General features: G+C 65.1%; 53 protein-coding genes and 1 tRNA gene (1 of these 54 cut by a window edge). 27 read left to right on the forward strand and 27 right to left on the reverse strand.

Features of this window, described 5'->3' with window-relative positions; all coding sequences use genetic code 11:
* The first annotated feature begins 168 nt into the window (after positions 1-168).
* Entirely contained in the window at positions 169-1,596 is a 1,428-nt protein-coding gene (locus tag MTR64_RS17915; protein ID WP_419144962.1) for an aromatic ring-hydroxylating oxygenase subunit alpha, read from the forward strand.
* A 111-nt stretch (positions 1,597-1,707) separates the two neighbouring features.
* Positions 1,708-2,409, forward strand: coding sequence for a Crp/Fnr family transcriptional regulator (locus MTR64_RS17920; RefSeq protein WP_243995875.1), 702 nt, complete (start codon positions 1,708-1,710; stop codon positions 2,407-2,409).
* 177 nt (positions 2,410-2,586) lie between these two features.
* Here the strand turns inward: MTR64_RS17920 and MTR64_RS17925 are convergent, their stop codons facing one another.
* Entirely contained in the window at positions 2,587-3,285 is a 699-nt protein-coding gene (locus tag MTR64_RS17925; RefSeq protein WP_243995942.1) for an OmpW family outer membrane protein, read from the reverse strand.
* 227 nt (positions 3,286-3,512) lie between these two features.
* Here MTR64_RS17925 and ccoN point away from each other — a divergent pair, with 227 nt between their 5' ends.
* From ccoN to hemN, 10 genes are all read left to right on the forward strand, one after another.
* A complete protein-coding gene (gene ccoN, locus MTR64_RS17930) occupies positions 3,513-5,162 on the forward strand; it encodes a cytochrome-c oxidase, cbb3-type subunit I (RefSeq protein WP_243995876.1) in 1,650 nt (549 codons plus the stop codon).
* A gap of 23 nt (positions 5,163-5,185) precedes the next feature.
* Positions 5,186-5,935: a cytochrome-c oxidase, cbb3-type subunit II gene (gene ccoO, locus MTR64_RS17935; RefSeq protein ID WP_243995877.1), complete on the forward strand. Its 750-nt coding sequence runs from the start codon at positions 5,186-5,188 to the stop codon at positions 5,933-5,935.
* A complete protein-coding gene (locus MTR64_RS17940; protein WP_243995878.1) occupies positions 5,932-6,108 on the forward strand; it encodes a cbb3-type cytochrome c oxidase subunit 3 in 177 nt (58 codons plus the stop codon). Before ccoO ends, MTR64_RS17940 begins: the two co-directional genes overlap by 4 nt.
* Complete coding sequence (gene ccoP, locus MTR64_RS17945) at positions 6,101-7,027, forward strand: cytochrome-c oxidase, cbb3-type subunit III (RefSeq protein ID WP_243995879.1); 927 nt, start codon at positions 6,101-6,103, stop codon at positions 7,025-7,027. Before MTR64_RS17940 ends, ccoP begins: the two co-directional genes overlap by 8 nt.
* 79 nt (positions 7,028-7,106) lie before the next feature.
* Positions 7,107-8,564 carry a cytochrome c oxidase accessory protein CcoG gene (ccoG, locus tag MTR64_RS17950; protein WP_243995880.1) on the forward strand — a complete coding sequence of 486 codons (1,458 nt, stop codon included), beginning with the start codon at positions 7,107-7,109 and terminating at the stop codon, positions 8,562-8,564.
* On the forward strand, positions 8,564-9,061 hold the full coding sequence (locus MTR64_RS17955; protein ID WP_243995881.1) for a FixH family protein: 498 nt from the start codon (positions 8,564-8,566) through the stop codon (positions 9,059-9,061). Before ccoG ends, MTR64_RS17955 begins: the two co-directional genes overlap by 1 nt.
* Positions 9,058-11,196 carry a heavy metal translocating P-type ATPase gene (locus MTR64_RS17960; protein WP_243995882.1) on the forward strand — a complete coding sequence of 713 codons (2,139 nt, stop codon included), beginning with the start codon at positions 9,058-9,060 and terminating at the stop codon, positions 11,194-11,196. The genes MTR64_RS17955 and MTR64_RS17960 overlap by 4 nt, the downstream gene beginning before the upstream one ends.
* On the forward strand, positions 11,193-11,345 hold the full coding sequence (ccoS, locus tag MTR64_RS17965; protein ID WP_243995883.1) for a cbb3-type cytochrome oxidase assembly protein CcoS: 153 nt from the start codon (positions 11,193-11,195) through the stop codon (positions 11,343-11,345). The genes MTR64_RS17960 and ccoS overlap by 4 nt, the downstream gene beginning before the upstream one ends.
* Positions 11,342-11,566, forward strand: coding sequence for a hypothetical protein (locus MTR64_RS17970; protein WP_243995884.1), 225 nt, complete (start codon positions 11,342-11,344; stop codon positions 11,564-11,566). Before ccoS ends, MTR64_RS17970 begins: the two co-directional genes overlap by 4 nt.
* 32 nt (positions 11,567-11,598) lie before the next feature.
* The gene (gene hemN, locus MTR64_RS17975; RefSeq protein ID WP_243995885.1) at positions 11,599-12,924 is read left to right on the forward strand and encodes an oxygen-independent coproporphyrinogen III oxidase; all 1,326 of its coding nucleotides are present in this window, start codon (positions 11,599-11,601) and stop codon (positions 12,922-12,924) included.
* Positions 12,925-12,927: 3 nt separating this feature from the next.
* Here the strand turns inward: hemN and MTR64_RS17980 are convergent, their stop codons facing one another.
* The 7 genes from MTR64_RS17980 to MTR64_RS18010 all read right to left on the reverse strand — a co-directional run bounded on the left by MTR64_RS17980 (position 12,928) and on the right by MTR64_RS18010 (position 21,758).
* Positions 12,928-13,200, reverse strand: a complete 273-nt coding sequence (locus tag MTR64_RS17980) for a PilZ domain-containing protein (protein ID WP_243995886.1) — start codon at positions 13,198-13,200, stop codon at positions 12,928-12,930.
* 199 nt (positions 13,201-13,399) lie between these two features.
* Positions 13,400-14,821: an aromatic ring-hydroxylating oxygenase subunit alpha gene (locus MTR64_RS17985; protein ID WP_243995887.1), complete on the reverse strand. Its 1,422-nt coding sequence runs from the start codon at positions 14,819-14,821 to the stop codon at positions 13,400-13,402.
* Between the two features lie 73 nt (positions 14,822-14,894).
* Positions 14,895-16,751, reverse strand: a complete 1,857-nt coding sequence (locus tag MTR64_RS17990) for a flavin-containing monooxygenase (protein ID WP_243995888.1) — start codon at positions 16,749-16,751, stop codon at positions 14,895-14,897.
* Between the two features lie 295 nt (positions 16,752-17,046).
* A complete protein-coding gene (locus MTR64_RS17995; protein WP_243995889.1) occupies positions 17,047-17,649 on the reverse strand; it encodes a cation diffusion facilitator family transporter in 603 nt (200 codons plus the stop codon).
* A 57-nt stretch (positions 17,650-17,706) separates the two neighbouring features.
* A complete protein-coding gene (locus MTR64_RS18000; RefSeq protein ID WP_243995890.1) occupies positions 17,707-18,378 on the reverse strand; it encodes a spermidine synthase in 672 nt (223 codons plus the stop codon).
* Positions 18,375-20,375, reverse strand: a complete 2,001-nt coding sequence (gene thrS / locus MTR64_RS18005) for a threonine--tRNA ligase (RefSeq protein ID WP_243995891.1) — start codon at positions 20,373-20,375, stop codon at positions 18,375-18,377. The genes MTR64_RS18000 and thrS overlap by 4 nt, the downstream gene beginning before the upstream one ends.
* Positions 20,376-20,651: 276 nt before the next feature.
* On the reverse strand, positions 20,652-21,758 hold the full coding sequence (locus MTR64_RS18010) for a glycosyltransferase family 39 protein (RefSeq protein WP_243995892.1): 1,107 nt from the start codon (positions 21,756-21,758) through the stop codon (positions 20,652-20,654).
* An 88-nt stretch (positions 21,759-21,846) separates the two neighbouring features.
* Here MTR64_RS18010 and MTR64_RS18015 point away from each other — a divergent pair, with 88 nt between their 5' ends.
* The 4 genes from MTR64_RS18015 (at position 21,847) to MTR64_RS18030 (ending at position 25,785) form a co-directional block, all read left to right on the forward strand.
* Positions 21,847-22,602, forward strand: a complete 756-nt coding sequence (locus MTR64_RS18015; protein ID WP_243995893.1) for an alpha/beta hydrolase — start codon at positions 21,847-21,849, stop codon at positions 22,600-22,602.
* A gap of 16 nt (positions 22,603-22,618) precedes the next feature.
* Positions 22,619-23,494: a tetratricopeptide repeat protein gene (locus MTR64_RS18020; RefSeq protein ID WP_243995894.1), complete on the forward strand. Its 876-nt coding sequence runs from the start codon at positions 22,619-22,621 to the stop codon at positions 23,492-23,494.
* Entirely contained in the window at positions 23,491-24,483 is a 993-nt protein-coding gene (locus MTR64_RS18025; protein ID WP_243995895.1) for an LLM class flavin-dependent oxidoreductase, read from the forward strand. The genes MTR64_RS18020 and MTR64_RS18025 overlap by 4 nt, the downstream gene beginning before the upstream one ends.
* A gap of 75 nt (positions 24,484-24,558) precedes the next feature.
* A complete protein-coding gene (locus MTR64_RS18030) occupies positions 24,559-25,785 on the forward strand; it encodes an NAD(P)/FAD-dependent oxidoreductase (protein WP_243995896.1) in 1,227 nt (408 codons plus the stop codon).
* Positions 25,786-25,919: 134 nt separating this feature from the next.
* Here the strand turns inward: MTR64_RS18030 and queG are convergent, their stop codons facing one another.
* A complete protein-coding gene (queG, locus tag MTR64_RS18035; protein ID WP_243995897.1) occupies positions 25,920-27,032 on the reverse strand; it encodes a tRNA epoxyqueuosine(34) reductase QueG in 1,113 nt (370 codons plus the stop codon).
* On the opposite strand from queG, the gene MTR64_RS18040 reads away from it, so the two are divergent.
* The 3 genes from MTR64_RS18040 to msrB all read left to right on the forward strand — a co-directional run bounded on the left by MTR64_RS18040 (position 27,031) and on the right by msrB (position 29,933).
* Positions 27,031-28,053: an ABC transporter ATP-binding protein gene (locus tag MTR64_RS18040; protein WP_419144963.1), complete on the forward strand. Its 1,023-nt coding sequence runs from the start codon at positions 27,031-27,033 to the stop codon at positions 28,051-28,053. The genes queG and MTR64_RS18040 overlap by 2 nt on opposite strands.
* Positions 28,050-29,333 carry an ABC transporter permease gene (locus MTR64_RS18045; RefSeq protein WP_243995898.1) on the forward strand — a complete coding sequence of 428 codons (1,284 nt, stop codon included), beginning with the start codon at positions 28,050-28,052 and terminating at the stop codon, positions 29,331-29,333. Before MTR64_RS18040 ends, MTR64_RS18045 begins: the two co-directional genes overlap by 4 nt.
* 93 nt (positions 29,334-29,426) lie before the next feature.
* Positions 29,427-29,933, forward strand: a complete 507-nt coding sequence (gene msrB / locus MTR64_RS18050; RefSeq protein WP_243995899.1) for a peptide-methionine (R)-S-oxide reductase MsrB — start codon at positions 29,427-29,429, stop codon at positions 29,931-29,933.
* 81 nt (positions 29,934-30,014) lie between these two features.
* Here msrB and MTR64_RS18055 read toward each other — a convergent pair.
* Both MTR64_RS18055 and MTR64_RS18060 read right to left on the reverse strand, forming a co-directional pair.
* Positions 30,015-30,099, reverse strand: a tRNA-Leu gene (locus MTR64_RS18055).
* 94 nt (positions 30,100-30,193) lie between these two features.
* Entirely contained in the window at positions 30,194-30,475 is a 282-nt protein-coding gene (locus tag MTR64_RS18060; protein WP_243995900.1) for an integration host factor subunit beta, read from the reverse strand.
* A 261-nt stretch (positions 30,476-30,736) separates the two neighbouring features.
* On the opposite strand from MTR64_RS18060, the gene MTR64_RS18065 reads away from it, so the two are divergent.
* From MTR64_RS18065 to MTR64_RS18075, 3 genes are all read left to right on the forward strand, one after another.
* Entirely contained in the window at positions 30,737-32,389 is a 1,653-nt protein-coding gene (locus MTR64_RS18065) for a peptide MFS transporter (RefSeq protein ID WP_243995901.1), read from the forward strand.
* 80 nt (positions 32,390-32,469) lie between these two features.
* Positions 32,470-33,804 carry an amidohydrolase gene (locus MTR64_RS18070; protein ID WP_243995944.1) on the forward strand — a complete coding sequence of 445 codons (1,335 nt, stop codon included), beginning with the start codon at positions 32,470-32,472 and terminating at the stop codon, positions 33,802-33,804.
* A complete protein-coding gene (locus tag MTR64_RS18075) occupies positions 33,801-35,102 on the forward strand; it encodes an amidohydrolase family protein (RefSeq protein ID WP_243995902.1) in 1,302 nt (433 codons plus the stop codon). The genes MTR64_RS18070 and MTR64_RS18075 overlap by 4 nt, the downstream gene beginning before the upstream one ends.
* Before the next feature lie 82 nt (positions 35,103-35,184).
* Here the strand turns inward: MTR64_RS18075 and MTR64_RS18080 are convergent, their stop codons facing one another.
* Both MTR64_RS18080 and dxs read right to left on the reverse strand, forming a co-directional pair.
* The gene (locus tag MTR64_RS18080) at positions 35,185-36,507 is read right to left on the reverse strand and encodes an MFS transporter (RefSeq protein ID WP_327194292.1); all 1,323 of its coding nucleotides are present in this window, start codon (positions 36,505-36,507) and stop codon (positions 35,185-35,187) included.
* Positions 36,504-38,426: a 1-deoxy-D-xylulose-5-phosphate synthase gene (gene dxs / locus MTR64_RS18085; RefSeq protein ID WP_243995904.1), complete on the reverse strand. Its 1,923-nt coding sequence runs from the start codon at positions 38,424-38,426 to the stop codon at positions 36,504-36,506. The genes MTR64_RS18080 and dxs overlap by 4 nt, the downstream gene beginning before the upstream one ends.
* A gap of 104 nt (positions 38,427-38,530) precedes the next feature.
* Here dxs and MTR64_RS18090 point away from each other — a divergent pair, with 104 nt between their 5' ends.
* A complete protein-coding gene (locus MTR64_RS18090) occupies positions 38,531-39,073 on the forward strand; it encodes a GNAT family N-acetyltransferase (RefSeq protein ID WP_243995945.1) in 543 nt (180 codons plus the stop codon).
* Positions 39,074-39,080: 7 nt separating this feature from the next.
* On the opposite strand, the gene MTR64_RS18095 is transcribed toward MTR64_RS18090, so the two are convergent.
* From MTR64_RS18095 to rpe, 6 genes are all read right to left on the reverse strand, one after another.
* On the reverse strand, positions 39,081-39,542 hold the full coding sequence (locus MTR64_RS18095) for a Fur family transcriptional regulator (RefSeq protein WP_243995905.1): 462 nt from the start codon (positions 39,540-39,542) through the stop codon (positions 39,081-39,083).
* A 47-nt stretch (positions 39,543-39,589) separates the two neighbouring features.
* Positions 39,590-39,739: a hypothetical protein gene (locus MTR64_RS18100; RefSeq protein WP_243995906.1), complete on the reverse strand. Its 150-nt coding sequence runs from the start codon at positions 39,737-39,739 to the stop codon at positions 39,590-39,592.
* Positions 39,740-39,889: 150 nt separating this feature from the next.
* The gene (gene purH, locus MTR64_RS18105) at positions 39,890-41,482 is read right to left on the reverse strand and encodes a bifunctional phosphoribosylaminoimidazolecarboxamide formyltransferase/IMP cyclohydrolase (RefSeq protein ID WP_243995907.1); all 1,593 of its coding nucleotides are present in this window, start codon (positions 41,480-41,482) and stop codon (positions 39,890-39,892) included.
* 104 nt (positions 41,483-41,586) lie between these two features.
* Positions 41,587-42,378 (reverse strand): alpha/beta fold hydrolase, encoded by a 792-nt coding sequence (locus tag MTR64_RS18110; protein WP_243995908.1) that lies wholly within the window; start codon positions 42,376-42,378, stop codon positions 41,587-41,589.
* 100 nt (positions 42,379-42,478) lie between these two features.
* Positions 42,479-44,266 carry a heparinase II/III family protein gene (locus tag MTR64_RS18115; RefSeq protein ID WP_419144964.1) on the reverse strand — a complete coding sequence of 596 codons (1,788 nt, stop codon included), beginning with the start codon at positions 44,264-44,266 and terminating at the stop codon, positions 42,479-42,481.
* A 93-nt stretch (positions 44,267-44,359) separates the two neighbouring features.
* Positions 44,360-45,022: a ribulose-phosphate 3-epimerase gene (gene rpe, locus MTR64_RS18120; protein ID WP_243995910.1), complete on the reverse strand. Its 663-nt coding sequence runs from the start codon at positions 45,020-45,022 to the stop codon at positions 44,360-44,362.
* Positions 45,023-45,422: 400 nt separating this feature from the next.
* On the opposite strand from rpe, the gene MTR64_RS18125 reads away from it, so the two are divergent.
* Entirely contained in the window at positions 45,423-45,872 is a 450-nt protein-coding gene (locus tag MTR64_RS18125) for a DUF2141 domain-containing protein (protein ID WP_243995946.1), read from the forward strand.
* Positions 45,873-45,978: 106 nt separating this feature from the next.
* On the opposite strand, the gene MTR64_RS18130 is transcribed toward MTR64_RS18125, so the two are convergent.
* The 4 genes from MTR64_RS18130 to MTR64_RS18145 form a co-directional block, all read right to left on the reverse strand.
* Positions 45,979-46,995, reverse strand: coding sequence for a D-cysteine desulfhydrase family protein (locus MTR64_RS18130; RefSeq protein ID WP_243995911.1), 1,017 nt, complete (start codon positions 46,993-46,995; stop codon positions 45,979-45,981).
* A gap of 141 nt (positions 46,996-47,136) precedes the next feature.
* Positions 47,137-47,913, reverse strand: a complete 777-nt coding sequence (locus tag MTR64_RS18135; protein WP_243995912.1) for a nucleotidyltransferase family protein — start codon at positions 47,911-47,913, stop codon at positions 47,137-47,139.
* Positions 47,910-48,833: a hypothetical protein gene (locus MTR64_RS18140; protein WP_243995913.1), complete on the reverse strand. Its 924-nt coding sequence runs from the start codon at positions 48,831-48,833 to the stop codon at positions 47,910-47,912. The genes MTR64_RS18135 and MTR64_RS18140 overlap by 4 nt, the downstream gene beginning before the upstream one ends.
* Positions 48,834-48,886: 53 nt before the next feature.
* Positions 48,887-49,936, reverse strand: coding sequence for a diacylglycerol/lipid kinase family protein (locus MTR64_RS18145; RefSeq protein ID WP_243995914.1), 1,050 nt, complete (start codon positions 49,934-49,936; stop codon positions 48,887-48,889).
* A 150-nt stretch (positions 49,937-50,086) separates the two neighbouring features.
* Here MTR64_RS18145 and MTR64_RS18150 point away from each other — a divergent pair, with 150 nt between their 5' ends.
* Positions 50,087-51,235, forward strand: a complete 1,149-nt coding sequence (locus tag MTR64_RS18150) for a CDP-alcohol phosphatidyltransferase family protein (RefSeq protein WP_243995915.1) — start codon at positions 50,087-50,089, stop codon at positions 51,233-51,235.
* Between the two features lie 16 nt (positions 51,236-51,251).
* On the forward strand, positions 51,252-51,680 hold the full coding sequence (locus tag MTR64_RS18155) for an HIT family protein (protein WP_243995916.1): 429 nt from the start codon (positions 51,252-51,254) through the stop codon (positions 51,678-51,680).
* Positions 51,681-51,684: 4 nt separating this feature from the next.
* Here MTR64_RS18155 and MTR64_RS18160 read toward each other — a convergent pair whose 3' ends face one another.
* The 4 genes from MTR64_RS18160 to MTR64_RS18175 are packed head-to-tail and all read right to left on the reverse strand — an operon-like array spanning position 51,685 to position 55,136.
* A complete protein-coding gene (locus MTR64_RS18160) occupies positions 51,685-52,338 on the reverse strand; it encodes a DsbA family protein (RefSeq protein WP_243995917.1) in 654 nt (217 codons plus the stop codon).
* Positions 52,335-53,138 (reverse strand): prolipoprotein diacylglyceryl transferase family protein, encoded by an 804-nt coding sequence (locus tag MTR64_RS18165; RefSeq protein WP_243995918.1) that lies wholly within the window; start codon positions 53,136-53,138, stop codon positions 52,335-52,337. Before MTR64_RS18165 ends, MTR64_RS18160 begins: the two co-directional genes overlap by 4 nt.
* Before the next feature lie 4 nt (positions 53,139-53,142).
* The gene (locus MTR64_RS18170; RefSeq protein ID WP_243995919.1) at positions 53,143-54,381 is read right to left on the reverse strand and encodes an MFS transporter; all 1,239 of its coding nucleotides are present in this window, start codon (positions 54,379-54,381) and stop codon (positions 53,143-53,145) included.
* The gene (locus MTR64_RS18175) at positions 54,378-55,136 is read right to left on the reverse strand and encodes a sugar phosphate nucleotidyltransferase (RefSeq protein WP_243995920.1); all 759 of its coding nucleotides are present in this window, start codon (positions 55,134-55,136) and stop codon (positions 54,378-54,380) included. The genes MTR64_RS18170 and MTR64_RS18175 overlap by 4 nt, the downstream gene beginning before the upstream one ends.
* A gap of 151 nt (positions 55,137-55,287) precedes the next feature.
* Here MTR64_RS18175 and MTR64_RS18180 point away from each other — a divergent pair, with 151 nt between their 5' ends.
* Positions 55,288-56,203: the 5' portion of a lipopolysaccharide biosynthesis protein gene (locus MTR64_RS18180; RefSeq protein WP_243995921.1), read on the forward strand. Its footprint extends 446 nt past the window's final position; only the first 916 of its 1,362 coding nucleotides appear in the window; it begins with the start codon at positions 55,288-55,290; the stop codon falls past the right edge of the window.

A 56,203-nucleotide genomic window follows, 5' to 3' on the forward strand; every position in this document is an offset into this window, starting at 1 on the left:
CTCTCAAGCACTTAGCAATTCAGTCCTTCACGGAACCCGGCGTTACTCGATCGCTCTCGCGCTGGCGTACGGCCATTGGGATGAAGATTTGCGCTTGATCAAAGCTTGCGTTGCCTAGCGTCCTGCAAACTCCTGCCAGTTAGAAACAAACAGGACAGGATGCCTCCCATGGCCGATATCAATTCCGCGGGTATGTCGCTGGCCGGGAATCCCTACCCGATCACGCGTTCCGAGCTGATTCCCGCACAGCGCTACTACGACGAGACGTTCTACCAGGCCGAGGTCGATCATCTCTGGCCGCACGTCTGGCAGATGGCTTGCCGTCTCGAAACGATCCCCCACGTCGGTGACTGGGTCGAATATTCGAACGTCGGCAAGTCGGTTCTCGTCGTGCGGACCAAGGAGGGGGTCAAAGCCTACCAGAACCATTGCCGCCACCGCGGCGTGCCGATCGCCGGCGGCTCGGGCAATGGTCACGGTAACTGCGCGAAGTCCGGTTTCATCTGCCCCTTCCATGGCTGGCGCTGGAACATGGATGGCGAGAGCACCTTTGTTTACGGAAAGCAGCTGTTCTCTGAAGATCTGCTTGACCAGAACGAACTGGCCCTGAAGCCGGTCCGTTGCGAGACATGGGGCGGCTGCGCCTTTATCAACCACGACATGAACGCGCCTTCGCTTAAGGATTGCCTCGGCCCGGTGCTGGACCGGCTCGATGCGCACGGCATGTCCAACGTGCGGTCCGAATGGTGGTTCGCCACCGACCTGCCGGCCAACTGGAAGATCGCGATGGAGGCTTTCATGGAAGGCTACCACGTGATGATGACCCATCCCCAGCTGCAGCGCTCAGTGCCCGGGCTATACAATGCCCGTTATGGCGACGACACGGGCGGCATCGGCCTGCCGATTGACCCGGAGCAGTCCGTCGAGCAGAACATCCGCGCGCAGATCGACAATCTCAAGCTACTGGGCTCGGGCATGGCCGGCATGGTCCACGCCAAGGAAATCGAGATCGCCGAGCAACTGGGGCCTGACAATCCCGATATCCAGTTGCCGCCGACGGTGGCCGAGGCCGTGCCGACGTGGTTCGGGCTGGTGCAGGACGCGGTCAGCCGCAAGCTAAGGGAACGCGGCGAAAACGTCCCCGATCTCAACGCGGTCTGCGTGTCGGATCCTGTGAACGCGGTGGAATATCTCTTCCCGCACTATTTCCTGCTCCCGTTCTTCACCAGCTACGCGTCGTACCGCATCCGGCCGCTGGGCCCGGAAAAATGCCGTTTCGAGATCTGGTCACTGACGCACTTCCCCGAAGGGCAGGAGCCGGAGCCGCCGATGGAGCCGACAGTCCTGCCCTACGACAGCCAGGATTTCCCGATGATCCCGCGTCAGGACTATTCCAATATCCCGCTCCAGCAGAAGGGCCTGCATTCGGAAGGATTCGAATTCATGCGTCTTGCGAAGGATGTGGAAGGCCTGATCAGCAATTATCAGCGTCTAATCGATGGCTATATTGCTGGCGAGCCGGCCGACAAGCTTGCGGCGGCCAACCAGAAGCTTGGCGGCAATTTCGATGGACCGATCCTTGACCTTGAACTTTAGGAAGTGGTTATATACAGGGGCCGACTATGGAAGGGGGTGCTTTTCACCCCCTTCGTTTTAAGCTAACGGGATCGTTTAAAGGCGATCCCGCGACGTTGGTGCCCGATCAGTATGTCCACATGTGATCTTTGTGTTGTCCGGAACCGGGCGATTTGTGCTTCGCTCGATACCAAGGAGCTGGATGCCCTCAACTCGATCGGGCGGACCCGCAAGATTGCGCCCGGGGAATCACTGATCTGGGAAGGCGAGGATTCGGTCCTTGTCGCCAACGTGATCGAAGGCGTGCTCAAGCTCTCGACAAATACCGAGGACGGTCGCGAGCAGATTGTCGGCGTGGTCTACCCTTCCGATTTCATCGGCCGGCCCTTCGGCGGAAAGTCCGGGCATGGCGTGACAGCACTGACTGACGCCAAGGTCTGCGTTTTCTCGCGCCGCGACTTCGACGCCTTTGCCCGCGATCATCCGAAGCTGGAACACAAGCTGCTCGAACGCACGCTGGGCGAGCTTGACCGGACGCGGCGCTGGATGCTGCTGCTCGGCCGCAAGTCTGCCTCTGAAAAGATGGCGAGCTTCCTGATCGAGATGTCCGAGCGCCTGACCGGCTCGGGCTGCAAGGTCGATTTCGACAAGCCCAACCAGCGCCACATTATCCTGCCGTTCTCGCGCCAGCAGATCGCGGACGTGCTGGGACTGACGATCGAGACGGTGAGCCGCCAGTTCACGCGCCTGAAGAACGAAGGTGTGATCGACCTGCCGTCGCGCCGCGACGTGACAATCCTGGACTTCGACGCACTGGTTGCGGAAGCGGGCTGACCCGCGAGCGCAATTCGCATCAAACGGAAAAGGCTGCACCCTGGACCGCCTCGCATGCGGTTTGAGGCTGTGATGTCTTGTGCCCGGCGCAGATAGTTTCCTGCAAGATCGCGCGCGCAACGAAAAAGGGGAGCCGGATGGCTCCCCTTTCCCGTGTTTGCCGTGAGGCGGGACGCTTCAGAAGCGGTACGCCACGCCCGCGCTCAGCACCCACGGATCGAGATCGTGCTTGGTTTCGAGAACCTTGGTGCCAGAAGCGTAGAACTTCGCGGTGGGCTTCATGAAGTACTTCTTGGCATCCAGCGAGAGACCGAAGCCACTGTCGCCCAGCGCGATGTCTACGCCGCCCTGCAGGGCAACACCGAGCGAGTTCGACATCTTGACCCGGTCGACACCCAGCGCCTTGGCGGTTGTGCCGGGCTTTTCGTCGAAGACGAAGAAGATCGACGGACCCGCGCCGATATAAGGCTTGATCGGACCACCCATGTCCAGGTGGTACTTGGCCGTCAGCGTGGCGGGCAGGATCAGCACATGATTGACGATGTTGGTGCCGGCGAGATCGCCGGTGCCGTTGACGTGGTGCTGGGTGAAGCAGCAGATCGTTTCGACCGACACGTTATTGGTGAAGAAGTATTCGATCGCGAGTGTCGGCACGACATTGTCGTTTGCCTTGGTGTCGAACTGGTTGAGCGATGCGAGCGTGCTGCCCAGCGTGCTGGTGGTGTCGATCGACTTGACCTTGTCGATACCGCCGTCCGGAAGAACGGCCGTGCCAAGTACCTTCACCTGAATCTTGCCTTCGGGGCTGCCAGCCATGGCCGGCGTGGTGATCGCGGTGGCCGCGGCAAGCGCGGCAAGCATCATGGTCTTGCGCATAGTCTTTTCTTTCATGTCCGCCGGGGCCGCACCGTGCGATCCCCCCTCTTTAGCGGCTGCCCCAACGCTTTCCTCCACTTGCGTCGATCATGATTTGATCGTGCGCAAATTGGCGGAATTTAGCGCTTTTTTTATAGTCGGCTCATTTTGATCGTTATCAATGCGAGGGTTCATGATACTCTCCAAGGCGGCAACAGGTTCAGCAACAATCTCGAAAGAGAATGCATATGGTAACGGTCCTCGCGCGGGCAGGCATTTGGCTTGCCGTGCTCTTCCTTGCCGTCATCGGGGTCGCGCTCGCGGCGGATGGGGGTTTCGCGATCCACATGGGCATCGTCGCGCTGGCGGCGCTGATCGCGGTGTGGTTCACAATCAGCGGTGCTGACTATTCGGCCATCGCGCGCGGCATCCTCAAGATGCCCGATCAGAGCAGGTATGATGATGATCCGGTCCGCTGGGGTGTCATCGCGACGGTGTTCTGGGGCATGGCCGGTTTTGCGGCAGGCCTGTTCATCGCGCTGCAGCTGACCTGGCCTGTGCTGGACTTTGCACCATATCTCAATTTCGGGCGCCTTCGCCCGCTGCACACGTCCGCGGTGATCTTCGCGTTCGGCGGTAATGCGCTGATCGCGTCGAGCTTCTATATCGTGCAGCGCACCTGCCGCGCTCGTCTGGCCTTCCCGGGCCTCGCGCGCTTCGTGTTCTGGGGTTACCAGCTCTTCATCGTTCTGGCCGCGACCGGTTACCTGCTGGGCATTACCCAGTCGAAGGAATATGCCGAGCCCGAATGGTATGTGGACTGGTGGCTCACCATCGTCTGGGTCTGCTACCTGCTGGTTTTCGTGGGCACGATCGTCAAGCGTTCGGAGCCGCATATCTACGTCGCCAACTGGTTCTACCTGGCGTTCATCCTGACCATCGCCATGCTGCACGTGGTCAACAACCTCGACGTCCCCGTCAGCTTTGTCGGCTCGAAGAGCTACCCGCTGTTCGGCGGCGTGCAGGGCGCGCTGGTCCAGTGGTGGTATGGCCACAACGCGGTGGGCTTCTTCCTCACCGCGGGCTTCCTGGCGATGATGTACTACTTCGTGCCGAAGCAGGCCGAACGCCCGATCTACAGCTACCGTCTGTCGATCATCCACTTCTGGGCGCTGATCTTCCTCTACATCTGGGCTGGCCCGCACCACCTGCATTACACCGCGCTGCCCGACTGGGCGCAGACGCTGGGCATGGTCTTCTCGATCATGCTGTGGATGCCGAGCTGGGGCGGCATGATCAACGGGTTGATGACGCTCAACGGCGCCTGGGACAAGGTCCGCACCGACCCGATCATCCGCATGATGATCATGTCGGTCGCCTTCTACGGCATGAGCACCTTCGAAGGCCCGATGATGTCGATCAAGAGCGTCAACTCGCTCTCGCACTACACCAACTGGACCATCGGCCACGTTCACTCGGGTGCGCTGGGCTGGAATGGCATGATCACCTTCGGCGCCATCTACTACCTGACGCCGCGCCTGTGGAACCGCGAACGGCTCTACTCGCTGCGCATGGTCAACTGGCACTTCTGGCTCGCGACAATCGGCATCGTCTTCTACGCCGCCAGCATGTGGGTCGCCGGTATCACCCAGGGTCTGATGTGGCGTGAATACGGGCCGGACGGCTATCTGGTGAACTCGTTTGCCGACACCGTCGCCGCGATCCACCCGATGTATGCGCTGCGTGCCTTCGGCGGGCTGCTCTACCTCTCCGGTGCGGTGATCATGGTGGTCAACGTCTGGCAGACGATCGCAGGCAAGCTGCGCTCCGAAGCCCCGATGCATGACGCCGCCTACGATCCCGAGGCCGACCGCCCGATCCTGGCTCCCGCCGAATAAGCCCGACGAAAAGGAATAGGAAAATGACTTCCATCGTTGAGCGCCACAAGACGCTTGAGAAGAACGTCACGCTGCTCGGCATCGGCGCCTTCATCACCGTTGCCATCGGCGGCATCGTCGAGATCGCACCGCTGTTCTGGATCGACAACACGATCGAGAAGGTACAGGGCATGCGTCCCTACACGCCGCTCGAACAGGCCGGGCGCGACATCTACGTCCGTGAAGGGTGCTACGTCTGCCACAGCCAGATGATCCGCCCCTTCCGCGACGAGACCGAGCGCTATGGCCACTACAGCCTCGCCGCGGAATCGATGTACGACCACCCGTTCCAGTGGGGGTCCGAGCGTACCGGGCCGGACCTGGCGCGCGTGGGCAACCGCTACTCGGACGAGTGGCACGTGCAGCACCTCAAGAACCCGCAATCGGTGGTACCTGAATCGGTCATGCCGAAGTACGGCTTCCTCGCGGAAACCGATCTCGAGGTTCCGAACGTAGCGGCCAATCTGAAGGCGCTGAGTGATGTTGGTGTACCCTACACCGACAAGGACATCGAGATGGCCATGGCCGACCTCAAGGCACAGGCCGATCCCGAGGCCGACGCCGGGGATCTCGAAACGCGCTATCCCAAGGCGCAGATCCGCGACTTCGACGGCAACCCCTCGCGCCTGACCGAGATGGACGCTCTGGTCGCTTATCTGCAGATGCTGGGCACGCTGGTCGACGTCAACGGGCCTGCCGCACAGGAAGAACTCGCATCGGAGCATGGACGATGATCACGATCGAGCACTCCCTGTACGAGACGCTGCGGCAGATCGCCGACAGCTGGGCACTGGTTGCGATGGGGCTGTCTTTTCTTGTGCTCGTCGCCTGGCCGTTCCGGCCGGGCATGCGCGAGAAGAGCAACGAGGCCGCCAACATGATCTTCAAGGACGAGAACGATGGCTAACAAGCGTCTCGATGAAGCCACCAACACCGAAACCGTCGGCCATGAATGGGACGGGATCGAGGAACTCAACACGCCCCTGCCGCGCTGGTGGCTGTGGAGCTTCTATGCGTCGATCGTTTTCGCGATCGGCTATGTGATTGCCTATCCGGCGCTGCCGGGCATTCACTCCGCGACCCCGGGTATGTTGGGCTGGACCAGCCGCGGGCAGCTGGACAAGGAGCTGAAGTCTGCCGCTGATGAGCGGGCCAAAACCGTTGCGGCGCTCAAGGACATGCCGATCGAGCAACTGCCCCAGCATCCCGATCTGATGCGCGCGGCGGTGGCTGGCGGTGCGGCGGCGTTCAAGGTCAACTGCGTGCAGTGCCACGGCGCCGGTGCGGCGGGCTCGAACGGGTTCCCCAACCTCAACGACGACGATTGGCTCTGGGGCGGTGATCTCAAGACCATCCAGCAGACGCTGATCCACGGCATCCGCCAGCCGGGTGACGACGAGACGCGGATGAGCCAGATGCCTGCTTTCGGCCGCGACGGTCTGCTCACCCCGGCGCAGATCCAGGATACGACCAGCTTCGTCCTGTCGCTGTCTGGCAAGGAAAAGCCCTCTGCAGCGTCGCAGCGGGGCAAGGCCGTGTTCGAGGCCAACTGCGCTGTCTGCCATGGCCCGGAAGGCAAGGGCGACCGTCAGTTCGGCGCGCCGAACCTGTCGGATGCGATCTGGCTCTTTGCGGGTAACCGTGATGCCGTCAGCACGCAGATCGGCAATCCGCGCCATGGCGTGATGCCGGCCTGGGGCACCCGCCTCGACCCGGTGACCATCAAGATGCTGGCGGCCTACGTCCACTCGCTGGGCGGTGGTGAGGAATTCGCTGCAGCGCCGGCCGAAGCACAACCCGAAGCTGAAGCGACCACGGCCGAATAGGCCGTGGTTTCCCCCGGGACGGGTCGCACTCGCCCGGGGCCGCTCAGCCCCCCGACGAATACACGAGCGGACCAAGGACATGAACAAGCCTGAAACACTGAAGCCGGAAGACCAGCCGCTGGGGCTCTATGCCAAGCGCGAGCCGGTCTTCAACCGGCGCATCGACGGCAAGTTCCGGCGCATCAAGTGGGCGATCATGGTGATCTGCCTTGCGATCTACTGGATCACGCCGTGGATCCGTTGGGATCGCGGGCCCTATGCCCCCGATCAGGCTGTCCTCATCGACCTTGCGCACCGCCGCTTCTACATGTTCAGCATCGAGATCTGGCCGCAGGAGTTCTACTTCGTGGCCGGTCTCCTGATCATGGCGGGCATTGGCCTGTTCCTGGTGACGAGCGCCGTCGGCCGCGCATGGTGCGGCTATGCCTGTCCGCAGACGGTCTGGACCGACCTGTTCCAGCACGTCGACCGCTTCTTCGATGGTGACCGCAACGCCCGCTTCCGCCTCTACAAGGCGCCCTGGGGCCCGGCCAAGATCGCCCGGCGCCTGGCAAAGTGGACGGTCTATCTGGCGATCAGCTTCGCCACTGGCGGTGCATGGATCTTCTACTTCGCCGATGCGCCCACCCTGCAGCAGGCATTCTGGACCGGCACGGCCCCGGCCGTTGCCTATGGCACCACGTTCGTCCTCACCATGACGACATTCGTGCTCGGCGGTTTCATGCGCGAGCAGGTCTGCATCTACATGTGCCCCTGGCCGCGCATCCAGACTGCCATGCTCGATGAGAAGAGCCTGCTGGTCACCTACAAGGACTGGCGCGGCGAACCGCGCGGCAGCGTCAAGAAGGCCGAAAAGAATCCCGGCCAGTTCGGCGACTGCATCGACTGCAACCAGTGCGTCGCGGTCTGCCCGACCGGCATCGACATCCGCGAGGGACCGCAGATCGGCTGCATCACCTGCGCACTGTGCATCGATGCCTGCGACCGGGTGATGAAGGAAACCGGCCGTCCGCGCGGGCTCATCGATTACGCCACGCTGGAAGATGCCGAGCAGGAGAAGGCCGGCCAGCCGCCGACGCGCCATCTCAAGCTGATCTGGCGCCCGCGCACAATTCTCTATTTCTGCGTCTGGGCCGGCATTGGCCTGGCGCTGCTGTTCATGCTCGGCACGCGTGTCCATACCCAGCTCAACGTGGCCAAGGACCGCAATCCGCCCTATATTCTGATGAGCGACGGATCGATCCGTAACGCCTACGCGCTGCGCCTGCGCAACATGGAGGGGCGGCCGCGCGAGATGGAACTCTCGATCGAGGGCCTGAAGGACGGCATGATGTGGACCGAGGACATGGCCCGTGAAGATGCGAGCAGGACCTTGACCCGCACCGTCCCGGCCGACGAGACGCAGAGCGTCCGGGTCTATGTCGTCGCCCCATCGGATACGTCCGCGCAGGAATTCGAATTCAAGCTCCAGGCGGCCGGAGATGCTCGCGAGAAGGACGAAGCAGAGGTCAATTTCGACGCTCCGGAAGGACAGTGATGAGTAGCCAGCAAGCCCCCCGCCGCAAGCCCTTCACCGGCAAGCACATGACCGTGATTCTGGTCGCGGGTTTCGGGGTGGTGTTCGCCGTCAACTTCCTGATGGCGAGCCTCGCTACATCGACTTTCGGTGGCGTTGTGGTCGAGAATTCCTACGTCGCCAGCCAGCACTTCAACAAGTGGCTGGACGAAGCGGCAAAGGAAAAGGCGCTGGGCTGGAAAGTCGATGTGGAGCGCCGCTCCGATGGCCGCCTCACCGCCGCGCTTGCCGGTGTGCCCGCCTACCCGACCGTCAAGGCGATCGCTCGCCACCCGCTGGGCCGCAAACCCGACATCGCGCTGACCTTCCAGAAGGAAGCGAGTGGCGCTTATGTCAGCGACAAGCCGCTGCCCGAAGGCCGCTGGATCCTGCGTTTCGATATCGAGGCTGGCGGCAAGATCTGGCGAGGGGAGGATCAGGTCGAAGGGCAGGAGGTCATGGGGCAGCCGGTGCCATGAACGCGCCTGTGCCCGATCTGTCTGTCGCTGGCGAGTGCGTGGACAGCCGCTTCACTGTCCCGGGGATGCGGTGTGCCGGGTGCATCGGCAAAGTCGAGCGCGGTTTGTCGGCGGTGCCCGGAGTCGCGGCTGCGCGTGTGAACTTTTCGGCCAAGCGGGTGGCAGTCAGTCACGTGCCCGGCCTGACCGATGACGATCTGATCGAGGAACTGCGCAAGCTCGGCTTCGAGGCCGAACGCGCTGCCGATAATCCGTTAGGCCGCGACGACGCCGAAACCAGGCGCCTGCTGCGGGCGCTGGCCGTCGCCGGTTTCGGCATGATGAATATCATGCTGCTTTCGGTCAGCGTCTGGGCCGGCGCCGACGCGGTGACGCGCGAGATGTTCCACTGGATCAGCGCGCTGATCGCGATCCCGGTGATTGCCTATGCCGGGCGTCCGTTCTTCGCGTCGGCGCTGATGGCGTTGCGCTACCGCCGCACCAACATGGACGTGCCGATCTCGATCGGCGTGCTGCTGGCGACGGGGCTCAGTCTCTACGAAACCGTGACCGGTGGCGTCCATGCCTATTTCGACGGCGCGGTCATGCTGCTGTTCTTCCTGCTCGCGGGGCGCGTGCTCGATGCGATGATGCGCAGCCGCGCCCGCTCCGGCATCGCCTCGCTGCTCGGCCGCATGGGCCGGGGCGCGCATGTGGTACAGCCGGACGGCTCGACGCAGTATGTCGAGGCCGAGCGGCTGGCGCCGGGCATGGTGATGCTGGTGGCTGCTGGCGAAGCGCTGGCGGCGGACGGCGAAGTGCTGGAAGGCCGCACCTCCATCGATTCGTCGATGCTGACCGGCGAGAGCGATCCGCGGGCCGCAGGGCCGGGGGACACAGTACACGCTGGTATGGTCAACCTCGGCAATCCGGTCCGGATCAAGGTAACGGCCGCCGCGCAGGACACGGCACTGGCCGACATCGCGCGGCTCATGGACGAGGCGGGCCAGTCGCGCTCGCGCTATGTGCGCATCGCCGACAAGGCCTCGCGCATCTACGCACCTGTCGTGCACAGCCTGGCCTTCCTCAGCTTCTGCGGCTGGATGCTGGCAGGAGCGGGCGTCTATCACTCGCTGACGATCGCGGTCGCGGTTCTCATCATCACCTGCCCCTGTGCGCTGGGCCTTGCGGTTCCTGCCGCGCAGGTCGTCGCGGCGGGCGCACTGATGAAGCGCGGGCTCCTGATCAAGGATGGCTCGGCGCTCGAGCGGCTGGCCGAAGTGGACGAAGCGCTGTTCGACAAGACCGGCACACTGACGATAGGCGAACCGCGCCCGGCGGACCCTGGTGTACTCGACGCCCAGGCCTGCTCGGTGGCGCTGGCACTGGCGCAGGGCAGTCGTCATCCGCTCAGCCGGGGGCTGGCGCAGGCCCTGCGCGATGCCGGGACCGAACCGGCCGCGCTCGACGATCTGGCGGAGACTGCCGGCATGGGCATGACCGCGCGGTTCGAGGGGCAGGATGTCGCGCTGGTGCGGCCCGAAGTGGAAACGGCGGGGCTCTCGGTGGATTTGCTGATCGGCGGCACGCGGACCCGAATCGCGTTCACCGATCCGCTGCGTCCCGATGTGCGTGAGGCGATCGCGGCGCTGGCCGCGCAGGGCATTCACTCCGGGATCGTCTCGGGCGACCGTGCGGACACGGTCGCGGCAATCGGAGCGCAGCTCGGAATTGAGGCCACCGGTGGCATGATTCCCTCCGACAAACTCGATATGCTTGGCGCGCGCGCTAATGCTGGCCACAAGGTCCTGATGGTGGGTGACGGCCTCAACGACGGTCCGGCACTGGCCGGTGCCCATGTTTCGATAGCGCCGGGTGGAGCCAGCGATGTCAGCCAGCAGGCGGCGGACGCCGTCTTCGTGGGTGAGCGTTTCATGCCGGTGGCGCTGGCGGTGCGCGTTGCGCGCGCGACCATGGGCATTGTGCGCCAGAACTTCGTGATGGCCGCGGTCTACAACATGCTGGCCGTGCCGCTGGCCATCTTCGGCTTCGTGACCCCGCTGATCGCGGCGATCGCGATGTCGGCCAGCTCACTGCTGGTCGTCGGCAATTCTCTGCGATTGGCGCGCGCGGCGGGGCGGGAAGGCACCGCATGACCATTCTCGGTTTCCTGATTCCTCTGGCGCTGCTGATGGGCCTTGCGGGGCTGGGCGCGTTCTTCTGGGCCATGAAAAGCGGCCAGTTCGAGGATCTCGACGGCGCAGCCAACCGCATCCTCATCGACGAAGAGGACGACGGCAAGTGAAGCGCGAACTGGCCCTGCTCGGTACCCTGGCGTTGCTTCCCGCCATGATCGGTCCGTTGGAGGCCGAGGCGCGCAGCATCATCGCGCCGCTGTGCGGTGGAGGGGCGGTGACGATCCCGGCAGGCCCCACTGATGCTCCTTCGGGGCCGGTGCAGGGCCCTTGCTGTGCAAAAGGCTGCCACACCGGAAGTTCACGCAAGCGGCTTGATCGATCGCAATGATCTTCCATGTCGCGTAGGCGAATACGCTCTCTATGTGGACTTATCACCCCGACCTGCTCGCGGTTCCCGTGCCGCGATACACGAGCTTCCCGACAGCGGCGGAGTTTGCCGAGGGTGTCGGAGCGGAGGAATTCGCCACCGCGCTTGAGGGCGAGAACGGCGAAGTCTCGCTCTATGTACATATCCCGTTCTGCGAGAAGATCTGCTGGTATTGTGGCTGCAATACCAGTGTCGCCAACCGCACGGACCGCGTCACCAGTTATCTCGATGCCCTGCATCAGGAGATCGCGCTGGTGGCCGAACGCTTGCCCAAGGCGGCCAAGGTCACCCGCATCGCCTTCGGTGGCGGCAGTCCCAACGGTATTTCGCCGATCGACTTCGTGCGGATCGTCGACGCGCTGACTCTGGAATTCGGCATTCAGACTGAGGGTGATCGGCCGGTCTTTTCGATCGAACTCGATCCGCGCACGCTGGGGCCGGAATGGGCCTCGGTGCTCAGCTTTGTGGGCATCTCGCGCGCCAGTCTGGGAGTGCAGACGTTTGAACCGGTGCTACAGGAAGCGATCGGTCGCGTTCAGCCCGCGCGGATGATCGAGAATTCTACCGCCACGCTGCGCAGTAGTGGCGTGCGTTCGCTCAATTTCGATCTTATGTACGGTCTTCCGGGCCAGACGATGGATCACCTGAGCAGTTCGCTGGAACAGACCGTCGCGCTTGGCGCGGACCGGGTGGCGCTGTTCGGCTATGCCCATGTGCCGCACCTGATTGCGCGGCAGAAGAAGATCGACGGCAGCGCGCTGCCCGATGCCGAAATGCGCTTTCGCATGGCTGCGTTCGGGTACGACTACCTGATCGATCAGGGCTATGTGCCGGTCGGCTTCGATCATTTCGCGCGACCGGGGGATGCGCTGGCGCAGGCGGCGTTGTCCGGCACGTTGCGGCGCAATTTCCAGGGCTTCACCGAAGACCAGTCCCCGGTTCTGATCGGCTTGGGCGCATCGTCGATCAGCAGCTTTCCGGGACTGCTGATCCAGAACGAGAAGAATACCGGACGCTATCGCATGATGCTCTCGCAACACCGGTTGACGGCCAACCGGGGCATTGTCCGCAAGCCGGAAGATCAGCGCCGTGGCGCAGTCATCGAGGCGTTGCTGTGCAAGGGGCGGGCGCGAATCGATGCCGATCTGCAGCGCGAGGCACTGCCGCTGCTCCAGGACTATGTGCACGCGGGCCTGTGCGAAATGGATGGCGCGGATCTGGTGATCCATCAGGGCGGTTTGCCCTATGCGCGTTCGATCGCGGCGCGTTTCGATCCTTACCGCAAGGATTCTCTGCGGCGCTTCAGTTCGGCAGTCTGAGTTTCAGCCCCGGGTGTCGAATTCGACGCCGAACAGGTTGCCGTCGGTCCAGCGAACCAGTCCCCAGACCTCGCGCCCGTCTTCCAGATGGGCCCGCACCACTTCGTTTAGAGCCGGGGCCTCGCCTAAGGCAGCCGCGCTCAGGCCTTTCGACGAAATGTCGCGGACCATGACTTCGATGGCGTCACCACGCGCATTGGTCAGCGCGAACCGGGCGCACTTGTTGCGCCGGCGTTCGCGCAGGATCGGGGTGGGCTTGAAACGGGACTTGTCCATCCGTCCGTAGGACGGCTGCGCGAGGCCGGGCTTAAGGCTTTGTTAGACACGTTTCTAAAAATCCTCCCCGTCGTGCAGCGACGGGACGGGGGATTGCCCGCGAGCCGGTGACGGAGGGGTAATAAGCCCCTCCGTCGGCCGCCTTCGGCGTCTGCCACCTCCCCATTCTGCGAACGGAGCAGGGAGGATTTGTCCGGGTTCACTTCAGCGGTTTGAGATCGCCAGTGCCCATGTATTTCGCGAGGCCGCGGTGCAGGTTCGTGACCTTGCGTTCCTGCCAGGGATTGGGGAGGTTGCCCCGGAAACCCTGAGACTTGTAGCCGCGCTGCACCTCGACCATGTTCGAGATGTCCTGCGCGATGACATAGGGCCACTTGTCGAGATCCTGCTCGACATAGGTCCATTCCGTTTCGGGCTCCTCGCCTTCCGGAAAGCGGTCGAGCGCGACGGCCTCGAAAATGCACTTGTCGGGATCGGTGCCATAGGGGCGCACCCGGTAGGCCAGCGAGAAGGTCGGGCCTGGAATGAAATTAACGTTCGGGAAGATCGAGAGTGCGAGGCCCGCGGCGGCCATCTGCGCGTCGCTGATATCGGGCCAGACGACGCCGCGTTCCGCGTCGATGCGCTTGGCGTTGTCGAGCCAGTACTTGTGGACTTCGGCCGCAGGTGTGCCTTTGGGCAGGTCGATCGGCAGGCGCTGGGCAGTTTTCACCAGCGTCTCGCTGGTGCTGGCGCCGATCGTCTCCCAGTATTCGAGCTGCATGTTCGCGATCGTCTGGCGCGGGTCGCCGTCGCCTGCCGCACGGTGGACGCTGGTCTCGACCGCGGAACCTTCGTCGCGGTGCGTCTTGGAATCGAACCCGGTCTGGCCATGCAGCCCGAACGCCTTGGAGAACGAGTAGAAATCACCGTACTTGATGAGCTGTGGGTGCGTGCCCTGCACGTGATAGGGTTCGAGGAACGCTTCGAGCGCGACTTTCCAGTTGCAGTCGAAGATGCCCCAGAAGCGGAAGCGGTAGCGCATCCTGTCGAACTCGAACGGGTCGATCAGCGTCGCGATCGGTTCGAGGTATTCGCGCAGGGGACCGGCTTCAGTATCCATGTTGATCCAGATCCAGCCGCCCCAGGTATCGACCTGCACGGGTGTCAGGCTGGTGCACGCCGAATAGCTGCCGGGCGAGCCGAGCGCGCCGTTCCAGTCCTCACTGTCGGGGATGTAGGTGGCCTGCCCGTCCATGCCGAAAGTCCAGGCGTGATAGTTGCAGCCGAACTTCAGCTTGTTGCCCTTGGCGCTGTGCGCGCCGGTGTCCTGTGCCACCGTCTTCGGGCCGCCGCCGGTGTTGTTGCCGACAAGGCGCCGTCCCCGGTGCGGGCAGACGTTGTGGAAGGCTTTCAGCGTGGCGGGCGTATCGCGCACGATCAGGATCGAATCGTGGCAGATGTTGTAGGTGATGTAGTCGCCGACCTCTTTCAGTTCCTCCACGCGCCCGGCCTGCTGCCAGACTTTCGACCACAGCCTTGCGGGCTCGGCCTCGGCATAATCGCGGCTGGTGAAGGCCTCGGCCGGGTAGGTGAGGGCTTCGGACAGATCTTCGCTGACGATCTTTTCAGGCTTGTTCATGGCTTCCTCCGGCCCGGCTTGCCCGGGCTCGCAATCCCGGCCGGCCCGCCGGGGCCGGCCATCTGCTTTGACCTTATTCGGCCGGTTCGAGAGTGGATTCGGGGGTGAGCATCAGCCCCGTGAGTTCCCCTTCGCTGCGCCATGCGCCAAGCATGTCCTCGAAGGCGTAATAGCCCTCGCCCCAGGGCTCGCCGAAGATCGAGCGCTTCTTCTTCTGGTCGCCTTCGTTGTTGAAGTAGGATGGCGTGCACTCGTTGGCGAACAGGGACGTGTCGACCGCGACCGAGCGCAAGTGCTTGATATAGGCGTCTTGCGCATCCTGGCTGGGCTCCACCACGGCAATGCCGCGATTGATGGCCTGCGAAGCGACGTAGCCGATGTGGAAGCCCTGATCGATAAAGGTCTTCGAGTTCGACGCATTGGCACCTGCCTGGGTGAAGCCGGTGAAGAACATGTTGGGGAAGTTGTGCGCCATCATCCCCTGGAACGTCTGGAAACCGTCGCGCCAGTAGTCATAGATCGAAATGCCTTCGCGCCCTTCGATGGTATCGATGCCCCAGCGGCGGTCGAGGTCGTTGGTGACTTCATAGCCCGAGGCCATGATGATGCAGTCGCACTCGTACTCCACGCCCTGGTGGATGAAGCCGTTCTCGGTAAGCTGTTCGAGGCCCTGCGTTTCGGCCACGTCGATAAGCTGGACGTTGTCCTGATTGAACGCCGGGTAGAAGTCGTCGTTCGAGGCAGGCCGCTTGCACAGATAACGGTAGTAGGGCTTGAGCGCTTCGGCGGTGACCGGGTCCTTGATGATGTCGCAACGCGCACGCAGGCGCTCCATCACGCGGTAGTCCATGACCTCGCGCCGGGCCGCGTATTCCTCCATCGAAATGTCGGGCCAGCCCTCGGCTTCCAGCTCGGCATTCACGTTGCGGCTGATCTCGGTCCAGATGTCCTCGACCAGATCGGGCTCATGCGGGGCCAGCCGTTCCATCGCCGCATGGTGGAAGTTGCGGATGCGCTCTTCCTGCCAGCCGGGCTTTTGCGCGGCGTACCATTCGGGATCGATCGGGCGGTTGTTGCGCGCATCGATCGTCGAGGGGGTGCGCTGCACGACGTAAGTGTGGCCTGCATATTTGGCCAGATAGGGCACGACCTGGATCGCCGTCGCGCCGGTGCCGATGATCGCCACCTTCTTGTCGCCGAGCTTGTCGAGCACCGGATTGCGCCACCCGCCGCCGGTGTAGTCATAGTCCCAGCGGGCGGTGTGGAAGATCTTGCCCTTGAACTTGTCGATGCCGGGGATGCCGGGCAGCTTGGGCTTGTTGAGCGGGCCCATGGCCAGCACCACGAAGCGCGCCTTGATGTCGTCGCCGCGGTTGGTGCCGACGTGCCAGCGGTTGATTTCCGGGTCCCACTTCAGGTTCTTGATCAGCGTGTGGAACAGCGCGTTTTCACGCAGGCCGAAAGTATCGGCGATCATCTGGCAGTGATCATGAATCTCGTAGCCGTCCGCGAACTTTTTCGACGGCATGTAGCCGGTCTCTTCGAGCAGCGGCATGTAGACGAGCGAATCGTTGTCGCACTGGATGCCGGGATAGCGGTTCCAGTACCAGGTGCCGCCGAAGTTGCCGCCGTGGTCGACGTTGTAGAAGTTGTCGATCCCGGCCTTCTTCAGCTGAGCGGCCACCATCATGCCGCAATAGCCGGCCCCCAGGATGACGACGTCGGTTTCCCCGGTGACCGGATCGCGCGGGGCCACCGGGGTATAGGGATCGACCTCGTAGATTTCCGCCCATTTGCCGCTGGCGGGAATGTACTGGTCGTTGTGGTTCTTCTTGATGCGGCGGTCGCGTTCGCGGAGGTACTTCGCGTGCAGCGCCGGGATGTCGATCTCTGAGGCCGGGGGGCACTGGGTCGGGTTGTAGATCGTCATTGCAGCCATCCTCGTGTCAGCGTCAGTGCCTTAATCAACACTGTTGTTGACTTCATTACGATTCGGTCTCGCTGCGAGCTTTGATGTGGATCAAGTTCGCACTGGAGTACGGCCTCACAAAAAAAGTGAATGGGGATGCAGCTTTTGACGCCGATCAATGTTGCGGCGCGTCAAAAGCGCGAGAAGCTGGGTGCCGGTCTTGCACTGCCGCCGTCTCCACGGCCCGGTGCGAACCGCTTCTCCCCAACTAAAGGGCGGCCCCGCCTCGTGACGGGCCGCCCCATTTTTTTGGGCTTTACGCCGCCCGGCTCACGCGCGCTTCGCCGAGGATTTCCAGCGCCTCCCTGACGACGTAGAGGCCGATTGCGGCGCCCACGCCAAGGTCGAAGTAGCGCCATCCGGTCAGCAGGACTGCGGCCCCTGCCGCTATGACTGCCGCATTGGCGATCACATCTGCACGGGTAAAGATCCACGCCGCCTTGAGGTGCACTTCGTCGCGCCGTTGCTTGCCGAGAAGGCGCAGGACGTACACGTTTACGGCCAGTGCCAGGCCCGCCACAGCAATCATCCAGCCGCCTTCTGGCTCTCCGCCCCATAGCATCCGGCGCGTGACGTCCGCGAGAAGGCCGAGGCCGACAAGAAGCAGAAGAGTGCCACTGAGGGTCGCGGCATTGGCCTTGAAGTGGCTGCTGCGGCCAATGGCGGCAAGCGCGATGGCATAGGCTGTGGCATCGGTGAGCATATCGAGACCATCAGCGGTCAGTCCGGTGGAGCCAGCCATGAGCCCCGCCGTGGTTTCGACCAGGAACATCGCTCCGTTCAGCCAGAGCGCGATCAACAGCGTGCGCTGCTGCGCCTTTGTTTCAACCGCCGTGGGTCCACATCCGCAATCTGCCATGCGGGCAATGGTATGCGATACGGTGCGGCCTGCCAATGTGCTGGCCGGGAATAGCGTTCAGGCCTTCGTGGCGAACCAGATCACGTGCTTCGGCCCCTTGCCGTTGCTGCGCGATGCCACCTTCACCTCGTCGACGTTGAAACCGGCCTTCTGCAGGCGGCGGGTGAAGGCGGGATCGGGACCGGCGGACCAGATGGCGAGCACCCCGTCCGGCGTCAGCGCCCGTTTCGCGGCAAGCAATCCGGAGCGCGAATAGAGGACATTGTTGTCCTCGCGCACGAGGCCGTCGGGGCCGTTGTCGACATCGAGCAGGATCGCGTCGTAGTCGCCCTGCGCGCCCTCGATGAACGGCGCGACATCGGACATGACCAGGTTCACGCGCGGATCGTCGAGGCAGCCTGCGGCAAGCTCCGCCATCGGCCCGCGCGCCCATTCGATGATCTCGGGCACCAGTTCGACCACGGTCACTTCGGCGTCCTGGGGCAGCACCTTGAGCGCCGCGCGCAGCGTGAAGCCCATGCCGTAGCCGCCGATCAGCATCGTCGGCCGCACCGGCTTGCCGAAGCGCTCCATCGCCATGGTCGCCAGCGCTTCTTCCGAACCCCACTTGCGCGTGGACATCAGCTCGTTGTGACCGAGCACGATCATGTAGTCCTTGTCGTGCCGGAACAACTCAAGCTTCTCCCCGCCCGGGACCCAGGCCGTGTCGAGAAGCTCGCGGGCAATCACGACCGGAGGTCCGGTGCGGTAGCTTCGGCCTTGAGCATGGCGATGGCTTCGTCGAGGCTCATCATCTTTTGATGCTCGGCGCCCAGCGTGCGGACGGCGACGGTGCCTTCCTCGGCCTCGCGCTTGCCGACGACCAACAGATGCGGGACCTTCTTCAGCGAGTGCTCGCGCACCTTGTAGTTGATCTTCTCGTTGCGCAGGTCGGTCTCGACGCGCACGCCCGCAGCCTTGAGCTTTTCGGTCACCTCAGTCGCATAGCCATCGGCATCGGAAACGATCGTGGCGACCACCGCCTGCACCGGCGCCAGCCACACCGGCAGCTTGCCCGCGAAGTGCTCGATCAGGATGCCGATGAAGCGCTCGTAGGAGCCGAAGATCGCGCGGTGCAGCATGACCGGGCGGTGGCGCTCGCCATCCTCGCCGATGTAGCTGGCATCGAGCCGTTCGGGCAGCATGCGGTCGGACTGGATCGTGCCGACCTGCCAGGTGCGGCCGATCGCGTCGGTGAGGTGCCATTCCAGCTTGGGCGCATAGAAGGCGCCTTCGCCGGGCAGTTCCTCCCAGCCGTATTCCTCGGTGGCGAGCCCCGCGTCGATGACGGCGTCACGCAGTTCAGCCTCGGCCTTGTCCCACAGCTCATCGCTGCCGATGCGGTTGTCGGGCCGCAGCGCCAGCTTGATCGCGTACTTGAAGCCGAAATGCTTGTAGACGCGGTCCGCCAGTTCACAGAAGTCCCGCACTTCGGAGACGATCTGGTCTTCGCGGCAGAAGATGTGGCCGTCATCCTGCGTGAACTGGCGCACGCGCATCAGGCCATGCAGCGCGCCGTGCGGTTCGTTGCGGTGGCAGCAGCCGTTCTCGACGATGCGCAGCGGCAGGTCGCGGTAGCTCTTGATGCCCTGCTTGAAGATCAGGATATGCGCCGGGCAGTTCATCGGCTTGAGCGCCATCCACTGCGCCTCGTCCGACACCAGCGGGCCTTCGTCCTCGGTGTTGGGCGCCTCGTCGGGGATGACGAACATGTTCTCGCGGTACTTGCCCCAGTGGCCGGACTGCTCCCATTGGCGCGCGTCCATGACCTGCGGCGTCTTCACTTCCTTGCAACCCGCGCTGCCGATCGCGCGGCGCATGTAGTCTTCGAGCTCGCGGTAGATCACATAGCCCTTGGGGTGCCAGAATACCGAGCCGTGCGCTTCGTGCTGGAGGTGGAACAGGTCCATCTCGCCGCCGAGCTTGCGGTGATCGCGCTTGGCGGCTTCCTCAAGGCGCGTCAGGTGTTCGTTGAGCTGCTTCTTGTTGAGCCAGCCGGTGCCGTAGATGCGCGTGAGCTGCGCGTTCTTCTGGTCGCCGCGCCAGTAGGCCCCGGCGACGCGCATCAGCTTGAACGCCTGCGGGTCGAGCTTGCCGGTGCTGGGCAGGTGCGGGCCGCGGCACATGTCGAGCCAGTCGTTGCCCGACCAGTAGACCGTCAGTTCTTCGCCCTCGGGGAGTTCGGCGGCCCATTCGGCCTTGAACTTTTCGCCGTCGCCGGTCCACTTGTCGATCAGCTGCTGGCGCGTCCACGCCTCGCGGCGCAGCGGTTTGTCGGCCTTGATGATCTCGCGCATCTTTTCCTCGATGGCGGGAAGGTCGTCCATGCCGAAGGGATCGCGTGAGGTGGGCGCCATGACGTCGTAGTAGAAGCCGTCGTCGGTCGCCGGGCCGAAAGTGATCTGCGTGCCGGGCCAGAGTGCCTGCACCGCCTCGGCCAGCACATGCGCAAAGTCGTGGCGGGCGAGTTCGAGCGCCTCGGCCTCATCGCGGCTGGTGACGAGCGCGAGCTGGGCATCGCCCATAAACGGGCGGGTCAGGTCGACCAGTTCGCCGTCGATCTTCGCGGCGAGGGCCGCCTTGGCAAGGCCGGGGCCGATCGCGGCGGCAACGTCCGCCGGGGTCGAGCCTGCAGGCATCTCGCGAACCGAACCGTCGGGCAGGCTGATCTTGAACATCTCGGACATCGAACTCGTCTTTCGTTACCAGCTTTTCGGGCCTTGGGCGCGCCATGGCACAGGCGCGCGTGCGGGTGAAGCTTTGGCGACCGTAAATTCGCTATGGTTCGGGAGGATGACGCCACGTCCGCCCGAACCCCGGGCGACGGTGGCTGCGTCTTCAGGCCGCGACCAACCGTCCCCGGGCGAACCGGGTAGTCGTGGTGGTAGTCGTGGTGCGCAGGTGCGTCATGGCGGCCGGTGTAAGGGCAAATAGGGCAAATGTCATCCCGCAAGTTCGCGGGATCAATGAAGCGTCGGACGGGGTCTGCCTCGTTCGGCCATCGACTGCCATACCATCACTCCCAGCCAGCCCGCGCTCGCGCAGACGAGCGGCATCACCGGATGCAGGAGAAGCGGCGGGCCGGGCCGCACGAAGAAGGCGAGCACCGGCCAGAGCGCGGCGGCGTAAGGCAGCAGCCACCAGCCAGCCCACCGCTGGCCGTCGCGGCGGCGCCGGATCAGCATGACCGGGAATGCTGCAATGAAGCCCAGCATCAGGACGGCGCAATAGGCCAGATCGGCATGGAAGGCCGCGCGCCAGATCGGGTTGGCGAGGCCGGGGCCGCTCACCGCTTCCTTGAAGCTCGCCATGCCGGGCAGGCCAACCGGCAGTTTCAAGGACCACTGCGTCAAGAGGTCATGGCTGCGCTGCACCCACGGCAAGAGCATCAAAACGCATATTGCGAGAACCAGCAGGCACTCGCCCAGAACCGGTGGGAACGCACGCCAGCCATCTTTCCGTGTCAGCCAGTCCACCGCGAATAGCAGAGGCACGATGAACACGGACAGCGGGTTCACCAACGCTGCGAAGCCCAGGATCAGCCCGGCGCCGACCAGCTGCCAGCGGCTGGTGCGCGTCACGATGGCCCAGCTTCCGGCCAGCAGCAGCGTGGTGAGGAAGGTCTCCGGCAGCGCCAGCGGCACGCGCGCGATGGCGCCGGGGAGGATCGCCAGAAGCAGCAGGCCCGCGCGCGCTGCGGCCTCGTTGCGGAACAGGCGCCGGCCGAGTGCGAGGGTCAGCAGTCCGGAAAGCATCGTGCAGGCTAGGTTGAACAAACCGACGGTCACAGCGGAGGCGCCGAACTGCGCGAAAACGAGCGACAGCGCGACCTTCCAGCCCGGCGCTTCTGGCACCCCGCCATCGCCATGGCCTGCCGCAGGACTGGCTGCTTGCGCAAAATGCCAATCGGCCTCGGGTGATGGCGAGGCCTCCGCCAAAAGCGCAGCAACGCGCAGCGCGAAATAAAGCGCCCATATCATCAGCAGCAGGGAACGTTCGGTACCGAACCATTCAAGCCGCAGGGCCAGACGCGACGGGCGCGTGGGAAAATGGAGGATGTCGGCGCTCATGGGATCGAAGCGATAGCGGGGCGTTCCAGGCTTGGCATCATCTTTGTCGGGGTTGTGCTCCCGGCGTCCCGGCCCCACTATCCCGCGCATGGCTGAAACGCGCTTCCATGAAATGCCCGGCGGGCGCCAGATCGCCTACCGATTCACGCCCGGAAGCGGCCCGGCACTCGTCTTCCTGCCTGGCTACATGTCCGATATGGCGGGCGGCAAGGCCACCGCGGTGTTCGAGATGGCGCAGGCCACCGGCTTTCCCTGCCTGTTGCTCGACTATTCCGGCTGCGGCGAAAGCCCGGGTGATTTCGCGGACGGCACGCTGTCGCGCTGGAAGCAGGAAATCCTCGCGGTTATCGAGGCGCAAGGGCTGGACGAGGTGGTGCTCGCCGGTTCCTCGATGGGCGGCTGGCTCATGCTGCTGGCCGGGCAGGCGCTGGGCGGGAAGCTCAGGGGCCTGATCGGCATTGCCGCCGCGCCGGACTTCACCGAATGGGGCATTCCGCAGATGGACAAGGCCCTGCTGGCCGATGGCGAGACGATCTGGGAGGACAATCCCTATGGCCCCGAGCCGACGCCGACTCATCCCGGCTTCTGGGCCGACGGGCAGGCGAATCTGCAGCTGGACGGCCCGATCGCGCTCGATTGCCCGGTGCGTCTGCTCCACGGCCAGTGCGATCCCGACGTGCCGTGGGACATCTCGCTGCAGCTCGCCGAAAAGCTCCGTTCAGCCGATGTGCAGGTCACGCTGATCAAGGACGGCGATCACCGCCTCTCGCGCGACTCCGACATTGCCCTGCTGCTGCGGACAGTGGCGGAGCTGGTCCTTCCCCGCGCGCAGGCGGCAGACTGACCGGAGCCGTCCCCCCATGTCCCTTACTCTGATGCTTCCCCTGATGCTCGCCCAGGTTGGCGGTTTCGACCTTAACAACCCCTATGCTTCCGCCCTGCCGCGCGAGATCGTCGAGAAGAAGGCCGATCAGGACCGCAAGCGCCGCGAGGAAGCGGCGATGAACAGCGTGGCCTTGCCCGCGGCGCGTTCGAACACCGGCTGCATGGGGGCGGTCGAAGCCAATCCCGAAAAGTCGGCGCAGCTCGCGCGCGATGCCATGAAGGACGCCATCGGCCGCGAGCGCGTGCGGGCCGGTCTGTGCCTTGGCGTGGCGCTCAGCGATCTGGGCCAGTGGGACGATGCGCGCGAGGCTTTCGTGGCGGCGCGCGATGCCGCTGAAGTGGACGATCATGCCAGCCGCGCCCGGCTGGGCGAGATGGCGGGCAATGCCGCGCTCGCGGCAGGCCAGCCGGGACAGGCGCTGGGCGTGCTCTCGCCCGCCGCCAGCGATGCCGACGCGGCGGGCGATCCCGAAATGACGGCGGCGATCGCGCTCGACCGCGCCCGCGCGCTGGTGGCGGTGAACCAGCCGGACGAGGCGGCGGAAGCTCTGGCCAAGGCCCGCACGGCGCAGCCGGACAACGCGCAGGCCTGGCTTCTCTCCGCCACGCTGTCGCGCCGCCAGAACAAGCTGGCGGTGGCGCAGACACAGATCGAGAAGGCCGCCGAACTGGCACCGCGCGATCCGGAAATTGGGCTCGAAGCGGGCGTCATTGCCGTGCTCTCCGGTAACGACGCAGCGGCGCGGCGCAGCTGGAACTCGGTGCTGGCCACGGCGCCCGAAAGCGATTCGGCGGCTACCGCGAAACAGTACATCGCCCAGCTCGGGCTAGAGACCAAGCCGAAGCCATGATCCCGCTGTCCGTCCTCGATCTCGTTACCGTTCGCGAGGGCGGCACGGTTGCCGAAGCGCTGGCGATCACCGCGGAAACCGCCCGCGTGGCCGAGCGGGCGGGCTACAAGCGCTACTGGGTCGCCGAGCATCACGGCATGGACGGCATTGCCGGGGGCGCGACCTCGGTCGTGCTCGCACATATCGGCCACGCTACCAGCACGATCCGCATCGGTGCGGGCGGGATCATGCTGCCCAATCACAATCCTTACGTGATCGCCGAGCAGTTCGGCACGCTAGCCGCGCTGTTTCCAGGCCGGGTCGATCTGGGGCTGGGGCGGGCGGCGGGGGCGGACGGGCGCCTTGCCAATGCCCTGCGCAAGGACATCGTGGGCGCTGCCGAGCGCTTTCCGCAGGACGTGGTGGAACTGCAGGCGCGGTTCGCCGGGCAGGCGGTGGGCGGCGTGGCCTCGCCGCAGGCCTCGGGCGCGGATGTCGAGATGTGGATTCTCGGTTCCAGCCTGTTCGGCGCGCAGCTCGCGGCCATGCTGGGCTTGCCCTATGCCTTTGCTTCGCATTTCGCTCCCGCGATGCTGGATGAGGCCGCGCAGATCTACCGCGAGCGGTTCCAGCCTTCGCAGGTGCTCGGCAAGCCGCATTTCATGGCGGCCATCAATGTGCTGGCCGCCGATAGCGAGGAAGAGGCCCGCTATCTCGCTTCTTCCACCGACCAGAGCTTTGTGGCGCTGCGCACGGGCAATCCCGGCAAGCTTCAGCCGCCGGTGTGCCGCTACCGCGAATCGCTGCCTGCGGCGGCCCGCGCCATGCTGGAACAGGTCCGTTCGGTCAGCGCCATTGGCACGCCGGATCAGGTGCGGGCGGATATCGAGGCCTTCGTCGAACGCACGGCGGCAGACGAGCTTATCGTCGGCGTCGCCACCTATGATCCGGCGGCGCAGCAGCGGTCGCTCGCATTGACGATGGATGCACTCGCGGCCCTGTCGTCCTGATTGATATCGATCAGAGAAAGGCAATTGCGCTTCAGGCATTGACCGCGCGCAGAATTTGCGGGAACGGGAGCGGCCATGAGCAAAGCAGACGTCGTCATCGTAGGAGCAGGGCATGGCGGGGCGCAGTGCGCCATCGCGCTTCGCCAGAACGGCTTCGAGGGAACCATCACCGTCATCGGCCGCGAGCCGGAATATCCCTATGAGCGCCCGCCGCTCTCCAAGGAGTATTTCGCGCGCGAGAAGACCTTCGACCGCCTCTACATCCGCCCGCCGACGTTCTGGGCCGAGAAGGAAATCACGTTCAAGCTTGGCACGGAAGTGACTGCTGTCGATCCCGCGGCGCACGAACTGACGCTGTCCGATGGCGAGACCTGCGGCTACGGCAAGCTGGTCTGGGCGACCGGCGGCGATCCGCGCCGCCTGTCCTGTGCGGGCGCCGAGCTGGCCGGCATCCACGCCGTGCGCACCCGCGAGGACTGCGACACGCTGATGGCCGAAGTCGATGCGGGCACCAAGAACATCGTCGTCATCGGCGGCGGCTACATCGGTTTGGAAGCGGCGGCGGTGCTGTCGAAGATGGGCCTCAACGTCACCCTGCTCGAAGCGCTGCCGCGGGTGCTGGCGCGCGTCGCGGGCGAGGAGCTTTCGGCCTTCTACCAGAAAGAACACGCTGATCACGGCGTCGATCTTCGTACCGGCGCCATGGTCGACAGCCTGGTGGGCGATGGTCACAGGGTTACCGGCGTCAAGCTGGCCGATGGCGAAGTGATCCCGGCTGAAGCCGTGATCGTCGGCATCGGCATCGTTCCCGCCGTCGCGCCGCTGATCGCAGCGGGCGCGGCTGGTGCCAACGGTGTCGATGTGGACCAGTACTGCCGCACCTCGCTGCCCGACATCTACGCGATCGGTGACTGTGCGTCCTTCGCCTGCGATTTTGCGGGCGGTAACGTGATGCGCGTCGAATCGGTGCAGAACGCCAATGACATGGCGACCAACGTCGCCAAGGCCATTTGCGGCGATGAAAAGCCCTACAAGGCGTTCCCGTGGTTCTGGTCCAACCAGTATGACCTGCGCCTGCAGACCGCCGGCATCAACATGGGCTTCGACCAGACGGTGATCCGCGGCAATCCGGACGAGCGCGCCTTCTCGGTGGTCTACCTGAAGCAGGGCAAGGTCGTGGCGGTGGACTGCGTCAACATGGTCAAGGACTATGTGCAGGGCCGCAAGCTGGTGGAAGCCGGTGCCGCCCCTGACCTCGAAAAGCTCGCCGACAAGGACGTGCCGCTCAAGGAACTGATGTAATCTCATATTCCTCCCCGAGCTTGCTCGGGGAGGGGGACCGCCCGCGCAGCGGGTGGTGGAGGGGGAGCAGCCCCCTCCGTCAGCCGCCTTCGGCGTCTGCCACCTCCTCTTCGCTCGACACGAACGGCGGGTGGTTACGCTGTGAGCTTTCTCTTCGCCCATTGCGCCGCGTCCGCCACCACCGGGTCGGGATCGTCGAGCAGCGCCTCCACTTGCACTAACAGAGCCCGCAGGCCGCTGTTTCCTGCAGCATAGAGGCAATTGCGCACGAAGCGGTTCCGCCCGATGCGCTTGACCGGGCTGCCCGAGAACAGCTTGCGAAAGCCCGTATCGTCGAGCGTCAGCAGGTCGGCAAGGTGCGGCGCTGTCAGTTCGGCGCGCGGCAGGAAGGCCTTCATCGTGTGCGCCGTCTGCGCGAACTTGTTCCAGGGGCACACGGAAAGGCAATCGTCGCAGCCATAGATGCGGTTGCCCAGCCCCGCGCGCAGGTCCTCGGGCACCGGTTCCTTGTGCTCGATGGTGAGGTAGCTCACGCAGCGCCGGGCATCGAGGCGGTAGGGCGCGGGGAAGGCCGCGGTCGGGCAGGCGTCCTGACAGGCATGGCACGATCCGCAGCGGTCGCGTGCAGGCGCTGAGAACGGCAAGTCCAGCGTCGTGTAGATCTCGCCGAGGAACAGCCAGGAACCATGCTCGCGGCTGACCATGTTGGTGTGCTTGCCCTGCCAGCCGAGCCCGGCCTGCGCGGCGAGCGGCTTTTCCATGACCGGGGCGGTGTCCGTGAAGACTTTCACGTCCGCCGGGCCAAGGCCGCGCTTGTCCGCTTCCGCCACGATCCAGCGCGCGAGGTGCTTGAGCGCCTTCTTTACCGTGTCGTGATAGTCCGCGCCTTGCGCATAGACCGAGATCCGTGCCGTTTCCGGCATTTCTGCAAGGTGCAGCGGATCGGTGGCGGGGGCATAGCTCATGCCCAGCGCGATCACGCTTTGCGCTTCCGGCCACAGCCCCTGCGGCGAGCGGCGGTGGTGGGCGCGCTCTTCCATCCAGCCCATCGTGCCGTGCATCCCGCCGGCGAGCCACGATTCCAGCCTTTCGGCTCGCGCGCTGTCCTCGCGGGCACCGACCACGCCGAATGCGCAGAACCCCAGCGCCCGCGCCTCGGCTTCGAGATCGCAGGCAAAGGCGCTTAGCGTGGTCTTAACCGGACCTGCGCCAGTACTGCCGGACGTGGTAGAAGCAGGGGACTGCATGAGGGCAGCACTAGGAGATTGGCCCGTGACCGGCAATGCGGCGATGCCTGAAGGGCCTGTCCCCGCCCGTCCATTCGCAATCGAGGCCCGCGGGCTGGTAAAGCGTTTCGACGGCTTCACTGCCGTAGACGGGGTGGACCTGTCGGTTCCCGAAGGTGCGGTCTACGGCATTCTCGGGCCAAATGGCGCGGGCAAGACCACGACCTTGCGCATGTTGCTCGGCATCATCGACCCCGATGAGGGTTACCGCCGGATTCTCGGTGCCGAGCGGCCCCACGATGTGGCGCACGCCATCGGCTACCTGCCCGAGGAGCGCGGCCTGTACCCGGCCATGAAGGCGACCGAGGCGATCGCTTTCGTCGGCGCCTTGCGCGGGCTGCCGCTGAAGGAAGGCCGCCGCCGGGCGCATGAACTGCTCGAACAGCATGGTCTTGGCTATGCCGCCAACCGCCAGATCCGGCAGCTTTCCAAGGGCATGGCGCAGCAGGTGCAGATTCTTGGCACGCTGGTGCACAAGCCACGGCTGGTGGTGTTCGACGAACCTTTCTCCGGCCTCGATGCGCTCAATCAGGGCAAGCTCGAGCGGATGATGCGCGGCCTTGCCGAACAGGGCACCACGGTCATTTTTTCCACCCACGTCATTTCCCACGCCGAGCGGTTGTGCGACGACGTGGCGATTATCGCGGGTGGCAAGGTGCCCTTTGCCGGTCCCGTCGATGTTGCGCGCGACCGCATTCCCGCGCAGGTCCGCCTGGAAACGCACAGCGGCGACGGGCCGTGGCGTGCGGCGCTGCCCGCAGATGCCCGCCGCGATGGGAAGACCGACGGCGGCGCCTTCTGGTATTTCCCGTTGCCCGAAACCGGGATCGAGCCGCTGCTGCGCGCCCTGATCGAGGGTGAGGCGGGCATCCTCTCGCTCTCGATCGAGCGGGCCGGGCTGCACGATGCCTTCGTTGCCATCGCGGGCGAGGCGGCCGCACGCGCGCTCGAAGAGGAAAATCCCGAGGAGATGGGCCGATGAACACGGCTGGACAGACAGGCGCACAGACAGGCCGCCTCTCCGTACTCGCGGCTGCCTGGGTCGTGGCCCGGCGCGATTTCGTGGCAATCCTGTTCTCGCGCTCATTCTTTTTCTTCCTGCTCGGGCCGCTGTTTCCGGTGATCGTGGCCGTGCTTGCAGGGAGCGTCGGCAGCCATGTGGACCAGATGGCGGCTCAACCTGCGGTCGGGATCGTCATGACCAGCGCCGATGCCGACGCAGTGGTGCAGGCGCGCGATTCGCTTTCGGAGCGGCTGGGCACGGGCCTGCCCGGTGTCGTCGTGCTCAAGCGGCTTGAGCCGGGCGAGGTTTATGATCCCGCTCAGGCCTTTGCCGGCCGGCAGGCCAATATCGCGGCGATTCTTTCCGGCACTCCACAGGCCCCGGTGCTGACGGGGCCGAAGGGCCAGATCGAGGGCTGGAGCGGCGGGATCGCGATGATTGCCGCGCAGGCGGTGGCAGGGCCGCTCGCTCCCTGGCCCGACGTAGCGCTCAGGACCACCGCGACGAGCAATGCAAACGATCGCGCCGGCCGGCTCCGGACGGCACAAACAGCGCAGATGCTGCTGTTCCTGCTGACGATGATGCTGGCAGGTATGGTCCTGTCCAACCTCGTCGAGGAAAAGGGCAACAAGATCATCGAGGTGCTGGCCGCCGCGATCCCGATGGAAGCGGTCTTCCTCGGCAAGCTGTTCGCGATGCTTGCGGTCTCGCTGGTCGGCATTGCCGTATGGGGCGGGATCGGCATCACGCTCTACCTTGCCGCCGGTTCCGCCGTGCCGCATCTGCCGGTTCCTGCAGTCGGCTGGCCGCTGCTGATTGCGCTGGGGGTGATCTATTTTGCGATGGCCTACCTGCTGCTCGGCTCGGTGTTCCTCTCGATCGGTTCGATGGCGACGACCGTGCGCGAAGTGCAGACGCTGTCGATGCCGGTCACGATGCTGCAGCTCATGATCTTCTTCCTTGCCAGCTATGCAATGACGCAGCCGGGCACCGGGATCGAGCTGTTCTCGGTATTCTTTCCGTTCAGCTCGCCTTTTGCGATGCTGGCGCGCGCGGCGCAGGATCCGGCGCTCTGGCCGCATGCCGCGGCCGTGCTCGGGCAAGGTGTTTGCGTGTTGCTGCTGGTGCGGGTCGGGGCGGGGATCTTCCGCAAGCGGGTGATGAAGTCCGGGCAGGCAGGGGCGAAGCGCAAGAGCCACCGGGCCCGGGTGCAACGCCATGCACCCGATGTATCCGGGGTGGCGGCGCAGAACGTGTAACCAGGCGCGTGGCGCGGCCGAATTGACTCGATGGCGATGCGCACCACATTGTGGAGCACGCGCCGTTTGATGTCGGAAATCAGGAGAGCTGCCATGCCCCCCACGGCCATCCCCCCCATGGCGACCCGCCGCCGCGTGCTCGGCTGGCTAGGTGCCGGTGTTGCCCTGCCGGTGCTGTCCGCCTGTGGCAGCGGTGATGCCGAAGCGAAGACCTACCCGGTCCACTACAGCGAGGCCGAATGGCGCAAGCGGCTGACGCCGGCTCAGTTCTACATCCTGCGCGAGGAAGGCACCGAGCGCCCCTATTCCTCGCCGCTCAACAAGGAACACCGCGAAGGCACGTTCCTGTGCGCGGCGGACGGCCATCCGCTCTATTCCTCGAAGACCAAGTTCGACAGTCACACCGGCTGGCCCAGCTTCTGGAAACCGCTGCCCGGCGCGGTGGGCACCTCCACCGACTTCAAGCTGGGCTATCCCCGCACCGAAGTGCACTGCGCGCGCTGCGGCGGGCATCTCGGGCACGTCTTCAACGATGGCCCGCCGCCCACCGGCAAGCGCTATTGCATGAATGGCGCGGCGATGACGTTCCGGCCGGCCTGAGCATATGGGCAAGTTGAACAGCGCGTTTCCGAATTCGGCAGAGTTCGCAAGGCCGCCCGGCGCCTGAGGGCCAACAAACAATGGTGCGGGCGGCGGGACTCGAACCCGCACGAGCAAAGCTCAGGGGATTTTAAGTCCCCGGCGTCTACCATTCCGCCACGCCCGCACGGAAAGACCGCCGCGCTCTGGCAGATCGCGGGGAGCACGGCAACTCTCTGGATAAGGGAATTTCCCGGCTGCTATCCCGAGCGGTCAGCCGGCTACGAAACGTTGAGCTTGGCCCGCATTTCCTTGCCTGGCTTGAAGTAGGGCACCCGCTTCTCGGGGACTTCGACGGATTCGCCGGTGCGCGGGTTTCGCCCCTTGCGGCCTTCGCGGTGGCGCGTGGAGAAGGCACCGAAGCCGCGAAGCTCGACACGGCCGCCATCCGAGAGCCGCTGGGCGATCTCGTCGAAGAACGTATCGACCGCGCGCTCCACGTCTTCCGCGCGCAATTCCGGATTGTCCCTGGCCAGTATCTGAAGAAGCTCGGATCTGATCATTGCCCCGTCTCCCGCAAAAAAATCGTCAAAACCCCTGCGAATCATAAAATTACACGAGTTTGCCCGATTAGCAGCCATGAAAATGCCATCGTGGCCGCCTTCGCGCAATGCCCTAGCCTTTTGCGCCCGGATCGGGCCTCGTCACACGGCCCGGCACACCTGCACCAAGGCGCTGTCCCCATTTACAGGTCCTATTTGCTTGGTAACGTGCAGGCCCTTCAGGCCGTCCCCCCGGACGTTATAAGGACAACAAGACGTCGCATGAAGGATATCGCAAGCTGGACAGAGGGTGACTGGATCGCGGCGATTGCCGCCATAGCCCTGTTTGCCGTCCTCGCCATCGGCGGCGTGATCGCCACCCGCAAGAGCGAGGAATTCGCAGGCCACCCGCGCGGCCTTTTCGTGTTGTTCTATGCCGAGATGTGGGAGCGCTTCTCCTACTACGGCATGCGCGCGCTGCTGATCCTCTATCTGGTGAAGTTCTGGCTGTTCAGCGACAGCCAGTCCACGCTGGTCTACGGCGCCTATACCAGCCTGGTCTACATCACCCCGGTGCTCGGCGGTTATCTGGCCGACCGCTGGCTCGGCCAGCGCAAGGCGGTGGTGTTCGGGGGCGTCGTGCTCGCGCTCGGCCACCTGCTGATGGCCTACGAAGGCATGCAGGGCGTGACTGATCCGGCCATCAAGCAGGCGGACCCGGCAATCAACGTGTTCTGGATGGCGCTGGCGCTGATCATCGTCGGCTCGGGCTTCCTAAAGGCCAATATCTCGGTGATCGTCGGCCAGCTCTACGGGCTGCGCGACGGGCGCCGTGATGCGGCCTATACGATCTTCTACATGGGCGTGAACACGGGCGCCGCGCTTGGCTCGATCCTCGTCGGCTATCTGGGCGAGACGATCGGCTGGTCCTGGGGCTTCGGCCTCGCCGGGATCGGCATGGTGCTGGGCCTGATCATCTTCATGCTGGGCAAGCCCGCGCTCAAGGGCAAGGGCGAACCGCCCGCGCCGCTGGCGAAGAACGGCGAATTCATGCTCTATGGCGTGGGCGCGGCTTCGGTCGCGGTGATCTGGCTGCTGATCCAGTATGTCAGCGTGATCCAGACGCTGCTGATCGTGTCGGGCGTCGCGATGCTGCTCTACACGCTCTACGAGGCGTTCAAGCTGCCCAAGGAACCGCGCGAGCGCATTTTCGCGATCCTGTTCCTGATCGCGCTCAATCCCATCTTCTGGGGCCTGTTTGAGCAGGCGGGCGGTTCGCTCAGCCTCTATACGGACAAGTTCGTCGACCGCGGCGGCGTGCCCACCAGCCTGTTCCAGTCGATCAACCCGATCTACATCGTCCTCTTCGGGCCGGTCTTCGCGGGGCTCTGGCAGTGGCTGGGCAAGCGCGGGTGGGAGCCTTCGGCGCCTGCCAAGTTCGGATATGCGCTGATCCAGGTGGGCCTCGGCTTCCTCGTCTTCGTGTGGGGTGCGGGAACGCATGATCCGGCGGTGATGACTTCGGTCGTCTTCGTTTTCCTGATCTACCTGCTGCACACCACCGGCGAGCTGTGCCTTTCGCCCGTCGGCCTGTCCGCCATGACGCGTCTGGCGCCGGCGCACCTCGCCAGCTTCATCATGGGCGCATGGTTCTACATGACCGCAGTCGGCAATTTCGTCGCGGGCAAGATCGGCGAGGCGACCGGCGGCGAAGGCGGCGAAATGAGCAAGGAAGTGACGCTGGCGATCTATACCAAGATCGGCTGGATCACGATCGGCATTGCCGTGGTGGTGCTTGCGGTTTCGCCGATCGTGAAGCGCTGGATGCACCTCGATACGCTCGACGATGGCATGGACGGCCTTGCCGGACGTGACGAACTCGGACTGGAAGCACAGGAAGCCGGGATGCACCCGGAACGTAAACCCAACGCCTGAGGGGCAGGAAACAGGGGCACGACATGAAGGGCATAGCGGTAACCGGCAAGTGGGGCGCGGCGGCCCTCGCCGTGCTGGCGATGACGCTCGTCACCACGAACGGCGCGGCGAAGAGCAGCAAGAAGGGCAAGGACGATGCGGCCGCCACCGAGGCGCCGTATCCGTCCACCTACAAGCCCTATCCGGGCCGCCCCACGGCGCTCACCGGCGCTATCGTCTTTGACGGGCGCGGCGGCCGGATCGACAATGGCACGGTGCTGTTCGCGCAGGGCAAGCTGGTGGCGATTGGCGGGGCCGATCTGGCGATTCCGGATGGCTATGACCGGATCGATGCGCGCGGCAAGTTCGTCACCCCCGGCGTGATCGATGCGCACTCGCATCTCGGCGTCTATCCCAGCCCGGGCGTCGATGCCCTGTCGGACGGCAACGAGATGACCAGCCCGACCACGCCGGACGTCTGGGCCGAGCACTCGGTCTGGCCGCAGGACCCGGGATTCACCCGTGCGCTTGCGAATGGCGGTATCACGTCGCTGCTGATACTGCCGGGATCGGGCAACCTCATTGGTGGCCGCGCAGTGGCGCTCAAGAACGTGCCGAGTGTCACGGTGCAGGGGATGAAGTTCCCCGGCGCGCCCTATTCGCTCAAGATGGCCTGCGGCGAAAACCCCAAGCGCGTCTATGGCAGCAAGGGCCAGAAGCCTTCGACCCGCATGGGCAATTTCTCGGTCGACCGGCAGGCATGGATCGATGCCAGGAAATACATGAACGATCCCGACGTCGATCGTGACCTCGGCAAGGACACGCTCGCGGGCGTGCTCAAGGGGGAGATTCTCGTCCAGAACCACTGCTACCGCGCCGATGAAATGGCGCAGGTGATCGATATGGCCAAGGAGATGGGCTACAAGGTCACGGCCTTCCACCACGCGGTGGAAAGCTACAAGATCGCGGACCTGCTCAAGGCCAACGACATCTGCTCGGCGGTCTGGGCCGACTGGTACGGCTTCAAGATGGAAGCCTATGACGGCATACCCGAAAACGCCGCGCTGATAGCCAGGGCCGGTGCCTGCGTGATCATCCACTCGGACGACGCGAACGGCATCCAGCGCCTCAATCAGGAAGCCGCCAAGGCGCAGGCGGCTGGACGCCGCATCGGCATCGACGTTCCCGATGCGCAGGTCGTCGGCTGGTTCACCTACAATGCCGCCAAGGCCATGGGCATCGCCGGCCAGACCGGCAGCCTCGAGCAGGGCAAGATGGCCGACGTGGTGCTGTGGAACGGCAATCCGCTCTCGGTCTATTCCCGCCCGGAAAAGGTCTGGATCGACGGAGCCATGCTTTTTGATGCCGACAATCCCAAGCTGCGCCCGGTGAGCGACTTCGAGCTTGGCCAGCCCGGCGAAGGAGACGTGAAATGAGCCGCCGCGCCATTCTCACCGCCGCGCTGGCGGCTGTCGCACTGCCTTGTGCCGCGCAGGCACAGGATCTCGTCATCACCAACGCTACGCTCGCCATCGGCGACGGCGGGTCGCCCATAGAGCAGGGCACGGTCGTCGTGCGCGGTGGCAAGGTGGTTGCGGCCGGGGCGGGCGTTGCCGTGCCCGCAGGCATGCAGACGATTGACGGAACCGGCAAATGGGTCACGCCCGGCCTGTTCACGCCGATGACCGACCTGGGCCTGTGGGATGTCGAGGCGGTCGATACCAGCAACGACACCGAGGCCGACGATTCACCGTTCAACGCCGCGCTCGACGTGTCGCCCGCGCTCAATCCCTCCAGCCAGCATGTCGCGATCAGCCGCGCGGGCGGGGTGACGCGCGCGACCGTCGCCGCGTTCAACGGCAAGTCGATCTTTGCCGGGCAGGGCGCGGCGATCGATCTGGCTGCGGATGCCACGATGTTGATGAAGCCGCGCGCCTTCCAGTTCGTCGAACTGGGCGAGGCGGGCGCCAAGCTCGCGGGCGGGAGCCGCGTCGCCGCGCACGTGGCGCTGCGCAATGCCTTGCGCGAGGCGAAGGAACTGGCCGCGCTCCCCGCCGGATCGCAGCGGCAGAGCGACGCCATGCTCACCCGTCCCGATGCATTGGCGCTGGCCAAAGTGCTGGACGGCAGCGAACCGCTCTACGTCGGCGTCGAGCGTGCGGCGGACATCCGCAGCGTCCTTGCCCTAAAGGGTGAATTCCCGAAGATGAACCTCGTGCTCGTCGGCGCCAGCGAGGGCTGGCTCGTGGCCTCCGAAATCGCTGCCGCGCATGTGCCGGTGATCACGATGCCGCTGCACGATCTGCCCGACACCTTCGAGACGCTTGCCGCAACCCAGTCCAACGTGGGCCGAATGACCAAAGCGGGCGTGAAAGTCGCCATCGGCATGTTCACCGGCGGCAATCAGCCACGCTATGCCAAGCAGCAGGCGGGCAACCTTGTTGCTCTGACCAAACTGCCGGGTGCGGCGGGCCTGACCTGGGGGCAGGCCTTCGCCGCGATCAGTTCGATCCCGGCCGAGATCAGCGGCTACGGTGGGAAGGCTGGTGTGCTGGCACCCGGCGCAGTCGGCGATGTGGTGCTGTGGGACGGTGATCCGCTGGAATTGTCCTCCGCGCCAGAAGAGGTGTGGATCGACGGCGTGAAACAGCCGCTCGAAAATCACCAGACCCGGCTGCGGGAGCGGTACAAGGATCTGGATAGGACCTATCTGCCCAAGGCTTACGACTGGTGATCATCAGGGGTGTCTGAGCGCGAATGAGAGCCCGCGCGCCGGGTTTGTCAGTCAGGAGGACAGCGTTGACCGGGCCCCCCGGCTAAACGCCGTTCCGGTCGAGCAGGTTATTGCGGCGGCTGTCCTTCAGGAAGCAGGCGGCGATGAAAGAGACGGCGCAGATGGCGGAGACATACCAGTAGAAACCGCTTTCGTGGCCCGCCTGCTTGAAGGCGAAAGCGACATTTTCGGCCGTGCCGCCAAACAGCGCGTTGCCCACGCCATAAGCGAGGCCGACACCCAGCGCGCGGACATGGCCGGGGAACAGCTCGGCTTTGAACAGGCCGCTGACCGATGTGTAGAGGCTGTTGATCACCAGCCCTGCCAGCACCAGCATGAAGGCTGGTGCGATGGCCTTGGCCCCGGCCAGCGCGGTGAAGACAGGCACGGTGCACAGCGTCGCCAGCACGGCGAAGGCCATGATGTTCGCGCGGCGGCCGATGCGGTCCGACAGCAGGCCCATGGCCGGCTGCAGCAGCATGAACAGCACCAATTCACCGAGCATCATGGTGGTTGCCGTTTCCTTGGACAGGCCGACGGTCAGCACCAGGAATTTCTGCATGTAGGTTGTGAAGGCGTAGAACGACAGGCTGCCGCCCGCCGTCAGTGCGACGACCACCGCGAAGGGGCGCCAGGCGACGCGGAACAGTTCGCCAAGGCTGCCCGCGCCGTCGCCCGCACGGTCTTCCTCATTGGCGGTCTCATGCATGTGGTGGCGGAACAGGACGATGGCGAAAGCCCCGGCGGCGCCGATCAGGAAGCCCACGCGCCAGCCCCAGGCCGCCATCTGGGCATCGTCCAGAACGAGCTGCAGAATTACGATCACCAGCGTCGCGCAAAGCTGGCCGCCCACGAGCGTGACGTACTGGAAGGAAGACCAGAACCCGCGCCGCCGCCGTCCGGCGATCTCGCTGAGATACGTGGCGGCGGTTCCGTACTGGCCTCCCGTGGAGAAGCCCTGCACCATGCGGCCGATCAGCAGCAGCAGGGGCGCGGCGATCCCGGCCTGTGCGAATGTCGGCAGCAGCGCGATCAGCAGCGCGCCGCCGCCCATCATCACGACGGACAGGACCATCGCCTGCTGCCGCCCGTGGCGGTCGGCATAGCGCCCGAAGTACCAGCCGCCGATCGGACGGAGCAGGAAGCCCACCGCGAAGATTGCACTGGTCGCCATGAGCTGCACCAGAGGCTCGCTCTTCGGGAAGAAGGCGGGCGAAAAGTAGAGCGCGGTGAAGGCGTAGATGTAGAAGTCGTACCACTCGATCAGGTTGCCTGCCGAGCCTGCAAGGATCGCGCGCAGCCGCGCGGCGTCGCTGATGCCTGCGGGCCCGGACTGGACTGCGGTCGCGGTGGCCTCCACCGTCAGGCCCGTGCTTCTTCGACTCCGGCGCTGTTGTGGCGCAGCGCCTTCAACACCGTATCGACGATCTGCGGCGCATTGAGGCCGGCCTCGTCGTATTGCGCTTCGGGCTTGTCCTGGTCCTGGAAAATGTCGGGCAGGCGCATGGTGCGGATCTTGAGGCCCGCGTCGGTCAGACCCTCGTCGCTGGCCATGGTGAGCACGTGGGCACCGAGGCCGCCGATCGAGCCTTCCTCCACAGTCACCACCACTTCGTGGCTCAGCATAAGCTTGCGGATCAGCTCGCTGTCGAGCGGCTTGGCGAAGCGCAGGTCGGCCACGGTGGTGGACAGACCCTTGGCTTCCAGCGTGTCGGCAGCCTTGAGCGCTTCGGCCAGCCGGGTGCCGAGCGACAGGATCGCGACCTTGGTGCCTTCGCGCACGATCCGGCCCTTGCCGATCTCCAGCAGTTCGGGCGTCTCGGGCAGTGGCACGCCCACGCCGTTGCCGCGCGGATAGCGGAAAGCGATGGGGCCTGCGTCGTACTGCGCGGCGGTGTGGGTCATGTGGACCAGTTCCGCCTCGTCGGCGGCAGCCATCACCACCATGTTGGGCAGCGTTGCCAGATAGGTCACGTCGAACGAGCCTGCGTGGGTGGCGCCGTCGGCACCCACCAGACCAGCGCGGTCGATGGCGAAGCGGACGGGCAGATTCTGGATCGCCACGTCATGCACCACCTGGTCGAAGGCGCGCTGCAGGAAGGTGGAATAGATCGCGCAGAACGGGCGCATCCCCTGCGCGGCAAGGCCCGCCGCGAACGTCACCGCGTGCTGTTCGGCAATGCCGACGTCAAAGCTGCGCTCGGGGAAGCGGTCCGCGAACTTGTCGAGCCCGGTGCCGCTCGGCATGGCGGCGGTGATGGCGCAGATGCGGGTGTCGGTTTCGGCTTCGGCGATCAGCGCCTTGGCGAAGACGCCGGTATAGCTCGGCGGACCGGCAGGCGCCTTGACCTGCTCGCCGGTGACGACGTTGAATTTCTGCACGCCGTGATACTTGTCGGCCGCTTCCTCGGCGGGGGCATAGCCCTTGCCCTTCTGCGTGACCACGTGGATCAGGCAAGGGCCTTCCGCCGCATCGCGCACGTTCTCGAGCACCGGGATCAGTTGGTCGAGGTTATGCCCGTCCACCGGTCCTACGTAGTAAAAGCCCAGCTCCTCGAACAGAGTGCCGCCCATCGCCATGCCACGCGCGAACTCATCGGTCTTCTTGGCGGCCTTGTGCAGCGGTTCGGGAAGGCGGCGCGAAATGCGCTTGGCGATATCGCGCAGCGACAGGAACGGGCGCGAGGACACCAGTTTCGCCAGATAGGCCGACAACCCGCCCACCGGGGGCGCGATCGACATGTCGTTGTCGTTGAGGATCACGATCAGCCGGTTGCCCGCATCGCGCGCGTTATTCATCGCCTCGTAGGCCATGCCCGCACTCATCGCGCCGTCGCCAATCACCGCGATCCCGCGCCCCGGTTCGCCCTTCAGCTTGTTGGCAACGGCAAAGCCCAGTGCCGCCGAGATCGAGGTGGAACTGTGTGCGGTGCCGAAGGGATCGTATTCGCTCTCGCTGCGCTTGGTGAAGCCGGACAGGCCACCGCCCTGGCGCAGGGTGCGGATACGGTCACGCCGGCCAGTCAGGATCTTGTGCGGGTAGGCCTGATGGCCCACGTCCCAGATCAGCCGGTCGTCGGGCGTGTTGAAGACATAGTGGAGTGCCACGGTCAGTTCGACCACGCCAAGGCCCGAACCCAGATGCCCGCCGGTCTGGCCGACGGCCGAAATCATCTCGGCGCGCAGCTCATCGGCGAGCTGGCGCATCTGCGCGGGCTTGAGCTTTCGGAGGTCGTCGGGAGTCGAAACCGTATCGAGCAGAGGTGTGGCCGGGTTGGCATTCATTTTCGAGGCCTTACACGCTTGTGACTTTCATGTCGATTGACAGTAACGGTCTTGTCTGAACACCGCAGAGGCGCAAGATGACGACGCAGTATTCTCATCAGATCATGCCATCAGGAGGCCGCTTGAATATCCGTCCCGCAACCGAATCCGACCTGCCGGAGCTTCTCAGGATCATGGAGGCCTCAATCTCGGGCCTGCAGGCGGGCTTCCTCAGCCCCGAGCAGATCGTCTCGAGCCGGGCCGTCATGGGCCTCGACCGGCAGCTGGTTGCGGACGGAACCTATTTCGTGGTGGAGCTCGATGGCACGATTGCCGGGTGCGGCGGCTGGAGCCGGCGCGCGACGCTCTATGGCGGCGATCACAGCACCGGGCTGCGCGAGCCGCGCCTGCTCGATCCAGAGACCGAGCCCGCGCGGGTCCGGGCGATGTACACCGATCCCGCATTCGCCCGACGCGGCGTAGGCCGGGCGCTGCTGGCCCATTGCGAAGCCGTGGCACGGGCCGAGGGCTTTTCGGCGGTGGAACTCATGGGCACCGCCGCGGGTCAGCCGCTCTATGAGGCCGCAGGCTATGTCGTGATCGAGCGAATCGAGGATGACCGGGGCGGTGCCCCGGTGCCGCTGGCGCGCATGCGCAAGGCGCTGTGAAGCCGTCCTAGCTGCAGTCCGCGCAGATTCCGCGCAGTTCCACCACCGGGCGCACGTCGGCGAAACCGGCGTCGCGCGCGGCGCCGATCAGGGCGCCGGTGAGGCGGTCGTCGTCGATATGGATGGCCTTGCCGCAGGAATCGCAGATCAGGAAGATGCAGTCGTGGCGGCAGCCGGGATGGCTGTTGGCCAGATATGCGTTTGCGCTCTCCACCCGGCGCGCGAGGTTGGTGCGGACGAACAGGTCGAGGATGCGGTAGACAGAATTGGGTGCCACCCTCTTGCCGCGCAGTGCCGATACGCTTTCGGCAAGGTCATAGGCGGAAGCCGGGCATTCGCGTTCGGCCAGTGCCGCAAAGACGTCGGCGCGCATGTCGGTCCATTGTTCGCCTGATTCCTGAAGAGCCAGACGGGCTGCCTTGACCAGGCTGTCGCCGTGATGTTCGTGATGGACGTGAGAACCTGACATGCCCGCCAATATGGGGCGTCAGGGCATCGGGCGCAATCGCTGGAGGATCAGTGGGCCGTTTCAGCCTGTGCCGGCGGCACGATATTATCCGCAAGGTTCGTGTGGCCGCCGGAACCCATCACGCCGAACACCAGCAGCGCGCCACCGGCAAAGCCAAGTGCGAAGAAGCGGTAGAAGTCGGCTTTGAAAAGTCCCATGGCGTGCGTTGCGATCCCGGTCGGTTGTGCGGTTTGTGTCGCCCAAATGACGTTTTGCGCCTTTCCGTCCAGTGAACATTCCGCTGCATTGCATCATTCTGCGATGAGCGGTGGGCGGGCTGCGATGAACCGCCTGCCCATCATGCAACCTCAGTGGCGAAAGTGGCGCATTCCAGTGAAGACCATGGCGAGTCCCGCCTCGTTCGCCGCCTTGATCACTTCGTCGTCACGGATCGAACCACCCGGCTGGATCACGGCGGTGGCCCCTGCTTCGGCAGCGGCCAGAAGTCCATCGGCGAAGGGGAAGAAGGCATCCGAGGCGACGGCGCTGCCGACGGTGCGCGGCTGGTCCCAGCCAAACTTTTCGGCGGCCTCGGCGGCCTTCATCGCGGCGATGCGCGAGGAATCGCGGCGGTTCATCTGGCCCGCACCAATCCCGGCGGTGACGCCGTCCTTGGCATAGACGATGGCGTTAGACTTCACATGGCGCGCGACGGTCCAGGCGAACAGGCAGTCCTGCAGTTCCTGATCGGTCGGCGCGCGTTCGGTCACGACCTTGAGATCGTCGAAGCCGATGGCGCCGTTGTCGCGGCCCTGTACCAGCAGCCCGCCGGTGATCGGCTTGACGTTGAGACCGCCGCGGCGCGGATCGGGCAGGCTGCCGGTGAGCAGCAGGCGCAGGTTCTTCTTCTTGGCGAAGAATTCGCGCGCTTCCTCGTCCGCATCGGGGGCGACGACGACTTCGGTGAAGATCTTGCAGATCGCCTCGGCGGTGGGGCCGTCGAGCGTCTGGTTGACGGCAATGATGCCACCGAAGGCCGACACGTCGTCACAGGCCAGCGCGCCTTCCCACGCGCCCAGAAGCGTGTCGCCCTGTGCGACGCCGCAGGGGTTGGCGTGCTTGACGATCACGACCGCCGGCTGCTGGCCCTTGAACTCGGCGACGAGTTCGAAGGCGGCATCCGCGTCGTTGTAGTTGTTGTAGGACAGTTCCTTGCCCTGCACCTGCTCGGCCTGGGCCAGACCCTTGGTGTAGGGGCCGACCGGCGTGTAGAGCGCGGCCTTCTGGTGCGGGTTCTCGCCGTAGCGCAGCTCGGTGACGAGGCGGCCGTTGACGGCCAGCATCTCCGGGAATTCCTGCCCCTGATCGGCGAAGGCGAACCACTGGCTGATCATGGAATCATAGGCGGCGGTCTGGGCGAAGGCGCGTGCGGCCATCAGCTTGCGGAAGCCCAGCGTGGTGCAGCCATTGGTCGCTTCCAGCTCGACCATCAGGCCTTCGTAGTCGCCGGGATCGGTGACGATGGTGACGTATGCGTGGTTCTTTGCCGCCGAGCGCACCATCGAGGGGCCGCCGATGTCGATGTTCTCGATGATCGTGTCGCGGTCCGCGCCCTTGGCGACGGTTGCCTCGAACGGGTAGAGGTTGACCACCACCAGATCGATCGCGCCGATTTCGTGTTCTGCCATGGCGGCGGCATGTTCGGGATTGTCGCGCACCGCGAGCAGGCCGCCGTGGACCTTGGGGTGCAGGGTCTTGACGCGGCCGTCCATCATCTCGGGGAAATTGGTGACGTCCGAGATGTCCTTCACCTCGAGTCCGGCTTCGCGCAGAGCCTTGGCGGTGCCGCCGGTCGAGACCAGTTCCACGCCGCGATCGGCCAGCATCTTGCCGAGCTCAGCCAGGCCCGTCTTGTCAGACACGGAAAGCAGGGCGCGGCGGATCTGGACGGAATCGGTCATGGGCGGGGTTCCTTCGCGAATTATCTTTGCGCGCGCCCTTAGGCCTGCCGGGGGGAGGGGGCAAGGGCAACGGCGTTGAATGCGCCGGTTTCCCGCCGTCGTGATCACAGAGCGGTGATGAAGTGCTCCACGGCCCGGGCAACGCCCCCGGGATCGGCGGTCGCCTGGAAATTGCCGCCGCCGGTTGTGACAACGCGGGCGTCCGGAAACAGCGCTGTGGCGCGGTTCAGATCCTTGTGGAAGTAGTCTTCCGAAGATGTCAGGAGCAGTACGGGGGCGTGCACGTGCGGGGCCAATGCCGGAGTGTCGGCATCGGCAACGGCCCGGTAGGCTTGCGGGCGTCCACGCCAGGCGCGCAGCATCGCCACAACCTCGCCATGTAGAAGTTCGGGCGCAACGTCCTGGTTGTATCCCGCGGCGTAGTTCCAGTTCAGCATCAGATGCGATCCGTCGCTCTGGGGGGTGAACGGCTCGCCGTGGCTGTTGCGGAATTCCGCACGTTCCTCGGGTGTCATCAGTTCGGCACCGGCGAGCATGATCGAGATCACCCGTCCGGGGTGCCGTGCCGCAAGCAGCATGGCGAGGCTCGATCCCGTGTGATGGCCAAAGGCGTGAAACCGCTCGATGTCCAGCGCGTCGAGGGCGGCGAGAAACCAGCCCGCATAGTCTTCAAGTGAAGGCCAGCCTTCGGGATCGAAGCTCCCGCCGAAGCCGGGCGTGTCCAGGGCAAGAAGGCGGTTCGGCAGTCGCAGTTCGGCCAGCAGGGGGTCGTAGCTCTGGGCCGAACAGGCCGTCTGGTGAAGGAATACGATGGGAGGTTCGCCGCCGGCGACTTCACGAATGTGCAATTGTCCTTCGGGCAGGTCTACGTAACGCTTGCGAATGCTATTGGCCATTTTCCGACCCTTCCGGTTTTCCGGTTCAGGATGGTGTCATCGGTGGGGCGGGACCATGCAGGAACGGGACACTGTCCGTGGGTTGGATAGTGCCCGGCCGTCAGCTCATCTTCTTGAGCAGCCAGCCGAAGTTGCCGCCTCCGCGCGAGACGAGGCCCTGTATCACCAGTTGCTGTGTCGCCTGCGGGCGCCCTTGTCCGTCAACCCAGAGCGAATCCTCGATCGTCACTTCGCCTGCGCCACTGCGGAACTGCCAGTAGGAGCCGTCGGGCAGTGCCAGTCCGGCGCCCTGTCCATCGGCGGTGAGCGCCACGTCGGCATCGGGCGCTAAATGGAAACGGATCGCGAAGCCCACCTTGCCGCGCTTGCCCTTGCGGCCCGAAGGCAGCAGCAGGTCCTCGCCGCGCAGTTCGGTGCCGTCATCGCGCAGGATGAGGATGCGCTGGTGGGTGAGGCCATAGCGCGCGGCATAGCCGTTGTGGCTCGCCTCGATGCGCGTCGCGGTAGAGCCGTTGTCCTGTGGCAGGGTGCGGCGATCGACGTCGACCTCGCTGACCCCTGCGCCGATCATGCCGTTGATCAGGATCGCGGTGGAATTGGCATCGTCCAGCGTGAGCGTCGAATGCGCCGCCGTTGCGCGCAGGCCCTGCTCGAGCCGCACGGGAACAAGTCCGCCGCCGCTCGCCGCGCCGCCGCAGTTGACGATCACGCGGTGCCCGGCATGCGACAGCTCGAAAGCCAGCGTCGAGGCGCAGCCGTAGCGGGCGTGTTGCGGCATCGGCGGCGGCGAGGTGTCGAACTGCAGCACCGTCTTGTTGGCGAGCACGCGCTGGTAGCCCCACTGTCGCACGTCGCGAAGCGGGCGGGTGCGCACGCCGCTGGCGGAAACCAGCGTGCCGACTTCATCGCCATCGATGGCCCAGCCGCCCTGCCAGCAACCCAGCGAGCCGTCGCCGTGTGTCAGGGCCAGCAGCGGCGGCACCAGCATTTCGATGACGCGTTCGATCGATTCCGGCGGGTCACGGCGCGTGGCGTTGTAGCAATTGCGCAGGCGCACCAGCAGTGTGATCGCTTCCATCTGCGCGAGCGGGCTGCGCGAGAGCACGCCTCCGTCGTCGCCGATCGTTTCGCCCAGCGCCTTGATCAGCCCGGCCTCGCCATAAAGGCGGCGCGGGCGCCCGTCGGGCAGCAGCAAGCCGGCCGCGACGATGCCGCACCAGCCCGCGACTTCGGCAAGCCGGTCCTCGCCGCGCGTCACGTGGCGGTCGAGCCAGCGCGCGGTCGCGCCAATGTGCGTCAGCACGCGCGAGCGCAGCGATTTCTCGCCCGACAGGATCAGCGGCGCGTGGACCAGCCAGTTCATCAGCCGCATGCCGGTGTTGCCGACGCTCCACGCAGGGCCCTTGCCGGGCTTGGCTGGCGGTTCAGGGTTTGCCTGGAGCCATGCGGTGAGGATGCGTTCGGCCGTCGGCGCGCCCTGTTCGCGCGGGCCGCAGGCCTCGAGGTCGGTCAGCCAGGAGAACGAATGGACGACCTTTTCCAGCGGTGGCGTGACGCGCGCGGCGCCGGCATAGTCGACTTGCGCGATGGGAGTCTTGGCGCCGTGGACGAGGAAATGCCCGGCGCGCAGCGCGGTTCCGGCCACGCGATCTCCGGGCAGGGTATTGCTGACGGTCGCCAGCAGGCGCGTCTTCGTCTTCTTGCCCATCGGCGATGTGAGCATCGAGCCGGGGATGCCCATGCGATAGGCCATGCGGATCAGCCGTTCGCCGACATGGACCGAGGGCGGCGAGAAATCGGCGAGCGCGAGTTCGCGGCCGGTTTCAGGCTGTCCGGCGGGCGCTGCGCGGTCCGTATCCGTTCCGGTATCGTTCGCGCTCGTGCTCAAGACGCCCTCCTCAGCTGCCGTCGACAAGGGAATGGCCCGAGCCTGCTCGGGGTTCCTGGTCTTCGGCCGCTGGCGGGTCCTGACATTCACGGTTCAGTCCAGTCCCTTCAGCGTCTTGATGTTCGCCGCGTATTGCGAAGGGCCGCCGCGGAAGGTCGCCGATCCGGCCACCAGCACGTCGGCCCCCGCCGAAACGCATAGTGGCGCCGTTTTCGCATCGACGCCGCCATCGACTTCGAGCCGGATGTCGCGCCCCGACTTGTCGATCATCTTGCGTACCGCCTCGATCTTGCGCAGCTGGCTGGAGATGAAGCTCTGGCCGCCGAAGCCGGGGTTGACGCTCATCACCAGCACCAGGTCGATCTCGTCGATCAGGTAGTCGAGCATCTTGGCCGGGGTGGCCGGATTGAGCGAGATGCCTGCCTTCTTGCCGAGGTTCCTGATCGTCTGCACCGTGCGGTGGACGTGCGGCCCTGCTTCTGGATGAACAGTGATGATGTCGGCGCCTGCCTCGGCGAAGGCCTCGAGGTAGGTGTCCACCGGAGAGATCATCAGGTGCACGTCGAACGTCTTGGCCGAATGCGGCCGCAGCGCCTTCACCACGGCCGGGCCAATGGTGATGTTGGGCACGAAATGGCCGTCCATCACGTCGACATGGATCCAGTCTGCGCCGGCTTCGTCGACCGCGCGCACTTCCTCGCCGAGGCGCGCAAAATCGGCAGAGAGGATCGACGGGGAAATCAGGGGCACGGTCATGTCGGGAAATGAAACTCCTTGGGGTGCAAGAATAGGGCACCGCATCTTGTGCGGACAAGTTGTCAAGGCCGTGTTTTCCACACACACAATGCCTTGGAACTGCCGGGCTGCATACTATTTGGCCGCAGATGGAGCTGAGGGGGCGGTCGCAGTGCATCCTTGCTTTGCGCGCAACGCACAATTCAGTCGTCATTCACGGCGTGGGGCGCATTCGTTCGTTCGAGACAAAGGGCTTTTTCCATGCCGGCGCGTCCCGGTTTTCGTTCCGGGCAGCATGGCGGATCCCTTCGGTAAAGACTATGGACTGCATATGACCAAGCGTAATTCCGGCGCATCGTTTCGCCGAACTTTCCTGCGCCCGAAACGTGCTCTTGTAGCCGGGGTGGCGATCGTCGCGGCGATGGGGGGCGCAACCACGTCGCCGGCCATCGCGCAGTACCGCAACGAGATTCGCAACGACATGGGCCGCTGCACGGCCGGGTCCGGCCCGGCGGTGATGGTGACGGTGGACGGCATCAAGGCCTCGCAAGGGAACCTGCGTATCCAGACCTACCATGCGACCGCCGCCGAATGGCTGCACAAGGGCAAATGGCTCGCCCGCATCGAAGTGCCCGCGAAGGCCGGGACGATGACGTTCTGCCTGCCGGTTCCAGAGCCGGGCACTTACGGCGTGGCGGTGCGCCACGATCTCAACGGCAACGGCGATACCGACATCACCTCCGACGGCGGCGCGATGTCGAACAACCCCTCGATCAACATCTTCAACCTTGGCAAGCCCAGCTATACCAAGGTCGGCGTGCCGGTGGCGAACGGGGTCAAGTCGATCCGGGTGCAGATGAAGTATATGTGAGGTTTGCGCACGGTAACGTGGTTTCTGGTTTAGAAGCTGGCTTTCCTGTGCCGCCGAGTTGGCTGCCGGTCTGGTCAGCGCGTAAATTCAGTTTTCTCGGCTAGTATTAAGCGGTCGAGGCTATGGATGCCATCAACGCCGGGTAAGCAAAAATGCCGGGACCACCCCCGGTGTGTATCCAAACGACCGGCTCATCCTCTGCAAATTTTCTCTGCCTGGCCAAACCGATTAGCCCCGCTAGCGACTTTCCGGTGTAAACGGGGTCTAACGCCAAACCTTCAAGGCGTGCCGCCATCTGAATCGCTTCGCGCGTCGTCTTGTCCGAAGTACCATAGCTTCCGGCACTCCAATGCCGAGCCACCTCTACCAAATCGTCACGCCAGTCGTTGCATCCGAGCAGGGCCGCAACCTCTTTGCCGATCCGGCAAACATCGGCACTTACGCGTTCAGGCTGTGCGTCCACATCGATGCCAACAACCCGAGCCGGATGACCGAGTGCGAGCAGACCGCCTACCAATCCCGCCTGTGTGCCGGCACTGCCACTGGCATGCACTATCCATCGCACATTTGGGCAGGCGTTCACGATCTCTTCTGCTGCAAGGACATAACCAAGTGCGCCGAGCGCGTCCGATGCGCCATAAGGCACCAGGTACGGGTTTCGGCCCGCCTTTCGCAGGCTTTCGACAAGCCGTTGCAGCCCTGAGTTGCGGTCCTCGCTCCACTCGATCTCGTGAATGATCGCACCATAGAGCCGATCAAGCAGGATGTTGCCGCTTTCGCCATAAGCAGGCTCAGGCACGGAAACCCTGCCCCGCATGATGCCAAGATGACACTCGATGCCCAGTTTGGCACAGGCCGCCGCAACCTGCCGGGCAACGTTCGATTGCGCGACGCCGCCACAGACTATGCAGTCTGCGCGGACCTCGCGGGCAGCCGCCAGATCAAACTCCAGTTTGCGGACCTTATTTCCACCGAAGCCAAGCCCCGTGCAGTCGTCCCGCTTTACCCATAAGTTGCTCAGACCAATTGCCGCTCCCAACCGACCGAGCCGTTCCATCGGCGTCGGTAGATGGGCGAGTGCCACGCGGGGCAAATGGCGGATGCGGGAAAGCGGGTCAGTCATTTACGTTGTTTTCATCATAACGACTGTGGGGGCTACCTGCCACCTGCGTAAACAAGGGATATGTCCGCTCACCCCGACTTTCCGGTCATTCACTGTGTCGTCGGGTGCTATCGAATCCGGACGTCCAGTCATCCGCCAGACTCAGACCGCATTCCGTGCCGCGATAATCGCGCGGGCATCGGCGAGGTCCTGCGGCTTGTCGACATCGACAGCGGCAAGGCCGTCGCGGGCGGCTACCAGATGCGCCCTGATGCCGATGCGGTGGCCTAGCCCGGCGATGGCTTGTGTCAGAGTCAGGCGGCCCAGCGCATAGCTGGCGAGCATTCCCACGCCGAGCCGGGCAGCGATGCGCCAGGGTCGCTTGCGGTCGGCCTCGACCATCTTCCAGGTCTCGATTGCCGCGTTCGCCTTTTCGTGGACGAGCAGGAACAGATTGCAGCCCGACCACTGACCGTCGGCGAAGCGCAGGTAAGTGCGGCGGCTGCCGGGCATGGCTGCTTCGATTGCCTCGCGCCGGGCCAGGAGCACGGCGACGTCGGCGTCCCGCGGCGTGTCGGCCACGAAATCGCGGACCCATTCCGCACGCAGCAGCGCGTGATCGCTGGTGGTGATCAGCAGCGGCGCGCCGAGCTTTTCCAGTCCGATGGCGACGCTGGAGCTGGGGCCGCTGGCCGAGAGGAGGACTTCGCAGCCGAGGGCCCGGGCGTGGTCCATCACCTGCGGATCGGAAGCGGACACGGCGATCCGCTTGATTCCCGCTTCGCGCAGTGCCCCGGCGACGCGGGCGAGCATGGTCTGGCCCTCGATCGTGACGAGGGCCTTGTGCCACACGCCTTCGGACGCCGCGACAGGATCGGGCGGGCCGGGGCGGGAGCCCGCCAGTATGAGCGCGGAGGGCATCTGGGGCGCGGGCGTCATGCCGGGTGGTCCCCCGCCTTGCGCTGGCGCCAGACCTGCCAGAGCACGCCCGGCGCGGCGAGTACCGGGTGACGCTCCCGCCAGGGCGTCACTGCCACGGGCACGCCGGTGTGGCGCTCGATCTTCCATGCGGCATAGCGCGCGGCGCCGTCGAAGGTGGTCGAGGCCTTGAGCAGGCGCAGCACGTTGTAGGGCTTGCCCAGTCGCTGGCGGTGCTTCCACCAGCCGAGCAGGCGAGCGCGATTGGTGGGCGGCATGTCCGGGCGGATCGTGCTGCCCGAACCACGCGCGAAGTCCATGCCTCCGGCGATCAGCGCGAGCGGCAGAAGGCCGTCGAAGTGATCGCGGTTGGCGGCAAGGATCGAATCCTCGCGCCCGGCCTTCTCGACGCGGAATTCGGCGGCGTAGGTCGCGCGAAACAAGGCGCGCCAGTAGTCGTCGGGCGTGCCCGAGGCCGGACCGAGCGCAACCGCCAGCCGTGCGGCGGTGCAGGCGGCCTGCGCAACGGCATCAGCAATCGCCGCGCCTGCTTGGGCATCGCGTTCCCATGCCAGCGCGCAAGGCTGGACGAAGCGGGCCCAGATCGTCGTGTCGAGCAATTCTCCGGAAGCGGCGGCGCGGAAAGTCTCGAGCGCCATCGTCGCCACCTTGGCGCGCAGCGGCACGCCGTCGCAGGTCCATTCGTGATAGCTCACGCGCGGCCAGATCTTCTCGTGCTGCGGCCCTTGTGTCAGCACATAGAAATCGAGCACGCCTTCGAGCGAACCGGTGCGCAGGTTGGAGCCGTAGAACAGCACGCCCAGCGCATCGACCGGCGCCAGCCGCTCGGCAAAGGCGCGTACCGCGAGCTCCACCGGGCGTTCGAGCGCAGTGGCAATGCGCGCCGCCAGCGTTCCTGAACTGTCGAGGTCCTCGCTCATGCCGCGATGCTCCTGCAGGGGCGCTTCGAAATCAAGCAACCCCGATGGAGAATTCAGGGGACGACGAAAGTCAGTTGCGGTCCCTCGTCGAGCACATACCGTCCTGCCGGGAAGGCTTCCCCGTCGAGGATGAACGGTCCGCCGATGTCGAGGTCGAGGTCGCTGGCGTGGAAGCGTTGTGCGCCCTTGCGGGTCATGACTTTGCCGTAGAGGCCGAACAGCACCAGCGGCAGCAGTGCCATCAGCCAGCGCACCGGCCAGTCGATCACCGCCATCTTGAGGCCCGGCGCCGGATCGCGGCCGAAGGGGCGTGCGCCCAGCGGGAACTTCTCGAACGTGGTGGCGACCGTCAGGAATCGCTCGTCCTCGCGGCCGGGGCCGGGATGCGGCAGTTCGCGGCCGGTCTCACGGTTGGTGATGCGGGTGGGCGTGCACTTGCGCCAGGGATTGCCGGTGCGGCCGAACAGCGTCTGGGCAATGCCCCACAGGACCGTCAGTCCCACGGCGAAGCTGTTGAATGCGCCGCGGCGGTGGGCTTCCTGCCCGGCTTCGGTCGCGATCGCGAAAGCCCCGGTGCCGAGGATGAAACCCTGCACGCAGCGACCCTCGGCATCCCCTTCGGCGGGCGTAATGCGCAAGGGGCGGCGGGTCTGGGTATAACCCCGGTGCGCCGCGGCGAGGGCTTCGGCCAGCGACCAGTGATTGGGCAGCCCCAGATCGACGGTGAGCGCATTGGTCTTGCCCTTGGGCAGCACGATCAGCGCGGGCCAGTCTTCGCCGAACACGTCCGAACCGCACGACAATACGTCACGAACGGTACCGTCGCCGCCGTCGATGACCAGATAGTCGATCCCGCGGCGCGCGAAGCCGGCGAGCGTGTGGTAGAGATCCTCACGTGTCCGGGGCGTTTCGGTCAGGATGTTGGAGCATTCCGCCATTTCCGGCGCCAGCCCCTTGTTGCGGTGGCTGCGGGGATTGCGGACGATACCGACGAGCGGGACCGCCCGTCCGCGGCGCGCAGGCCGGGAGGGGCTGGACTTGCCGGACGGGCTGGACTTGCCGAAGCCCGGCAGCGTTTCAAATTCGTAAATGGTTCCGTGCACGGGCGCCTATGTAGTGTCAGCCGCCCGCAAAATCACCAAGAAATGCTAGCTGACACATTAATGTTACAGTTGTGTGGCGGCTGTGGCGCTCCTGCCACGTTCGGCGCCCCCCGATTGCCAGTCTCGCACACCTGGATTACGGCGCCGTCCATGGACAGTACTACCCCCACGCCGGCCGACGCCCTGCCAGTCGTTACTCTTGGCGAGAATTCCGTCAAACTCTGGGGGCTGACGATGGCCGAGCGCAATGGCCGGATCGCCCGCGCATCGAAGCTCACACCGTCCCCGTCCGTGCCGCAAGGCCCCGCGATTCTTTCGAACGCTGCGCATGCCTGGGACCCGGCGTGGTTTCGCCACATCGTGACCCAGCCGGGCATGGTGCTCACGCTGGGGGGCGTCCCCGCGCTGGCCCATGCCGCCGATGCCGGGCAAGCTGCCCGAATCGCGCAGGCCATGACCGCGGACACGCCGCTTACCGATGGCACCGGCCTCACCGTGGTCGCCTTCGAGAGCGGGCCGACGATCGAGAACAAGCAGTTGCGCAAGCGCGAGACGCCGTTCCTGATGGCGCTGACGCCAGGCTCGGTGCGGGCGATCGAGCGCGCCAGCTATTTCGGCGCCTACAAGGGCGTGACCGACCTGCTTACCAAATACCTCTGGCCCGAATGGGCACTGGTGCTCACGCGCATCTGCGCGAAGCTGCACATCACGCCCAACATGGTGACGACCGTGGGCGCAGTGTTCTGCGTGGTGGCGACGGTGCTGTTTGCCTATGGGCACTACTGGGCTGGCATGGCGACGGGGCTCGTGTTCATGGTGCTCGATACCGTCGACGGCAAGCTCGCGCGGTGCACGATCACCTCCTCGCACTGGGGCAATATCTTCGACCACGGCATGGACCTCGTCCATCCGCCGTTCTGGTGGTACTTCTGGGCGACCGGCCTCGCGTTCTGGGGGCTGGAGTATGACACCGCCACGTTCTGGTGGGTGCAGGGGGCGATCCAGGGCGGCTATGTCGTCCAGCGCCTGATCGAGGGTGTGTTCATGCGCCAGAACGGCATGATGCACATCCACGTCTGGCGCCGGTTCGACAGCCGGTTTCGCCTGATCACCGCGCGGCGCAATCCGAACATGGTGATCCTCTTCGTCGCGATGCTGTTCGCGCGGCCCGATCTGGGCCTGATCGCGGTGGCATGGTGGACGGCGCTGTCGTGCCTGATCCACGCCGTGCGCCTGGTCCAGGCCTGGATGGTGCGGGCGCGTGGCGGTACGATCAGTTCGTGGCTGTCGGAAGACTGAGCAAGGGAGAGCAGCGATGAACGTGACCATGGAGAAGTTCGGCTACCCGGCTACGCTGGTGGCTGAATTCGATCACTGGGTGGTGCTCGCCCGTCCGGCCCAGCCGACGCTCGGTTCGCTGGTGCTGGCCGCGAAGTCGGATGCGATCGCCTTTTCCGACCTGCCTGCAAAAGCCCATGCCGAACTCAAGCAGGCCACGACCGCGATCGAGCGCGCGCTGGGTGCGGCGGTGGACTATGCCAGGCTCAACTACCTGATGCTGATGATGGTCGACCCGAACGTGCACTTCCACGTTATCCCGCGCTACGAGGGGGCGCGTGATTGGCAGGGACGCGAATTCGTCGATGTGGGCTGGCCCAAGGTTCCCGATCTCGGCCATGCCGTGGCGCTGCAAGGGGAAGATCTGGCCGCGCTGGTCAGCTGGCTGAAGGGTTACTTCGGCTGAGGGATCATTCCCCTCCGTCCTTGCGGACCCTTGCCACCGTTTTCTGCAGCGTCGCGAGATCGACGAGACCCGGGATCAGGTAGGAGCCGATCATCAGGCCGGGCGTTCCTTCCAGCCCCATGATGTCCGCATAGCGGAAGTTGCGCACGAGCAGGGCGTCGATCTCATCCTTGTGCGTCTTCATGTCGTTTTGCAGCCGGTTCCAGTCGATGCGAGCGGTGCGGGCGGCCTGCCGGATTGTCGGTTCATCCAGCCGCACCGGTACCTGCATGAGCGCGGCATGGAAGGCGGCGTGCTTGTTCTGGTACTGCGCGGCAATCGCGGCACGCGCGGCCAGCATCGATCCTGCCCCCTGCAGTGGCCAGTCGCGATAGACGACGCGCACTTTCGGGTCGGACCTGACCAGTGCATTGAGTGTGGTGTCGAAGCGGCGGCAATAGGGGCACTGGTAGTCCGAGAAGATCACCACGGTGACATCGCCGTCCTTCGCACCCGCCGTGGGTGCGAGCGGGTCGTTGCGAATCTGCGCGCGCAATTGCCGCGCTTCGGCGGACCGGGACTCGTTCCCGGCCTTTTGCGCCGGGGCTGCGGCCGGAGTCAGCGCTGCCGCGAGGGCGAAGCCCGCAATCAGGCAGGCGCGCAGGGCGGGGGAAATCATGGCGGGGTCCTTTCCAGAGCCTCGATCTGCGCCGTCAGTCCGGCGCGGGAAATCTCGCCGACGTGGCTGGACACGATCGTGCCCGACCTGTCGATGAACAATGTGGTGGGCAACGCCTGCGTTTCGAGGGCCTGAACTGCGTCGTGCGTGGGATCGGCCAGTACCCGATCGCCGGGCAGGCCCTGCTCGGAGAGGTAGTGCCGGATCGTGTCCATGTCCTCGCCTGCATTGGCAAGGAATACCGGCACGGCCGACGCGCGCGCCACGTCCGTGACCATTGGCATCTCGCGCCGGCACGGGCCGCACCAGCTGGCCCAGACGTTGAGCACGAAGGGCCTGTCGCGCAGGCTGTCGAGCGCCACCGGGCGCCCGTCCAGAGTGACGAGCGTCAATCCCGTCGGAAACGGGCGGGGGGCCGGGCGCAGCATTGGCATGGCCAGCTCCATGAAGAGCGCCAGCGCCGTGGCCGTGCCGCCCAGCACAATCGCAGCGCGCGACCGGCGCAGCATGACCGCGACCACCGCGAGGCCGGCCATGAGCCCCGGCCAGAGCGCAAAGCCGCCCTGCCATATCGCCAGAACCGACCAGGGCTCTGCCCGGAAGGCTTCGAAATGGAGAAGGACATAGGCCGCGCGGGCCGTCACCAGACCGGCCAGAAGCGCGCGCCAGGCCGTGGCATCCACGCGCGCCTGCGTCTGCCGGGCGAGGCGCCCCGCCACGAACAGGAACACGGCGATGCACACGACTGCCGCGAGCCTTTCGCTCGCCAGCATCAGCGGGCCGAGTGGGATCGAGGACACGGCCTTATGTACCGTCCGAAACGTGATCCGGGTGCCGGTATTCGGGCACGAACAGCACGATCAGTGCCGCCAGCGCGACGCAGGCGGGCATTGTCGCCAAAGCCAGCGTGAAATTGCCGCCGGTGGCATCAGCGAGAAAACCCACCAGCGGCTGGAACACCAGCGCCCCGGCAATGCCGATCATGTTCACGAAGGCGACCGTGGTGCCGGCGACGTCGTTCGCCATGCCTTCCTTGGCCATGGCGAAGGTCAGCATCTGGAAGCCGCCGAAGAAACCACCAGCCAGCAGCACCGCACCCTCGGTAAAGGCGGGCAGCGGCAGGTAGAGCACGGCCAGATAGGCCAGCGCCGTCAGCACGGCACCCCCCAGCACGAGATACTTGCGGTGGCCCAGCCGGTCGGAGAGCCAGCCACCGAACACGCTGCCCAGAGCCATGCCCCAGAACACCATCGAGACGATCGTTTCTGCCGTGATCTGGGCGCGGTGGTGATCGGTCACCAGTTCGGTGGTGCCCCACAGCCCGGCATAGACGTTGACTGGCAGATAATAGAGCATGCCCGTGACCGCGATGGCCCAGGCCCGGCCATTGCCCATCACCATGGCGAGGCTCTGGCGGACGTGTTCGACTGCACCGGTATCCGCCTCGCTCGCGGGCGAATGCGGCTCGCGCAGGAACAGCAGGGCTGCCACGAAAATGCCGAGTCCGGCGAGACCTGACCCGATGAATACGGTGCGCCATCCCGCCGTCCCGACGAGGTCCGAAAGCAGCACCGCACCGATCGCGGCGCCAACCATGCCGGTGGCGTTGACCGCGCCGGAGAGCAGCGCAAAGCGTTCTGGCGCGAACCAGTGGTTCACCAGCCAGAGCGCCGAGACGAAGGCGAAGGACGCGCCGAATCCGGTCAGCACCCGGCCTGCCGCCGCTACGCCTGCCACACTGGTTGCGGCGAAGAGGAGCACACCCGCCGCGCAGCACAGGCTCCCGCCGACAATGAATTTGCGCGCGCCGAAGCGGTCGAGCAGCAGCCCGACGACGATCTGCATCGGCGCGTAGATCCAGAAGAACAGGCTGGAGAGCGTGCCGAAGCCGGACTTCGTAAGTCCGAAGAAGCTGGCGATCGCGGTGGTGTCGAGGCTGGGTTCGATTCGGGCGACGAACTCGAAAAGGAAAAAGCCCGAGCCGATGACGAAGGCGATCCAGGCCGCCCGCGTTGCCGCTAGCTGGCCTGGGGCGGCCGTCATGCCCAGGTGTCGGTCAGCTTCGTCGCGATCTCGATATCGTTGAGGAAATCGACCTCGGCCCAGTCAAGCCCCTCGATCGAGACAGTGCCCACCTTGCCGGTGGGCGCGATCGAATCGATGACCTTGAGATACCAGTGCTGCACGCCTTCGGGCGTGCGCATCGCCTGCCGCACGGTTTCGCGGAACAGGTCCGCGCCTTCGCCGCGAAAGGCGAGGAAACCGATCGATTCGGCGTTCGACTGCTGCGCGGTGAGGGTCTTGCCGATGTGGACGAGGCGGCCATCGGCCTCGCGCTCCACTTTCATGTCGTCGCTGTCGTAGCCGTCCGGCTTGACGTCCACGGTCACGGCAACCGGCCACGGCTTCCCGTTCGAATCCTTGGCACCTTGCTGCACCTTGCGGACGATATCCTCGGAGATGAGCGTATCGCCGTTGAGGATCAGGAAGTCGCCGCGCATCGCTTCGCGGGCGATCCAGCACGAGCCGAGGTTGTCGGCGACCTTGTAGAAGGGATTGAAGCGCACCGTGATCTCGACGCGGGGATCGGTGATCGCGTTCAGGTGCTCTTCCAGCATGTCGGTCATGAAGCCGGTGACCACGTCGATCCGCTTCACGCCGCCGCGCGCGAGCATCTCCACCTGCCATTCGATCAGCGACTTGCCCGAGAAGTCGATGAGGCATTTGGGCCGCTCGGCGGTGAGTGGGAGCAGGCGCGAGCCCTGGCCGGCGCTGAGAAGGATGGCGTGTTCGATCATGATCCGGCTTTGCGTATCGTTGGGGGGAAACCGGGCCCTCTAGCCGCTGCGGCAGCAAAGGGAAAGGTCCGGGTGGCGGCTCCACTCGTTTCGCCGCAGGTCATCGCCTCAATCCTTGCAAGTGGAGGTTCCCTCGTCCAAATGCACCGCAATGTCCGCCAAACGCGACCGCCTTGAGAATGTTTCTCCCCTGGGGCGGATACTTCAGAACACGGCCTGGCTGCTTGGCGGCAAGGGATTCGGCGCGGTCTGCGGACTGCTCTATCTTGCGATTCTCACGCGCACGCTGGGGCTGAAGGACTTCGGCCACTTCTCGCTGATCTTCGGCACCGCGCAGGCTCTGATCGCCATTGCCGGGTTCCAGACCTGGCGCGTCGTTGTGCGCTACGGCAGCGAGCATGTCCATGCCGGGGAGTGGGACAAGTTCGGCCGGCTGGGGATGCTGTGCGGTCTGCTCGACGCGGCGGGTGCGGTGGCGGGCTGCGCGCTGGCGGCGGTGGTGATCTATGGCTTTTCCCATGTGCTCGATCTCAATCCCAACTATATCGACATGGCCTTCTGGTTCAGCTGCGCCTCGCTTTGGGCGCTGGTCTCCGCACCGACCGGGATCGTGCGCGCGCTGCACCGGTTCGACATGGCGGTCTATGTCGAGGCTGTGGTGCCCACCGGACGCCTGATCGCGGCGGTGGTGATCTGGCTGACCGGGCCATCGGTGGGCCGCTTCCTGTTCGCATGGGCTGCGATCGATATTCTCGAATCGGTACTTTACTGGATCATGGCGCGGCGGCTGTGTCCGCAGGCCGTGCGTCCCGGCAATCTCTTCAAGTGGCGCCTCGCGCTCAGGGAAAACCCCGGCGTCGGGCACTTCTTCTGGGTGACCTATGCCGGGGCGACGATCGATGCGACGATGAAGAACGGGCCGCTGCTCGTCGTCGGCGGCTGGGTCGGCACCCGCGCGGCGGGTCTCTACCGCCTTGCCTCGCAGCTCTCGCAGGCGCTGAGCAAGCTCTCCACGCTGCTGACCCGCTCGGTCTATGCGGAAGTGGCGCGTGTGCGCGTCTCTTCCG

The organism is Novosphingobium album (ex Hu et al. 2023), from assembly GCF_022832385.1.
GTDB lineage: Bacteria > Pseudomonadota > Alphaproteobacteria > Sphingomonadales > Sphingomonadaceae > Novosphingobium > Novosphingobium album.

Bases quoted from the DNA above. Each gene is read 5' to 3' on its own strand.
- MTR64_RS18125 (WP_243995946.1), top strand. From the start codon at position 45,423: ATGGGGGGCGCAACCACGTCGCCGGCCATCGCGCAGTACCGCAACGAG.
- ccoN (WP_243995876.1), top strand. From the start codon at position 3,513: ATGGTAACGGTCCTCGCGCGGGCAGGCATTTGGCTTGCCGTGCTCTTC.
- purH (WP_243995907.1), bottom strand. From the start codon at position 41,482: ATGACCGATTCCGTCCAGATCCGCCGCGCCCTGCTTTCCGTGTCTGAC.
- MTR64_RS17980 (WP_243995886.1), bottom strand. From the start codon at position 13,200: ATGGACAAGTCCCGTTTCAAGCCCACCCCGATCCTGCGCGAACGCCGG.
- MTR64_RS18070 (WP_243995944.1), top strand. From the start codon at position 32,470: ATGACGCTCGTCACCACGAACGGCGCGGCGAAGAGCAGCAAGAAGGGC.
- MTR64_RS17915 (WP_419144962.1), top strand. From the start codon at position 169: ATGGCCGATATCAATTCCGCGGGTATGTCGCTGGCCGGGAATCCCTAC.
- MTR64_RS18100 (WP_243995906.1), bottom strand. From the start codon at position 39,739: ATGGGACTTTTCAAAGCCGACTTCTACCGCTTCTTCGCACTTGGCTTT.
- thrS (WP_243995891.1), bottom strand. From the start codon at position 20,375: ATGTCCGAGATGTTCAAGATCAGCCTGCCCGACGGTTCGGTTCGCGAG.
- ccoS (WP_243995883.1), top strand. From the start codon at position 11,193: ATGACCATTCTCGGTTTCCTGATTCCTCTGGCGCTGCTGATGGGCCTT.
- queG (WP_243995897.1), bottom strand. From the start codon at position 27,032: ATGCAGTCCCCTGCTTCTACCACGTCCGGCAGTACTGGCGCAGGTCCG.
- MTR64_RS18065 (WP_243995901.1), top strand. From the start codon at position 30,737: ATGAAGGATATCGCAAGCTGGACAGAGGGTGACTGGATCGCGGCGATT.
- MTR64_RS18170 (WP_243995919.1), bottom strand. From the start codon at position 54,381: ATGACGGCCGCCCCAGGCCAGCTAGCGGCAACGCGGGCGGCCTGGATC.
- MTR64_RS18160 (WP_243995917.1), bottom strand. From the start codon at position 52,338: ATGATTTCCCCCGCCCTGCGCGCCTGCCTGATTGCGGGCTTCGCCCTC.
- MTR64_RS18150 (WP_243995915.1), top strand. From the start codon at position 50,087: ATGGACAGTACTACCCCCACGCCGGCCGACGCCCTGCCAGTCGTTACT.
- dxs (WP_243995904.1), bottom strand. From the start codon at position 38,426: ATGAATGCCAACCCGGCCACACCTCTGCTCGATACGGTTTCGACTCCC.
- hemN (WP_243995885.1), top strand. From the start codon at position 11,599: ATGTGGACTTATCACCCCGACCTGCTCGCGGTTCCCGTGCCGCGATAC.
- MTR64_RS18020 (WP_243995894.1), top strand. From the start codon at position 22,619: ATGTCCCTTACTCTGATGCTTCCCCTGATGCTCGCCCAGGTTGGCGGT.
- MTR64_RS18155 (WP_243995916.1), top strand. From the start codon at position 51,252: ATGAACGTGACCATGGAGAAGTTCGGCTACCCGGCTACGCTGGTGGCT.
- MTR64_RS17960 (WP_243995882.1), top strand. From the start codon at position 9,058: ATGAACGCGCCTGTGCCCGATCTGTCTGTCGCTGGCGAGTGCGTGGAC.
- MTR64_RS17955 (WP_243995881.1), top strand. From the start codon at position 8,564: ATGAGTAGCCAGCAAGCCCCCCGCCGCAAGCCCTTCACCGGCAAGCAC.
- MTR64_RS18030 (WP_243995896.1), top strand. From the start codon at position 24,559: ATGAGCAAAGCAGACGTCGTCATCGTAGGAGCAGGGCATGGCGGGGCG.
- MTR64_RS18060 (WP_243995900.1), bottom strand. From the start codon at position 30,475: ATGATCAGATCCGAGCTTCTTCAGATACTGGCCAGGGACAATCCGGAA.
- MTR64_RS18090 (WP_243995945.1), top strand. From the start codon at position 38,531: ATGCCATCAGGAGGCCGCTTGAATATCCGTCCCGCAACCGAATCCGAC.
- MTR64_RS17995 (WP_243995889.1), bottom strand. From the start codon at position 17,649: ATGGCAGATTGCGGATGTGGACCCACGGCGGTTGAAACAAAGGCGCAG.
- MTR64_RS18015 (WP_243995893.1), top strand. From the start codon at position 21,847: ATGGCTGAAACGCGCTTCCATGAAATGCCCGGCGGGCGCCAGATCGCC.
- MTR64_RS17985 (WP_243995887.1), bottom strand. From the start codon at position 14,821: ATGAACAAGCCTGAAAAGATCGTCAGCGAAGATCTGTCCGAAGCCCTC.
- rpe (WP_243995910.1), bottom strand. From the start codon at position 45,022: ATGACCGTGCCCCTGATTTCCCCGTCGATCCTCTCTGCCGATTTTGCG.
- MTR64_RS18130 (WP_243995911.1), bottom strand. From the start codon at position 46,995: ATGACTGACCCGCTTTCCCGCATCCGCCATTTGCCCCGCGTGGCACTC.
- msrB (WP_243995899.1), top strand. From the start codon at position 29,427: ATGCCCCCCACGGCCATCCCCCCCATGGCGACCCGCCGCCGCGTGCTC.
- ccoP (WP_243995879.1), top strand. From the start codon at position 6,101: ATGGCTAACAAGCGTCTCGATGAAGCCACCAACACCGAAACCGTCGGC.
- MTR64_RS18140 (WP_243995913.1), bottom strand. From the start codon at position 48,833: ATGAGCGAGGACCTCGACAGTTCAGGAACGCTGGCGGCGCGCATTGCC.
- MTR64_RS17990 (WP_243995888.1), bottom strand. From the start codon at position 16,751: ATGACGATCTACAACCCGACCCAGTGCCCCCCGGCCTCAGAGATCGAC.
- MTR64_RS18010 (WP_243995892.1), bottom strand. From the start codon at position 21,758: ATGAGCGCCGACATCCTCCATTTTCCCACGCGCCCGTCGCGTCTGGCC.
- ccoO (WP_243995877.1), top strand. From the start codon at position 5,186: ATGACTTCCATCGTTGAGCGCCACAAGACGCTTGAGAAGAACGTCACG.
- MTR64_RS18025 (WP_243995895.1), top strand. From the start codon at position 23,491: ATGATCCCGCTGTCCGTCCTCGATCTCGTTACCGTTCGCGAGGGCGGC.
- MTR64_RS18095 (WP_243995905.1), bottom strand. From the start codon at position 39,542: ATGTCAGGTTCTCACGTCCATCACGAACATCACGGCGACAGCCTGGTC.
- ccoG (WP_243995880.1), top strand. From the start codon at position 7,107: ATGAACAAGCCTGAAACACTGAAGCCGGAAGACCAGCCGCTGGGGCTC.
- MTR64_RS18040 (WP_419144963.1), top strand. From the start codon at position 27,031: ATGAGGGCAGCACTAGGAGATTGGCCCGTGACCGGCAATGCGGCGATG.
- MTR64_RS17940 (WP_243995878.1), top strand. From the start codon at position 5,932: ATGATCACGATCGAGCACTCCCTGTACGAGACGCTGCGGCAGATCGCC.
- MTR64_RS18135 (WP_243995912.1), bottom strand. From the start codon at position 47,913: ATGACGCCCGCGCCCCAGATGCCCTCCGCGCTCATACTGGCGGGCTCC.
- MTR64_RS18175 (WP_243995920.1), bottom strand. From the start codon at position 55,136: ATGATCGAACACGCCATCCTTCTCAGCGCCGGCCAGGGCTCGCGCCTG.
- MTR64_RS18045 (WP_243995898.1), top strand. From the start codon at position 28,050: ATGAACACGGCTGGACAGACAGGCGCACAGACAGGCCGCCTCTCCGTA.
- MTR64_RS18110 (WP_243995908.1), bottom strand. From the start codon at position 42,378: ATGGCCAATAGCATTCGCAAGCGTTACGTAGACCTGCCCGAAGGACAA.
- MTR64_RS18075 (WP_243995902.1), top strand. From the start codon at position 33,801: ATGAGCCGCCGCGCCATTCTCACCGCCGCGCTGGCGGCTGTCGCACTG.
- MTR64_RS17920 (WP_243995875.1), top strand. From the start codon at position 1,708: ATGTCCACATGTGATCTTTGTGTTGTCCGGAACCGGGCGATTTGTGCT.
- MTR64_RS17925 (WP_243995942.1), bottom strand. From the start codon at position 3,285: ATGCGCAAGACCATGATGCTTGCCGCGCTTGCCGCGGCCACCGCGATC.